General features: G+C 68.5%; 45 protein-coding genes and 1 riboswitch (1 of these 46 cut by a window edge). Of the genes, 23 read left to right on the top strand and 22 right to left on the bottom strand.

Translation table 11 applies throughout. The annotated features are described in order from the left end of the window. Nucleotides 1-453: the 3' end of a hypothetical protein gene (locus M2421_RS13715; protein ID WP_259207608.1), read on the top strand. Its footprint begins 765 nt before the window's first position; 453 of the gene's 1218 nt are visible here — the last part of the coding sequence; its start codon lies beyond the left edge, outside the window; its stop codon occupies nt 451-453. Between the two features lie 105 nt (nt 454-558). Here the strand turns inward: M2421_RS13715 and M2421_RS13710 are convergent, their stop codons facing one another. Further along, a complete protein-coding gene (locus M2421_RS13710; protein WP_259207812.1) occupies nt 559-1218 on the bottom strand; it encodes a basic secretory family protein in 660 nt (219 codons plus the stop codon). 77 nt (nt 1219-1295) lie between these two features. Continuing rightward, nucleotides 1296-4646, bottom strand: a complete 3351-nt coding sequence (locus M2421_RS13705; protein WP_259207606.1) for a GH92 family glycosyl hydrolase — start codon at nt 4644-4646, stop codon at nt 1296-1298. A 386-nt stretch (nt 4647-5032) separates the two neighbouring features. Between M2421_RS13705 and M2421_RS13700 the strand changes: the two genes are divergently transcribed. From M2421_RS13700 to M2421_RS13690, 3 genes are read left to right on the top strand one after another with little or no spacing between them, the layout of a single operon-like run. Beyond that, nucleotides 5033-5230 (top strand): zinc-finger domain-containing protein, encoded by a 198-nt coding sequence (locus M2421_RS13700; protein WP_128097818.1) that lies wholly within the window; start codon nt 5033-5035, stop codon nt 5228-5230. A 15-nt stretch (nt 5231-5245) separates the two neighbouring features. Next, entirely contained in the window at nt 5246-6358 is a 1113-nt protein-coding gene (locus tag M2421_RS13695) for a glycosyltransferase (RefSeq protein ID WP_259207600.1), read from the top strand. Between the two features lie 7 nt (nt 6359-6365). After that, the gene (locus tag M2421_RS13690) at nt 6366-7661 is read left to right on the top strand and encodes an O-antigen ligase family protein (RefSeq protein ID WP_259207811.1); all 1296 of its coding nucleotides are present in this window, start codon (nt 6366-6368) and stop codon (nt 7659-7661) included. A 339-nt stretch (nt 7662-8000) separates the two neighbouring features. On the opposite strand, the gene M2421_RS13685 is transcribed toward M2421_RS13690, so the two are convergent. Continuing rightward, entirely contained in the window at nt 8001-8921 is a 921-nt protein-coding gene (locus tag M2421_RS13685; RefSeq protein WP_259207597.1) for an LpxL/LpxP family Kdo(2)-lipid IV(A) lauroyl/palmitoleoyl acyltransferase, read from the bottom strand. 86 nt (nt 8922-9007) lie between these two features. Here M2421_RS13685 and waaA point away from each other — a divergent pair, with 86 nt between their 5' ends. Next, the gene (gene waaA, locus M2421_RS13680) at nt 9008-10306 is read left to right on the top strand and encodes a lipid IV(A) 3-deoxy-D-manno-octulosonic acid transferase (protein WP_259207596.1); all 1299 of its coding nucleotides are present in this window, start codon (nt 9008-9010) and stop codon (nt 10304-10306) included. Between the two features lie 18 nt (nt 10307-10324). Here waaA and mgtE read toward each other — a convergent pair whose 3' ends face one another. The 5 genes from mgtE to M2421_RS13655 all read right to left on the bottom strand — a co-directional run bounded on the left by mgtE (nt 10325) and on the right by M2421_RS13655 (nt 15993). Further along, entirely contained in the window at nt 10325-11704 is a 1380-nt protein-coding gene (mgtE, locus tag M2421_RS13675; RefSeq protein WP_259207595.1) for a magnesium transporter, read from the bottom strand. A 132-nt stretch (nt 11705-11836) separates the two neighbouring features. Beyond that, nucleotides 11837-12502 (bottom strand): hypothetical protein, encoded by a 666-nt coding sequence (locus M2421_RS13670; protein ID WP_259207594.1) that lies wholly within the window; start codon nt 12500-12502, stop codon nt 11837-11839. Between the two features lie 655 nt (nt 12503-13157). Continuing rightward, entirely contained in the window at nt 13158-14519 is a 1362-nt protein-coding gene (locus M2421_RS13665; protein WP_259207593.1) for a TolC family outer membrane protein, read from the bottom strand. Nucleotides 14520-14535: 16 nt separating this feature from the next. Beyond that, the gene (locus M2421_RS13660) at nt 14536-15183 is read right to left on the bottom strand and encodes a protein-L-isoaspartate O-methyltransferase (RefSeq protein WP_259207592.1); all 648 of its coding nucleotides are present in this window, start codon (nt 15181-15183) and stop codon (nt 14536-14538) included. Between the two features lie 138 nt (nt 15184-15321). Next, complete coding sequence (locus M2421_RS13655; RefSeq protein WP_259207591.1) at nt 15322-15993, bottom strand: TetR/AcrR family transcriptional regulator; 672 nt, start codon at nt 15991-15993, stop codon at nt 15322-15324. 124 nt (nt 15994-16117) lie between these two features. On the opposite strand from M2421_RS13655, the gene M2421_RS13650 reads away from it, so the two are divergent. Further along, on the top strand, nt 16118-17248 hold the full coding sequence (locus M2421_RS13650; protein WP_259207589.1) for an efflux RND transporter periplasmic adaptor subunit: 1131 nt from the start codon (nt 16118-16120) through the stop codon (nt 17246-17248). A 4-nt stretch (nt 17249-17252) separates the two neighbouring features. Beyond that, nucleotides 17253-20423 carry an efflux RND transporter permease subunit gene (locus M2421_RS13645; protein WP_259207588.1) on the top strand — a complete coding sequence of 1057 codons (3171 nt, stop codon included), beginning with the start codon at nt 17253-17255 and terminating at the stop codon, nt 20421-20423. A 546-nt stretch (nt 20424-20969) separates the two neighbouring features. Here the strand turns inward: M2421_RS13645 and leuB are convergent. The 9 genes from leuB to ilvC form a co-directional block, all read right to left on the bottom strand. After that, a complete protein-coding gene (gene leuB / locus M2421_RS13640) occupies nt 20970-22034 on the bottom strand; it encodes a 3-isopropylmalate dehydrogenase (RefSeq protein ID WP_259207586.1) in 1065 nt (354 codons plus the stop codon). Beyond that, nucleotides 22024-22602: a 3-isopropylmalate dehydratase small subunit gene (leuD, locus tag M2421_RS13635; protein ID WP_259207584.1), complete on the bottom strand. Its 579-nt coding sequence runs from the start codon at nt 22600-22602 to the stop codon at nt 22024-22026. The genes leuB and leuD overlap by 11 nt, the downstream gene beginning before the upstream one ends. Beyond that, nucleotides 22602-24023, bottom strand: a complete 1422-nt coding sequence (gene leuC / locus M2421_RS13630) for a 3-isopropylmalate dehydratase large subunit (protein ID WP_259207582.1) — start codon at nt 24021-24023, stop codon at nt 22602-22604. Before leuC ends, leuD begins: the two co-directional genes overlap by 1 nt. 34 nt (nt 24024-24057) lie before the next feature. Further along, nucleotides 24058-24840 carry a class I SAM-dependent methyltransferase gene (locus M2421_RS13625; protein ID WP_259207579.1) on the bottom strand — a complete coding sequence of 261 codons (783 nt, stop codon included), beginning with the start codon at nt 24838-24840 and terminating at the stop codon, nt 24058-24060. A 9-nt stretch (nt 24841-24849) separates the two neighbouring features. After that, nucleotides 24850-26406, bottom strand: coding sequence for a 2-isopropylmalate synthase (locus M2421_RS13620; protein ID WP_259207809.1), 1557 nt, complete (start codon nt 26404-26406; stop codon nt 24850-24852). Beyond that, nucleotides 26400-27497: a threonine dehydratase gene (locus M2421_RS13615; protein ID WP_259207807.1), complete on the bottom strand. Its 1098-nt coding sequence runs from the start codon at nt 27495-27497 to the stop codon at nt 26400-26402. Before M2421_RS13615 ends, M2421_RS13620 begins: the two co-directional genes overlap by 7 nt. A gap of 156 nt (nt 27498-27653) precedes the next feature. Then, nucleotides 27654-27914: an ACT domain-containing protein gene (locus M2421_RS13610; protein ID WP_128095641.1), complete on the bottom strand. Its 261-nt coding sequence runs from the start codon at nt 27912-27914 to the stop codon at nt 27654-27656. Then, the gene (gene ilvG / locus M2421_RS13605) at nt 27898-29631 is read right to left on the bottom strand and encodes an acetolactate synthase 2 catalytic subunit (RefSeq protein WP_259207576.1); all 1734 of its coding nucleotides are present in this window, start codon (nt 29629-29631) and stop codon (nt 27898-27900) included. The genes M2421_RS13610 and ilvG overlap by 17 nt, the downstream gene beginning before the upstream one ends. Nucleotides 29632-29670: 39 nt before the next feature. Beyond that, the gene (ilvC, locus tag M2421_RS13600; RefSeq protein ID WP_259207572.1) at nt 29671-30645 is read right to left on the bottom strand and encodes a ketol-acid reductoisomerase; all 975 of its coding nucleotides are present in this window, start codon (nt 30643-30645) and stop codon (nt 29671-29673) included. Nucleotides 30646-31298: 653 nt separating this feature from the next. Between ilvC and ggt the strand changes: the two genes are divergently transcribed. Further along, nucleotides 31299-33017 carry a gamma-glutamyltransferase gene (gene ggt, locus M2421_RS13595; RefSeq protein ID WP_259207570.1) on the top strand — a complete coding sequence of 573 codons (1719 nt, stop codon included), beginning with the start codon at nt 31299-31301 and terminating at the stop codon, nt 33015-33017. 519 nt (nt 33018-33536) lie between these two features. Here the strand turns inward: ggt and M2421_RS13590 are convergent. Beyond that, nucleotides 33537-35105, bottom strand: coding sequence for a BCCT family transporter (locus tag M2421_RS13590; RefSeq protein ID WP_259207568.1), 1569 nt, complete (start codon nt 35103-35105; stop codon nt 33537-33539). Between the two features lie 245 nt (nt 35106-35350). Next, a riboswitch (TPP riboswitch) is annotated at nt 35351-35452 on the top strand. A gap of 113 nt (nt 35453-35565) precedes the next feature. Here M2421_RS13590 and thiC point away from each other — a divergent pair. The 6 genes from thiC (at nt 35566) to M2421_RS13560 (ending at nt 45117) form a co-directional block, all read left to right on the top strand. Continuing rightward, complete coding sequence (gene thiC, locus M2421_RS13585; RefSeq protein ID WP_259207567.1) at nt 35566-37443, top strand: phosphomethylpyrimidine synthase ThiC; 1878 nt, start codon at nt 35566-35568, stop codon at nt 37441-37443. Between the two features lie 104 nt (nt 37444-37547). Then, nucleotides 37548-38225, top strand: coding sequence for an ion channel (locus tag M2421_RS13580; protein WP_259207565.1), 678 nt, complete (start codon nt 37548-37550; stop codon nt 38223-38225). A 251-nt stretch (nt 38226-38476) separates the two neighbouring features. Next, nucleotides 38477-40786 carry a winged helix-turn-helix domain-containing protein gene (locus M2421_RS13575; RefSeq protein ID WP_259207564.1) on the top strand — a complete coding sequence of 770 codons (2310 nt, stop codon included), beginning with the start codon at nt 38477-38479 and terminating at the stop codon, nt 40784-40786. Between the two features lie 121 nt (nt 40787-40907). After that, nucleotides 40908-41789, top strand: coding sequence for a helix-turn-helix transcriptional regulator (locus M2421_RS13570; protein ID WP_259207562.1), 882 nt, complete (start codon nt 40908-40910; stop codon nt 41787-41789). A gap of 68 nt (nt 41790-41857) precedes the next feature. Continuing rightward, the gene (locus M2421_RS13565; protein ID WP_259207560.1) at nt 41858-44734 is read left to right on the top strand and encodes a TonB-dependent receptor; all 2877 of its coding nucleotides are present in this window, start codon (nt 41858-41860) and stop codon (nt 44732-44734) included. A 173-nt stretch (nt 44735-44907) separates the two neighbouring features. Continuing rightward, nucleotides 44908-45117 carry a hypothetical protein gene (locus M2421_RS13560; RefSeq protein ID WP_259207557.1) on the top strand — a complete coding sequence of 70 codons (210 nt, stop codon included), beginning with the start codon at nt 44908-44910 and terminating at the stop codon, nt 45115-45117. Nucleotides 45118-45177: 60 nt separating this feature from the next. Here M2421_RS13560 and M2421_RS13555 read toward each other — a convergent pair whose 3' ends face one another. Both M2421_RS13555 and ppa read right to left on the bottom strand, forming a co-directional pair. Further along, on the bottom strand, nt 45178-46296 hold the full coding sequence (locus tag M2421_RS13555) for a response regulator (protein ID WP_259207556.1): 1119 nt from the start codon (nt 46294-46296) through the stop codon (nt 45178-45180). A gap of 152 nt (nt 46297-46448) precedes the next feature. Further along, entirely contained in the window at nt 46449-46985 is a 537-nt protein-coding gene (gene ppa / locus M2421_RS13550; RefSeq protein ID WP_259207554.1) for an inorganic diphosphatase, read from the bottom strand. A gap of 219 nt (nt 46986-47204) precedes the next feature. On the opposite strand from ppa, the gene M2421_RS13545 reads away from it, so the two are divergent. The 5 genes from M2421_RS13545 to M2421_RS13525 all read left to right on the top strand — a co-directional run bounded on the left by M2421_RS13545 (nt 47205) and on the right by M2421_RS13525 (nt 53133). Next, nucleotides 47205-47681 carry a hypothetical protein gene (locus tag M2421_RS13545; protein WP_259207551.1) on the top strand — a complete coding sequence of 159 codons (477 nt, stop codon included), beginning with the start codon at nt 47205-47207 and terminating at the stop codon, nt 47679-47681. A gap of 44 nt (nt 47682-47725) precedes the next feature. Beyond that, nucleotides 47726-48226, top strand: a complete 501-nt coding sequence (locus M2421_RS13540) for a hypothetical protein (RefSeq protein ID WP_259207549.1) — start codon at nt 47726-47728, stop codon at nt 48224-48226. 222 nt (nt 48227-48448) lie between these two features. Next, complete coding sequence (locus tag M2421_RS13535; protein WP_259207547.1) at nt 48449-48949, top strand: RNA polymerase sigma factor; 501 nt, start codon at nt 48449-48451, stop codon at nt 48947-48949. Nucleotides 48950-49069: 120 nt separating this feature from the next. Beyond that, nucleotides 49070-50038 (top strand): FecR domain-containing protein, encoded by a 969-nt coding sequence (locus M2421_RS13530; RefSeq protein WP_259207545.1) that lies wholly within the window; start codon nt 49070-49072, stop codon nt 50036-50038. Nucleotides 50039-50208: 170 nt separating this feature from the next. Next, a complete protein-coding gene (locus tag M2421_RS13525) occupies nt 50209-53133 on the top strand; it encodes a TonB-dependent receptor (RefSeq protein WP_259207543.1) in 2925 nt (974 codons plus the stop codon). A gap of 92 nt (nt 53134-53225) precedes the next feature. On the opposite strand, the gene M2421_RS13520 is transcribed toward M2421_RS13525, so the two are convergent. Beyond that, nucleotides 53226-53483, bottom strand: coding sequence for a DUF2789 domain-containing protein (locus M2421_RS13520; protein ID WP_259207541.1), 258 nt, complete (start codon nt 53481-53483; stop codon nt 53226-53228). A 165-nt stretch (nt 53484-53648) separates the two neighbouring features. Between M2421_RS13520 and M2421_RS13515 the strand changes: the two genes are divergently transcribed. The 4 genes from M2421_RS13515 (at nt 53649) to M2421_RS13500 (ending at nt 55320) form a co-directional block, all read left to right on the top strand. Further along, nucleotides 53649-54242, top strand: coding sequence for a biliverdin-producing heme oxygenase (locus M2421_RS13515; protein WP_259207539.1), 594 nt, complete (start codon nt 53649-53651; stop codon nt 54240-54242). Then, complete coding sequence (locus tag M2421_RS13510; protein WP_259207536.1) at nt 54242-54619, top strand: YbaN family protein; 378 nt, start codon at nt 54242-54244, stop codon at nt 54617-54619. The genes M2421_RS13515 and M2421_RS13510 overlap by 1 nt, the downstream gene beginning before the upstream one ends. A gap of 141 nt (nt 54620-54760) precedes the next feature. Continuing rightward, entirely contained in the window at nt 54761-55009 is a 249-nt protein-coding gene (locus tag M2421_RS13505) for a hypothetical protein (RefSeq protein ID WP_259207534.1), read from the top strand. Next, complete coding sequence (locus tag M2421_RS13500) at nt 55006-55320, top strand: hypothetical protein (protein ID WP_259207532.1); 315 nt, start codon at nt 55006-55008, stop codon at nt 55318-55320. The genes M2421_RS13505 and M2421_RS13500 overlap by 4 nt, the downstream gene beginning before the upstream one ends. Before the next feature lie 74 nt (nt 55321-55394). Here the strand turns inward: M2421_RS13500 and M2421_RS13495 are convergent, their stop codons facing one another. Next, a complete protein-coding gene (locus M2421_RS13495) occupies nt 55395-57422 on the bottom strand; it encodes a sodium-translocating pyrophosphatase (RefSeq protein WP_259207531.1) in 2028 nt (675 codons plus the stop codon). Nucleotides 57423-57671 lie beyond the last annotated feature (249 nt).

Genomic DNA, 57671 nt, shown 5'->3' with positions numbered 1-57671 from the left:
TACGTCGCCGATCGATGTTTCGATGGTTATGTCGCCGCCAAACCACGCCCTGGGTTTCGCGATACGCCGATCGAAATGCCGATGCGCGTGTCGCGGATCGATACCCGGATTGTCACGTCGCGGATCAAAATGCCGATGGTCGGATCGCCGCTCAATGCGCCGATGGTGATGTCACCGATCGACATGCCAACGGTCACATCACCGATCAACATGCCGTCGGCGGCCTGGCCGATCAATACGCCGGTAGCCCACCGGTCACCAGCCTGCAATCTCGGCAAGGCCCAATACCCCCACGCGGCCCGGCCGCGGCGGAGGGCCACCGGCTCCCGCCGCCCTGGGCCCGACCAGACCCCCCAATGGCCAGCCCGGAGCGATCCCATGCGCAGTCGATCGACCAAACGCTATTTCCAACAGTTGTTCGCGCTGTACGCCGGCCTGGTCGGCGCGCGCTGACCGAGCGTCCGCGATCCCGGTCGTGCCGGCCATACCGGCCGTGGTCGGCTCCGCCATACTCTTGATCGCCGCGCGCCCGCCCATTCCTGGTGGGCACCCGCCGCGTCAACGTGACTGCACGTACGCCGCCCACAGCGCCGGCAACGCCAGCCCGGTGCGCTGGTCCCACAGTGCCGGCGTATACCGACCCTCGCGCAACGCCGCGTCCAGCGCCTTCACCAGCCCCGGGTTGCGCGCCTCGCTCCACTTCAGGAACGCCCCGGTCACCCGGTAGCCGGTATCGAAATGCTGCCCCGGCTTCACTACCGTCGGCAGTGCCCAGCCCGCCGCGGCATTTTCCCGCCCATAGCGGTCGCGCGCGTAGTCGGCGATGCCTTCCACCAGCCAGCCGGGCACGCGCTCGTTGGCGTATTCGGGGTAGCCCTGCACGATGTGCATCGCTTCGTGGGTGACCAGGTCCACGTCGTCGGGATGTTTGGCCAACCACCCCGGGTTGATGGTGATCGTGGTTGCCCCGTCGCCTTCGCCGACAAAGGCGACGCCGTCGTACGCCGGGTCGATCACGATGTGCGCCTGCGCCGGTGCGCCCGGATGGAAATCGGCACGTTCGCGCAGATACGCCGTGAAGAACGTCCCGATGATCCGCGCACGCATCGTCGCATCCAGCGCATCAGCCGGGTCGCGGTAGGTCAACGTCACCCCCTCGCGTTGCTGGTTGCCCTCGAACGCCGTTGCATCGAACGCCAGCAACGCCAGCATCATCATCCCGGTAGTACCGGCCGCTGGCCGGCTCCCCATGACCGCATCCGCTACCCGCCTGCAGAACGCCATCGCGACCATGCTCAACGCTCCCCGACCGGTGCCAGCAATTCCACCTCGGCCAGCTGCAGCCGCCCAGGCCCGGCGATGCGCAACCGGTACTCGGCGTACCGGCCCGGGGCGGTGATGCCGAACGGGCGGGTCTGCTGTGCCCAGGCGAAGTCCTCGCCACGGCGCTGGTCCAGCGTGATCCAGCGTCCACCGCTGCGGCGTGCTTCCAGCGTCCACTCGCCGCCCCGGATCGGGGCGTTGCCGCTGGTCAGCGTGTACATCGATGGCACGCCCTCGCTGACGCCGGTGAACGACACCGCGCTGGCACCCAGCGGCACCACGGTGCCGGCATCGTCATCCACCAGCGCCTGCAGCGACCGCCCATCGGCACCCTGCGCACGCGCACCGCTGCCCAGCAGATCATGCAGCAGGGCAGGGCGCTGGCCGCGCGCGGTGAGCGAGCGTGGGGCATCATCCGGGCCGCTACCCCAGGTGGAGGGCTTGGGCCCCATCACGAAGTCCAGGGTGGCGCCCTTGGCGATCACCTCGTGCGGCACCCAGGTTTTGGTCCACGGTTTGCCGTTGATCTTCAGCGACTGCACGTAGACGTTCTCGCGCGAGTTGTTGGCCGCGTTGACCGTCAGCACCGCGCCGCCCTGCAGTGCCACCCGGGCGTGGCGGAAGGCCGGCGAGCCGATCGCGTATTCCGGCGAGCCCATACGCAACGGGTACAGGCCCAGCGAGGCCAGTACGTACCAGGCCGAGGTTTCGCCGTTGTCCTCATCGCCGGGGTAACCCTGGCCGATCTCGCTGCCCACGTACAGCCGCGCCAGGATCTCGCGCACGTGCTGCTGGGTCTTCCACGGCTGCCCGGCGTACAGGTACATCCAGGGGATGTGGTGCGCCGGCTGGTTGCTATGCGCATACATGCCCATGCGCACGTCGCGCGCTTCGGTCATCTCGTGGATGGTGCCGCCGTAGGAGCCGGCAAACGCCGGGTCGGCGGTTTCCGGGGTGGCGAAGAATTCGTCCAGCTTGGCGGCCAACTGCGCGCGACCGCCGTACAGCCCGGCCAGGCCTTCGCCGTCGTGCGCGGCAGTGAAGGCGAAGGTCCAGCCGTTGGACTCGGTGTAGTCATGGCCCCACACGCGCGGGTCGTAGTCCTTGGCCGCCAGGCGCCACTGGCCGTCGGCGGTGCGGCCCTGGAAGAAACCGGCCGCCGGATCGAACAGCGTGGCGTAGGTGCCGGCGCGGTGGCTGAAGTAGTTGGCCTCGGTGGTGTAGCGCTCGCGCGCGGCGGCGCTGGTCGCGCGCTTGGCCAGCGCCTGCGCCATGTTGGCGATGCCGAAGTCGTTGAGCGCCCCTTCCATCGTCCACGACATGCCCTCGTGCACGTCCGCGCTGGCGTAGCCGCGGAAGGTGGAGCGATCCATCCCCTTGCGCCCGACATGCCGGTCCGGCGGCACCACGGTCGCGTTTTTCAGCGCGGCCGCATACGCCTCTTCCGGGTCGAAGCCGCCGATGCCCTTCAGCCACGCATCGGCGAAGGCTACATCCGAGCTGGTGCCCACCATCAGGTCGGCATAGCCCGGCGAGGACCAGCGCGCGACCCAGCCACCGGCGCGGTACTGCTCCAGGAAACCCTGCACCAGCGCGCCGGCGTCGTGCTTGGTGAACAGCGCATAGGCCGGCCAGGTGGTGCGGAAGGTGTCCCAGAAGCCGTTGTTGACGTAGACCTTGCCATCGCGGATCGGCGCGAAGCTGCGGGTGGCGCTGCCATCGGTGTTGTCGTCCGCCGCGCTGGCCTGGCTGGCATAGCGCCAGTCCGGCGCGGCGGCGGTGCCGGCGTTTTCATGCCCGGCGTTGGGGTACAGGTACAGCCGGTACAGGCTGGAATACAGCGTGGTTTTCTGGTCGTCGCTGGCATCGCCGATGTCGAACGGCGCCAGGCGCGCATCCCAGGCATCCTGGGCACGCGCGGCCACGCGCGCCAGGGTGTCATCGCTGGCCAGTTCCAGCGCCAGGTTGTGGCGCGCCTGATCGAGGGAGATCAGCGAGGTGGCGATGCGCATGCTGACCTGGCGATCGCTGCCGGCATCGAACTTGATGTAGCCGGTCGGGCGGCCGGTGTCGATGGTGCCGCTGCTGCGCCAGGGCCTGTCGAAGCTGGCCACCACGTACATGCGCGTGGCGCCATTGGACAGGCCGCTGCGCGTATCGGTATAGCCGGACAGGGTCTGCGTGGCCGCATCCAAGGTGAGCCCGCCACGCGCATCGACGTTGTCGAACAGCAGGTTGGCGTCGCCCTTGTCCGGGAAGGTGAAGTGGAACAGCGCGGCGTGGTCGGTCGGCGCGATCGCCGCGGCGATGCCGTTGTCGAAGCGCACGTCATAGCGGTAGGGGCGGGCCACTTCGTTGTCGTGCGAGAAGGACAGTGCGCGCTTGGCGCGGTCGGCCTCGGGCACGCCGCGACTGCTGGAGGGCATCACCTGGAACGTCTGGCGATCGCCCATCCACGGGCTGGGCTGGTGGCTGAGCGCCAGCGCCTGCAGCTGCGGCCGGTTGCGCGCATCGTTCTGTTCGTTCCAGCGATACAGCCAGTTGAGCGCGCCGGCGTCGGTGACCGGCGTCCAGAAGTTGAACCCGTGCGGGACCGCCGTGGCCGGGAAATTGTTGCCGCGCGAGAAGGTGCCGTTGGCCTGGCTGCCGCGCGTGGTCAATACCCAGTCCGAGGGGCGCTGCGGCGCACTGCGCGGCTGTGCATCGAGGCGGACATCGTCGATCCAGCCCGCGACCGGCGCACCGGCGGCGCTGGCCACCTGCAGGTCGACGCCCACCACGCGGCGCCCGCGCAGCGCCGCGACCTCGCCCAGGCGTACCGCCTTGCGCGCCCACTGCTGCGGGTACAGCGTCTTCGATTCGCCCTGCGCGGGCGCGCCCAGCGCGACCCCATGCTGGTCGCGCGCGGCGCTGGCCGAGACCCGGCTGCCGTCGTCCAGTACCAGGTCCAGCGAGACATACGTGGAGGCAACCGTATCGTTGCCGACGATCTCCGGCAGGACCAGCCAGCTCAGCGTGGTGTCGGCCTCGATCGCCACGTCCGTGTCGAACAGGCGGCGCTGCAGGGTGCCGCCCGGACTGGCGTAGTGCAGCGCGCGCAGGCCGCTGTAGCCGACCCCGGCCTTGGCCGCATACGGCGCGCGTGGGCCGTTGCCGATCGCCACCTGCAGCGACTGCTCGCCGACGGCGGGGGCCGGCTCGCCTGGCTCGAAGGAGGTCTGCAGGCCCTGGCCGAACGCGGGCAGGGCGAGCGAGGCGCAGGCCATGGCGAGGGCGAGCGGCAGCAGGGCGGGGCGGGCGGGGCGCGGAGCGGTCAGGGACATGCAGGAAACTCCCGGGAAGGGCAGGCGGCAGGCAGAGCCCGCATCGGCGACCACGGCAGACAGCATCACCCCGGCCGCCAGGCGGCGGACAGGAGGGCGATGCAGGTCCGGCGGGGGACGGGCCATGCGATCGGGACAGGAATCGAACCGCACCGATGCTGCAACAGGCATGGTGACGCTGGCAAGTGCCATTTAGTTCGATCCAAACCCGGAAAATCCGTCGGATCCCGGCCCGGTTGACAGCATCTTTGGATCGATTTAAAAAGAACGGTGCTGTGGTGCGGGACCCGCGCCAGCGTTGGCAGGCCGCCTCTATTGCCAGCGGTGATGCACCGGCGCCGGATGCTAGAATCATTCCCTTCGCAATTCCTTTGTGTGTCCACGCCATGAGCCATACCGCCACTGCGCCCGCCAACGCCGAGAAGCGCTACACCGTGCATCGCGCCGACCTGCCGCTGAGCTGCCCGACTCCGGAAATGGCGCTGTGGAACTCGCACCCGCGCGTGTACCTGCCGATCGAAGACGAGCCCAACGGCGAGGCCAAGTGCCCGTACTGCGGCGCTGTGTTCGTGCTGGCCGACTGAGCCACGGTCGTCTCCGTGCGCCGACTGACCGTGGTGCAGCTGCTGCCGGCGCTGCACTCCGGCGGGGTCGAACGCTCCACCCTTGAAATCGCCTCCGCCCTGGTTGCCGCCGGCCACCGGGCCATTGTCGTGTCCGCCGGTGGGCGCCTGGTCCAGCCGTTGCTGGCCAGCGGCGGCGAGCACCTTACGCTGGACATCGGCCGCAAGTCGCTGCTGACCCTTCGCCATGTGCGCAGCCTGCGCAACCTGTTTGCCGAGGTCGGCGCGGACATCGTGCACGCGCGTTCGCGGCTGCCGGCCTGGCTGGGCCTGTACGCGGTGCGCAACCTGCCGCCGGCGCAGCGCCCGCATTGGGTCACCACCGTGCACGGGCTGAACTCGCCGGGCCGCTACAGCGCGGTGATGACCAGCGGCGAGCGCGTCATCTGCGTATCCAACAGCGTGCGCGACTTCGTCCAGCGCCACTATCCGGGCGTGCCGGCCGAGCGCCTGCAGGTGATCCCGCGTGGCGTGGACGTGGCGCAGTTCCCGCGGGTGGCGCGCAACGACCGGCGTGCGCGCCTGGCCGTGGCCGCGCAGCACCCGCTGCTGGGCACCGATGCGCCGCTGTTGCTGCTGCCCGGGCGCGGCACCCGGTTGAAGGGCCATCGGCATGCGCTGCAACTGCTCGCCGGCCTGCACGCGGCGGGCGTGCCGGCCAAGCTGTGGATGCCCGGCACCCGCGAGCCCGGGCGCGAGACCTATGTGGCCGAGCTGGAGGCGCAGGCGCGGGCGCTCGGCGTGGCCGATGCCGTGCTGATGACCGCGCCCACCTCGCGCATCGCCCAGGCCTATGCGGCCAGCGAGCTGGTGCTGCAGCTGTCGGACAAGGCCGAAGCCTTTGGCCGCACCGTGCTTGAAGCGCTGTCAGTGGGCCGCCCGGTACTGGCCTGGGACCACGGCGGCGTGGGTGAGCTGCTGGCCCAACTGCAGCCGTCCGGTGCGGTAGCCTTGCACGACGATGCGGCATTGCTGGCGCGTGCGCAGCACCTGCTGCAGCACCCGCCCAGCCTGCCGCCGCGGATCCCCTTCACCTTGCAGGCGATGCAGCGTGACACGCTCCAGCTCTACACCTCTCTCGCCGGTTGAACCGGCCCTGGCGCCCGGCTCTCCGGCCTCGCGTGCCGGCCGCTGGGCGCCGTGGTGGGTGCTCGCCTTCGTGGCGTTGTGGCCGTTGCCGGGCATCGCCGAGAGCGTCCTGGTGCTCGGTGCGCTGTATGCGGCCGTGCGCATGGTGCAGTTGCGCATGCAGGGCAAGCAGCGCCTGCTCAGCGCACCGGCGTGGGCGCTGACCAGCATCCTGTTCCTGGGCTATTGGCTGCCGCAGGCGTTTTCCGCATTCGATGCCATCGACCCTGGCACGGCGTGGCGCAAGACCGCCGCCGGCCTGCGCTACCTGCCCTTCATGTGGCTGGTAGCCATCGCGGTCGCCACCCCGCAGCGACGCCGGCTGACCCTGGGGGGCATCGCGTTGATCGCGGCGGTGTGGACGCTGGATGCGTTGGCGCAGGCAGTGTTCGGCAGCAGCCCGTTGTTCTGGTCGATGGACCAGCTCAAGTGGGTGGTCAGCGGGCATGGCCTGTGCAGTGCGCAGGAAGTGGCCGCCGCCGACCGGCTCAGCGGCGTGCTTGGTCCGTGCAATCTCAAGTTCGGACAGGTGCTGGCGAGTCTCTCACCGTTCCTGCTGTTCGCTGCGGCGCGGCGTGGCGGTGTGTGGGGCTGGGCGCTGGCGGCTGCCGCCGTGGGCGTGGTGCTGGTGCTGGCCGGCTCGCGGGCGGCGTGGCTGACCTATGCGTTGGTGGTGGTGTTCTCCGGCTGGCGCCTGTTGGGCGCGCGCGGCCTCGTGGCCTGCGTGGTGATCGGCCTGGTGGCTGCGGTCGCGGTCGGGCTGGGCTCGGCGCAGGTCCGCGAGCGCGTGGCGCGCACCGCGATGGCCTGGGAAGGCGAGGGCGACGGCGTCAACCAGGCCTTGTCCGGGCGCGCGCAGATATGGGAGGCGGCCGGCTGCATGATTGCCGGCCATCCGATCAACGGCGTGGGCGCGCGGGGTTTCCGCGATGCCTATCCCGGTTGCAACCCGGCCCCGCGGACGCAGGAGGTGTGGGGCGAAGGCCCGGCCCTGCATGCGCACCAGATCGTGCTGGAAATCCTTGCCGAGACCGGCGTGCTCGGTCTGTTGTTGTGGCTGGCCGCCGTGGCCCAGGCCTGGCGGGCGTGGCGCTTCGCCCCGCTGCCGGCGCGCGAGCGTGCGCGCCCGGCGATGCTGGCGTTGGCGGTCACCGTGTTCCCGCTCAACACCCACCTGGCGTTCTATTCCACCTTCTGGGGCGGCCTGACCCTGCTGCTGGCCGCGTTGTATGCCGGCAGTCTGCTGGCCAGGGACGACGCGTAGCGCCACGCGGTGCGTGGGCGCGGGGTAGCCGGCATCGCGGGGCAGCCACCCATGGGGTGGCGCTACGCGGCGCTGGCATGCGCACGTTGCGCCACGCGGTGGGTTGTTGCTGGGTGTGTCGGGTGTTACGGGGCAGCCACCCATGGGGTGGCTCTACGGGGCGCTGGCATGCGCACGTTGCGCCACGCGGTGGGTTGTTGCTGGGTGTGTCGGGTGTTACGGGGCAGCCACCCGTGGGGTGGCTCTACGGGGTGCCGGCATTTCCACCTTGCACCCATGCTGTGGATGGTTGCGGGGTTGCCGGCACCGCGTGCAGCCACCCATGGGATGGCGCTACGGCTAGCGGTAATAATCGCTGCGGCCGCCCGGCTGGCGCTTGAAGCGGCGGTGGATCCACAGGTACTGGTCCGGGGCCTCGCGCACCATGGCTTCGATGGCCTGGTTGACGCGGGCGGTATCGGCTTCCACGTTCTCGCTGGGGAAGTTCTCCAGCGGCGCACCGATCTTCAGGAAGTACTTCCCGCCTTCGCGACGGTGGAAATACGGCACTACCGCGCAGCCGGTCATCCGCGCCAGCTGGTGGGTGGCGGTGATGGTGGCGGCGGTGTGGCCGAAGAACGGCACGAACACGGTGTCCTTGCCGCGCATGTCCTGGTCCGGCGCATACCACAGGAAACCGCCCTTCTTGAGGTGGCGCACGGTGGCGCGGATGTCCTCGTTGGCGTACATCGCCTTGGCATAGCGCAGCCGGCCGAACTTCACCGCCCACTCGTACACCGGGTTGCGGTGCTTGCGGTACATGCCGGACAGGTCCACGTGGTCGCACAGCAGGCGCCCGCACATCTCCAGGGTCATGAAGTGGCCCGATACCAGCAGCACGCCGCGGCCCTCGGCCTGCATGCGCTGCAGGTGTTCCAGGCCTTCGACCTGCACGTGGGGGCGGATGCTGTCGATGCTGCCCCACCAGGCGCGGGCGAACTCGAAGATGCCCACGCCCAGCGCGTCGAAGCTGTCGCGCAGCAGGCGCTGGCGCCAGGCCTCGTCCTTTTCCGGGAAACACAGTCGCAGGTTGACCTCGGCCGCGCGCCGGCGGCTGCCGGCCAGTCGGTAGGCCACGGTGCCCACGCCGCGGCCCAGTGCGCGCTGCAGCAGCCAGGGCAGGCGGGCGATGCCGAAGGCGGCGAACATGACGGCGAACATCGGCCAGTTGCGCGGGTTGCGCAGGGACGGGCGGGTGGCGGTGGAAGCGTTATCTGACATGGATCGGATTCTAATGGATGCATCCCGGCAGGCCCATCACGGCAGTGCGGGATGCCTTCCCCGCGCCGCTCCCGTATCCTCTGCGCATGCGCAAAAGCCCTGTCGAATGGATCCTGCGCGGCCTGTACTCGGCCGTGCTGTACCTGTTGCTGCCGATCACCGTGTACCACCTGGTCTGGCGCGGGTTCCGGGTGCGCGAGTACTTCCGGCGCTGGGACGAGCGCTACGCCTCCTATCCGCATTCCAGTGGCCAGCCGCGGGTGTGGCTGCACGCGGTGTCGGTGGGCGAGGTCAACGCGGCGGCGCCGTTGGTGAATGCGCTGCGCACGCTGCGCCCGGACATCCGCTGGGTCATCACCACGATCACCCCGACCGGTTCGGAGCGCGTGCGCGCGCTGTGGGGCGATGCGCTGGACCACGTCTACCTGCCGTATGACGTGCCCGGCAGCGTGGGCCGCTTCCTCGGCCACTTCAAGCCGAGCCTGGCGCTGATCCTGGAGACCGAGCTGTGGCCCAACCTGCTGTTTGGCTGCCGTGACCGCAACATCCCCGTCTACATCCTCAACGCCCGCCTTTCGGCGCGCTCGCTGCGCGGCTACCGGCTGCTGAGCGCCCTGATCGGGCGCGCGCTGCGCACGGTCACCTGCGTGGCCGCGCAGTCGCAGGATGATGCCGAGCGCTTCATCCACCTCGGCGCGCTGCCCGAGCAGGTACAGGCGCTGGGCAACCTCAAGTTCGACATCGCCGCGCCCAACGTGCAGTCCTTCGTGGCCCAGTTCCATGCCCTGGTGCCCTCGGATCGCCCGGTCTGGATCGCCGCCAGCACCCACGAAGGCGAAGAGCAGGCCACCCTCGACCTGCACCGTCGGTTGCGCGAGGCGCTGCCCGGCCTGTTGCTGCTGTGGGCGCCGCGCCACCCCGAGCGTTTCCCGCGGGTGGAAGCGCTGGCCCGCGAACAGGGCTGGAAGGTCGCCACGCGTCGCCAGCAGCAGTGGCCGCAGGCCGACACCGACGTGTTCGTGATCGATACGCTGGGCGAGCTGATGTCCTTCTACGGTTGCGCGCAGGTCGCGTTCGTCGGTGGCAGCCTGCAGCCGATCGGCGGGCACAATCTGCTGGAGCCGGCCGCGATGGGGACGGCCGCCGTGACCGGCCCGCACCTGCACAACTTCGCCGAGATCTCCCGGCGCATGCGCGAAGCGGGCGCGGTGGTGATCGCCGAGGACGCGCAGGGCGTGGGCGATGCCCTGCTGACCCTGTTGCGCGACCCGCAGGCGCGCGAAGACATGGCCCGCGCCGGATGCATGCTGGTCAGCAACGGACGCGGCGCGCTGGAGCGCACCGTCGCGCTGATCGCCCCGCACCTGCCGCCCCCGGTGGAGTGAACGGCCGGCGGCGGCCCCTTACGCCGCCAGCAGCAGGTCGCCAAGGAACAGGTAGGCGAAGCCGAAGTAGATGAACACCCCGAGCAGGTCCATCACCGAGGTGATCATCGGCGAGGACAGCGTGGCCGGGTCGGCGCCGATGCGGCGCGCGGCGAACGGCAGCAGCGCGCCGATGACGCCGCCGAGGGCGGTGCACACCAGCATGCTCGAGCCGACCACCAGCAGCACGTCCATGCCCACGCCCTTGCTGAACCAGGCCAGGATCGCTTCGAGCACGGCGATGCTGATGCCCAGCGCCGCGGCGACCGGCAGTTCGCGCCGGATCACGAACCACACGTCGCGCCAGCCCGGCTTCACCTCGCCCAGCGCCATGCTGCGGATCACCAGCGTGGCCGACTGGCTGCCGGTGTTGCCGCCCATGTCCACGATCGGCGCGATGAAGGCGGCCAGCACGATCACCTGCGACAGCAGTTCTTCCTGCGCGGCGACGAAGGTGCTGGTGAGGATGCCGAAACCGGTGAGGATCGCCAGCCAGAACACGCGCACGCGGAACATCTGCTTCAACGGGGTGGTGCGCACGTCCAGGTCGTTGCCGTGGGCACTCACCGTGCCACCGAAACGGGCCAGCTGCGTGGCGTCCTGTGCTTTCTCGATGTCCATCGCGTCATCGACGGTGACGATGCCGAGCATGCGCCCGGATGCGTGGGTCACCGGCAGCGCGAGCAGGTCGTAGCGGCGGATCAGCTCGGCCGCCTGCAGATCCGGCAGTCCTGCGTCGGCGCGGACCGGATCGGCATGCATGATCGCCCGGACCGGGGTGGCTGCATCGGCCAGCACCAGGTCGCGCAGTGACACCGTGCCGCGCAGTGCATTGTCAGGGTCCAGCACGAAGACGATGTTGACCGTTTCCTTGTCCAGCGCGGTGGCGCGCAGGTGCGCCATCGCGTCGGCTACCTGCATCTCCGGCCGCACCCATGCGTAATCGGAGGTGGCCACCGCGCCCGCGGTGCCTTCCGGATACGCCGCCATCGCCAGGATGTCATCGCGCTCCATCTTGGCCAGCGCCGGCAGCAGCGACCGCCGGGCACGTTCGCCGAGACGGTTGTACAGGTCGGCACGGTCGTCGGACGGCATGTGCTCGAACACCTGTACTTTCGCCGCGGGCAGCATCGCCGCCAACAGATGGTCCTGCCGGGCGGGCGGGAAGTGCGCGAACAGGTCCGCGCGTACGGGTGGGGGCAGCAGCATCAACACGCCCAGGCAGGTATCGGTATCGAGTGCGTCGAGGGCGTCGACCAGGTCCGAGGCATGGGTGCCGGCGGCGATGCGGGCGAATGCGGCGGCATCGTGGGAAAGGGACAGGGTGCGGATGGAGGACAGGAGGTCGTTGCGGTTCATGGGGGCTCCAGGTGCAACAAGGGCGTTGGATGGCCCGCGCGGCGCGTGCGCGTTCACCGTGCGCGAGCGGCGACGCGATGCAGGCGGAAAACGCGGTGGCGAAGCTGCGGACGATGACGTCGGTGCGACCGCTCAGGGCGGCGCGGCAAGGTTGAAACCGAGCGTGATCCAGCGGCTGTCGCGTTGCCGGTGCAGGTGGCCGGCGAGCAGGTCCACGCTGGCACCGGGCCACAGCACGCGGCGCAGGCCGAGCTGGCTGCCGCGCTCGCGGGCGGCATCCTGTGCGGTCTCGGCCAGCAGCGACCAGCGGCGCGTCATGCCGATCTCCACGCCGATCCCATCGGTGCGACCGTGCACGGCGCCTTGCTTCGCCCAGCCCAGGTTGAGGTGCAGTTGCACGCGCTCCTGCGCGCCGGGTGCGATCGTCAGCGGCAGGTTGAGGGCCCAGTCATCGGCACGCGGGCGGTACGTATTGCCACCGATGCCGGCGCTGACGGCCAGTCCCCACTGCCGTGGTGCACGCGCGACCAGGACGTGCTTGGCACCCAGTGCCCAGTGGCGAGCGGCCTCGCCGGGCGCGCGCGTCAGGCCCAGTGACCATTCGGTGTCGGCCAGGGTGCAGGCCGGTACGGCGGTCCATTCCTGGCCGGCATCGGTGTGGCGCACCCAGCTTTCCAGTTGGCACTGTTGGGCGTCGGTGATGCCGGCATCGTCGACCAGCAGGCTGGCGGCGGCGTGGGTGGTGAAGGGAAGCATTGGTGCGCTCAGCAGCAGCGGCAGTGCTCGGTAGACGTGCATGGGCCATCTCCAGGCGATCGGAAACGCCAGCGGCACCCTCGTCGGGGTCTGTCGGGAAAGCGGTACGGGTGATGCGAGGCCGGCGCGTGGGCTGCGCCGGAAGGCCCCGTCCTGTGCGCGGACGGAACCGACCTTGGGGTCAGCGGGTCCGTCGGCTCAGGTGCCGCGACACGATCGACTGTGACTGTCCAAGGAGGGGTCTCTGGGGGCGGGAAGGGGAGTGCGGGGCGGAAGTTAGAGCGTGTGGCCGGGGCGGTCAAGCGCTTTTCGGCGGTCTATACCAAGGTATTCAAGGCCTATGCCGATGCTCGCCCGAAGACGGTGCGGATCGGTGTTTCGGGAGCGGCATGCCCTGTTGTCGGCGAATGCGAGGAAATGTCGTGAGTGGCCGGCACGGCGCTTGTGGCGGCGGGTCATGGGGAGCTGCTTGGCGATGCCGGGGCTGCGTGCAGCCACCCATGGGGTGGCTCTACGAGGGGGGGCGATGACACCTGCGGTCGGATTGGGCGACGACGTTGCGTCGTGCCGTGCGTGGCTGCGGGGTGATGCCGGGGCTGCGTGCAGCCACCCATGGGGTGGCTCTACGAGGGGTGTGCCAGAAAAGAAAAAGCCACCCGCCTGCGGGTGGCTTTTTCGTGTGCGGCAGGGGCCGGACTCAGTTCACCTGGGTGCTCGGCGTTGCCGCGGCCTGGGTCAGCAGGCGGTTGATGTCCTGCAGTTCGGCGATGTCCAGCGTGCCGACGGCCTGGCCCAGCTGCAGGCGGTTCTGCAGGAAGGTGTAGCGCGCGTTGGCGTAGTCCAGCTGCGCCGAGAACAGGATGCGCTGGTTCTGGATCACGTCCAGCACGGTGCGCGTACCCACTTCCAGGCCGACCTGCGAGGCGTCGTAGGCGCTCTGCGCAGAGACGACGGCCAGGCGGCGCGCTTCCACTTCGCTGATGCCGGCGACCAGGGTCTGGTAGGCATTGCGGGTGTTGCGGTCCAGGGCACGCTTCTGCTGCTCGTAGCCGTCCTGGGCGATGTCACGCTGGGCCAGTGCCTGGCGCACGCCGGACTGGGTGGCGCCGCCAGAGAAGATCGGCACGCTCAGGGTGAGGCCGACGCTGTTGCTGCGACGGTCCGGGCTGAAGCTGTCGCCGCTGCCGACCACGTCGCCCCAGCTGGCCGACTTGCCGGCCGTGGCGCCCAGCGACAGGGTCGGGTAGTGACCGCCACGGGCGGCGGCGACGCCGGACTCGGCTGCGGTGACCTTCAGCTGCTGCGCTTTCAGCGCCGGGTTCTGCGCCACTGCTTCGCCCACCAGCTGGTCGATCTGCGCGTACTTGGCCGGCAGCTCCGGGCGGAAGTCGGCCGGCAGGGCACGCAGGTCGGCGACCGGCTGGCCGGTCAACTCGGTCAGGGCCTGGTAGCTGTCGGCGAGGGTGTTCTGCGCGACGATGGTGTTGGCGCGGGCCTGGTCGTACTGGGCGCGCGCTTCATGCACGTCGGTGATCGGCGCCAGGCCCACTTCCAGGCGCTTGTCGGCGAAGTCGAACTGCTTCTTGGCTGCCGCTTCGTTGGTCTGCGCGGCGGTCAGCGATTCGATCGCCACCAGCACGTTGAAGTACGCCGCCGAGGTGCGCACGATCAGGTCGTCGTTGGCCGAATCCAGGGTGAAGTCGGCCGCCTTGCTCAGGTCGCGCTGCGAACGCAGGTTGGCGAACTGGGTGAAGTTGAACAGCGTCTGGCTGCCGTTGACCGTGTAGTTGCGGCTCTTGGTGGTGAACGAGCTGGACGTCAGGTCGTGGTTCGGGTTGGTGCGGGTGCGGTTGAGCGAGGCCTCGCCGTTGAGCTGCGGCAGCAGCGCGGCACGCGCCTGCACGGCGCCTTCCTTGTCGTACAGGCGGGTCGATTCGGCGGCGGACAGCTGCGGATCGCCATTGCGCGCCATTTCGTAGACCTGCAGCAGGTCGGCGGCGGAGGCGGTCATCGGCAGCAGGGCGGCGGCCAGCGCAATAGCGAGGGATCGGCGGATCATTGCGGCTTCCTTGGACTCAGAGTTGGAACTGGGGCGCCGGAGCGGCACCGCGCAGGTAATCGATATCGGTTTCGAACAGCGACTCGGTGCTGCCATCGGCCTTGACCAGCACCGCTTCCATGACCGGCGAGCGGCCGCGGATCACGAACAGGCGGCCACCCGGACGCAGCCACTGGGTGAAACGTGACGGGATGGTGTCCACCGCGGCGGTCACGCAGATCGCGTCGAAGCGACGGTCGGTGTCCCAGCTCAAGGCGTCGGCGGTTTCGATCCGCACGTTGTTGCCCAGGCCGGCGGCATCCAGACGCGCGCGCGCGCTGGCAGCCAGTTCCGGCTGGATTTCCAGGCTCAGCACTTCGCGGGCCAGCTCGCCCATGCAGGCGCTCAGGAAGCCGCTGCCGGTACCGATCTCCAGCACTTCATCCCCCGGCTGCAGGTCGAGCGCCTGCAGGGTCCGGCCTTCGATGACCGGCTTCATCATCTTCTGCGCGAAGCCCAGCGGCAGTTCGATGTCGGCGTAAGCGAGGGCCTTGTGCGATTCAGCGACGAACGCTTCGCGCGGCAGGCGTGCCAGTACGTCGAGCACGCGGATCTCCAGCACGTCCCAGGGACGGATCTGTTGTTCGACCATCAGTTCGCGGGCGTGGGAGTAATCGATCGTCATGAGGTTTCTAGTTCCAGCGCAGTGGGCCGGCCATTTTACCGGTGCCGGGAGCCGGCGGCGCGCTGAGAGCATCGCTGCCGTCGCGCCGGGGTCGCAGTGCCGGAAGTCACCGCGACCTCCGGTCCATTCATGTTGATGTCACGCCGGTGGGCGTGGCGCGTACGCCCTCAGGAAGAAGTCGACGCTGGCGCCCACCTGGGCGTTGGCATCGCACTCGGCCGGGGTCGGTCGCAGCCCGCACATCATATGCGTATGCAGCTCGCCTTTGAGCAGCGTCATCAGTTGCAGCGCCGCCGTCTGGCAGTCCTCGATCTCAAGCTCGCCACGGGCCACGCGGGCCTGCAGGAAGTCGGCCAGGGCGTCCGTGGTGCGTTGCGGGCCGGCCACCCAGAACATCTCGCGCAGCCGGTCGTCGGTTTCCGGGGCCATCATCACCCGCTGCACGGCCACCGCTTCGGCCGAGGTGATCATGCTGAAGAAGGCATGGCCGATGCCCATCAACTGGTCGCGCAACGGGCCTTCGGCGTCGGGCACGAACAGCGCGTCGGGCAGCATGGCGACGCAGGTGGATTTGACAGCTTCGGTGAAAAGGGTCTCTTTGTCGCCGAAATGACTGTAAACCGTCAGCTTGGAGACGCCCGCCTGTGCGGCGATGCTGTCCATGCTGACGCCGTTGTAGCCCTGCTCGACGAACAGTGACTTGGCCGCGTCCAGGATCGCGGCGCGCTTGCCCAGGTCCTTGGGTCGGCCGGGCCCGGACGCCTTGGCAGGCGGCTTGGCGGGGGCGACGGGAGAGGTCGGATCAGTCATCCAAACAATACTAGACCAATCGGTTCGATATTTATACTATACCGGCTGGTTCACTATTGGCCGTGCTGCAACAGTATGTGTTGCCAGCGCGTTCTTCCGGATTTCCTTTCAGGTCCTGTACCTCATGAAAAACATGCGATGGGTGGGCGGCGCTGCGCTGCTGGTGATGTTGGCGGCGTGTGGCAGGCAGGATGCCGAACCGGCGGCGGCGATCCCGGTGCTGGTGGTGCATCCGGGCACCGTGGCCGGCCAGGAAGCGGCCGCCTATCCCGGTGAGATCCACGCCCGCCAGGAAAGCCCGCTGTCGTTCCGGGTCGGTGGCAACCTGGTCAAGCGCCATGTCGATGCCGGCCAGCGCGTGACCCGCGGCCAGCTGCTGGCCGAACTGGACGCGGCCGACTACGCCTCGCAGGCCGCTGCCTCGCAGGCCCAGCTGGCCGCGGCCGAAGCGGACCTGGTGCGCGCCCGCGACGACCAGAAGCGCTACGCCACGCTGGCCGAGGACCAGCTGGTGAGCCGCTCCGCGCTGGACCAGCAGACCGCCGCGTTCAAGGCCGCGCAGGGCCAGGCCAACGCCGCCCGCGCCAACCTGGCCGTGGCCCGCAACCAGGCCGAGTATGCGCAGCTGCGCGCGCCGGCCGATGGCGTGATCGCCAGCCGCCAGGCCGAAGCCGGGCAGGTGGTCAGTGCCGGGCAGACCGTGTTCACCCTGGCTGCCGATGGCGGCCGCGAGGTGCTGATCGCGCTGCCGGAAAGCAGCATCCGCGACTACCAGGTGGGCCAGCCGGTCCAGGTGGAGCTGTGGAACCGTCCGGGCCAGCTGCTGCCCGGCACGATCCGCGAGATCGCCCCGGCCGCCGACGCGCAGGCGCGCACCTATGCCACCCGCGTGAGCCTGGCGCCGGAGGCGCAGGGCGAAGTGGAGCTGGGCCAGAGTGCGCGCGTGTTCGCCACGGCCGGCCGTAGCGGCACCCAACAGCTGCCGCTGGCGGCCGTGCTGCGCGGCGCCGATGGCAAGGCCAGCGTGTGGGTGGTGAACCCGGCCAACGGGGCGATCAAGGCGACCCCGGTGACCGTGGGGGCCTATGGTGCCGAGACGGTGCCGGTGCTGTCCGGCGTGAGCGCCGGCGACTGGGTGGTCGCCGCGGGCGGGCACCTGCTGCGCGAGGGCCAGGTGGTGACCCCGGTCGACCGCCAGAACCGCCCGGTGCTGGCACCGGCAGCCGCCCCCGCTGCCGCCGGCAAGGGGCACTGAGCCCGTGCGCCGCTTCAATCTCTCCGAATGGGCGTTGGGCAATCGCCCGCTGGTGCTGTTCGCGATGCTGGCCTTCGCGATCATCGGCGCGTGGTCCTACAAGCACCTGGGCCAGTCCGAGGATCCGCCGTTCACCTTCAAGGCGATGGTGGTCCGCACGATGTGGCCCGGTGCCACCGCCGAGCAGGTCTCTCGCCAGGTCACCGAGCCGATCGAAAAAGCGCTGATGAACACCGGCGAGTACGAGTTCATCCGCTCCTACTCGCGCCCGGGCGAATCGCAGGTGATCTTCATGGCGCGCGACAGCCTGCGCTCCAAGCAGATCCCGGACCTCTGGTACCAGGTACGCAAGCGCGTGGGCGACATCCGCGCCACGCTGCCGCGTGAGATCGTCGGGCCGTTCTACAACGATGAGTTCGGCGACACCTTCGGCAACATCTACGCGTTGACCGGCAAGGGCTTCGATTACGCGGTGATGCGCGACTACGCCGACCGCATCCAGCTGGAGCTGCAGCGCGTGCCGGACGTGGGCAAGATCGATCTGGTCGGCCTGCAGGACGAGAAGGTCTGGATCGAACTGTCCAACACCAAGCTGGCCACCCTGGGCGTGTCGCTGCAGCAGGTGCAGCAGGCGCTGGCCGACCAGAACGCGGTCGCTGGCACCAGCTTCTTCGAAACCCCCACCGACCGCGTGCAGCTGCGCGTGACCGGCCAGTTCGATTCGATCGAGGACATCCGCGCGTTCCCGATCCAGGCCGGCGAACGCACCCTGCACCTGGGTGACATCGCCGAGGTCAAGCGCGGCTTCGCCGACCCGGCCTCGCCGAAGATGCGCTTCATGGGCGAAGACGCCATCGGCCTGGCCGTGGCGATGAAGGACGGCGGCGACATCCTCAAGCTCGGTGCCACCCTGGATGCCGAGTTCGAGCGCCTGCAGAAGACCCTGCCGGCGGGCATGCAGCTGCGCAAGGTGTCCGACCAGCCGCACGCGGTGGAAGAGTCGGTGGGCGAGTTCGTGCAGGTGCTGACCGAAGCGGTGGTGATCGTGCTGCTGGTCAGCTTCTTCTCGCTGGGCCTGCGCACCGGCCTGGTGGTGGGCGTGACCATTCCGCTGGTGCTGGCGATGACCTTCTTCGTCATGCATTACTTCGGCATCGGCCTGCACAAGATTTCGCTCGGCGCGCTGGTGCTGGCGCTCGGCCTGCTGGTGGACGATGCGATCATCGCGGTGGAGATGATGGCCACCAAGATGGAGCAGGGCTACGACCGCCTGCGCGCGGCCAGTTTCGCCTGGGAATCCACCGCCTTCCCGATGCTGACCGGCACGCTGATCACCGCGGCCGGCTTCCTGCCGATCGCCACCGCCGCGTCCAGCACCGGCGAGTACACCCGCTCGCTGTTCCAGGTGGTGACCATCGCGCTGGTGGTGTCGTGGATTGCCGCGGTGCTGTTCATCCCGTACCTGGGCGACAAGATGCTGCCGGACCTGTTCAATCCGCAGCTGCCCAAGCCGACCAGCCTGGCCGGGCGCTGGCGTGCCAGGCGCCTGCAGTGGGCCGACCGCCATCCCGCGTTCGCGCGCTGGATCGCGCCGAAGGAACATGCGCACGACCACGACCCCTACCAGCGACCGTTCTACACGCGTTTCCGCGGCTTCCTGGATACCTGCCTGCGCCATCGCTGGTGGGTGATCGGCGCCACGATTGCGTTGTTCATCTTCTCGCTGGCGATCTTCCGCTTCGTGCCGCAGCAGTTCTTCCCCGATTCGACCCGGCCCGAACTGATGGTGGACATCGAACTGGCCGAAGGCGCGTCGCTGGCCGCCACCCAGGCCCAGGCCAGCAAGCTGGAGAAGCTGCTGCAGGGTCGCGAGGGCATCAGCAACTACGTGGCCTACGTGGGCACCGGTTCGCCGCGTTTCTACCTGCCGCTGGACCAGCAGCTGCCGGCCACCAACTTCTCGCAGTTCGTGGTGCTCACCGCCGATGCCAAGGCCCGCGAGGCGACCCGCGACTGGCTGATCAAGGACGTGATCAAGCAGTTCCCGGACGTGCAGATGCGCGTGACCCGTCTCGAGAATGGGCCGCCGGTGGGCTATCCGGTGCAGATGCGTGTGTCCGGCGAGCACATCGCGCAGGTGCAGGCGATCGCACGCCAGGTCGAGGCCAAGGTGCGCGAGAACCCGCACGTGATCAACGTCAACCTGGACTGGAGCGAGCCGAGCAAGGTGGTACGGCTGGTGATCGACCAGGACCGCGCGCGTGCGCTGGGCGTGAGCAGTGCGCAGGTCAGCCAGTTCCTGACCAGCTCGCTGGCGGGCATGAGCGTGAGTACCTACCGCGAAGGCAATCGCCAGATCGAGATGCTGCTGCGCGGCCCGGACAACGAGCGCGCCCAGCTGGGCATGCTCGGCAGCCTGGCCATCCCCACCGCCAGCGGTACGTCGGTGACGCTGTCGCAGGTGGCGCGGCTGGAATACGCCTTCGAAGACGGCATCATCTGGCACCGCAACCGCCTGCCCACGGTGACCGTGCGCGCCGATATCGGCGATGGCATGCAGCCGCTGGACGTGGTGCAGCAGATCCTGCCCACCCTGGAGGGCATCCGCGCGCAGCTGCCCTCGGGCTATCTGCTGGAAACCGGCGGCACCGTGGAGGATTCGGCACGTGGACAGAACTCGATCAAGGCCGGCATGCCGCTGTTCCTGATCGTGGTGGCCACGTTGCTGATGCTGCAGCTGCGCAGCTTCTCGCGTGCGGCGATGGTGCTGGTCACCGCGCCGCTGGGCATCATCGGCGCCACGCTGTTCCTGCTGCTGTTCCGCGCGCCGTTCGGCTTCGTGGCGCTGCTGGGCACCATCGCGCTGGCCGGCATGATCATGCGCAACTCTGTGATCCTGATCGACCAGATCCAGCAGGATATCGACGCCGGGCACGACCGATGGCACGCCATCATCGACGCCACCGTGCGCCGCTTCCGCCCGATCGTGCTGACCGCGCTGGCCGCGGTGCTGGCGATGATCCCGCTGTCGCGCAGTGCCTTCTACGGCTCCATGGCGATCTCGATCATGGGCGGGTTGATCGTTGGTACCGTGCTGACCCTGGTGTTCCTGCCGGCGCTGTACGCGGCGTGGTTCCGGGTGAAGCCGGATGAAGGGAAGACCGGCGAGGGGTAATCAATGGCGGGAGAGCCCACCGTCGGTCGGCTCTCCCCACGCATCCCGTAGAGCCGACCGTTGGTCGGCTGCCCTCAATCCCGGCGCGGAGAGCAGCCGACCAACGGTCGGCTCTACGGGCGTGGCCGCTTTTCAGCCGTGCAGGCGTGCCAGCACCGCGTCGGTGGCCTGCGTGGTGCTCACCGCCAGGTCTGAAGTAGAGCCGACCGTTGGTCGACTGCGCCCGATGCATCCCGTAGAGCCGACCGTTGGTCGGCTGCTCTCAACCACGGCGCGGAGAGCAGCCGACCAACGGTCGGCTCTACGGGCGTGGCCGCTTTTCAGCCGCGCAGGCGCGCCAGCACCGCGTCGGTGGCCTGCGTGGTGCTTGCCGCCAAGTCTGAAGTAGAGCCGACCGTTGGTCGGCTGCGCCCGATGCATCTCGTAGAGCCGACCGTTGGTCGGCTGCACCGATGCATCCCGTAGAGCCGACCGTTGGTCGGCTGCCTTCAATCCCGGCGCGGAGAGCAGCCGACCAACGGTCGGCTTTACAGGCGAGGCCGCTTTTCAGCCGCACAGGCGCGCCAGCACCGCGTCGGTGGCCTGCGTGGTGCTCACCGCCTGGCCCTTGGCAGCCAGGTCTGCAGTGAACACGCCGGCATCCAGCGCCGCATGCACGGCCGCTTCCACCGCGGCGGCTTCGTCCTCCAACCCCAACGAATGGCGCAGCAGCATCGCGGCGCTGAAGATGGTGGCGTAGGGGTTGGCAATGCCCTTGCCGGCGATGTCCGGGGCCGAGCCGTGGATCGGCTCGTAGATGCCCACCGCGCCCGGCTCGCCCAGCGAGGCCGACGGCAGCAGACCCAGCGAACCGGCCAGCATCGAGGCTTCGTCGGTGAGGATGTCGCCGAACATGTTCTCGGTGACGATCACGTCGTACTCGCGCGGCTTGGCCAGCAGGTGCATGGCCATCGAATCGACCAGCTGGTGCTCCAGCGCAACGTCCGGGAACTCGTCGCGGCCGATGCGCGCGGCCACGTCGCGCCACAGGCGCGAGGTTTCCAGCACGTTGGCCTTGTCCACCGACGTGACCTTGCCGCGGCGGGTCTGCGCCAGGCGGAAGGCGGTGCGCAGCACGCGCTCGATCTCGCCCACGCTGTAGCTGCACAGGTCGCTGGCGGTGTCGGCGGTGCGGGTCTTCTCGCCGAAATAGATGCCGCCGGTCAGTTCACGCACCACCACGAAGTCCACGCCCTTCAGCAGCTCGGCCTTGATCGGCGACGCGTCCAGTGCGGCTTCATGGGTGCGCACCGGGCGCAGGTTGGCGTACAGGCCCAGCGCCTTGCGGATCGCCAGCAGGCCCTGCTCCGGGCGGACCGTGGCATTCGGGTCGGACCACTTCGGGCCGCCCACCGCGCCGAGCAGAATCGCCTGGGCGTTGCGGCAGGCGTCCAGCGTGGCGGCCGGCAGCGGCTCGCCATGGCGGTCGATGGCGATGCCCCCGATGTCGTGTTCGCTGAAGTTGAAGGTGTGGCCAAAGCGGCCGGCAACGGCGCCCAGCACCGCGACGGCGGCGGCGGCGACTTCCGGACCAATGCCGTCACCCGGCAGTACGACGATCTCAGCGTGCATGTTCACTCTCGTAAAGTTCGATGTCAGACGTGCGGCCCAACAGGTAGCCCAACTGGTCCACGCCCTCCAGCAGGCAGGTCTGCGAGAAGCCGTCCAGCGGGAAGGTGTAGACGCGGCCATCGGGCGTGCGCAGCTCGCGCGCGGCGATGTCGATGGTCAATGTGTCGTCCGGGCGCTGCATCAGCGTCTGCACGTCGGCCTCGTCCAGCACGATCGGCAGCAGCCCGTTCTTCAGGGAATTGCCGCGGAAGATGTCGGCGATTTCGCTGCTGACGATCGCGCGCAGGCCCAGGTCGGTCAGCGCCCACGGCGCGTGTTCGCGCGAGGAGCCGCAGCCGAAGTTGCGCCCGGCCAGCAGGATGCTGCGTCCGGCGTTGTGCGGCTGGTTGAAGGCAAAGCCCGGGTTGGGCATGCCGTCGGCCTGCCAGCGCCAGTCGTTGAAGGCGTGCTTGCCCAGGCCGGCGCGCTCGGTGGTGGACAGGAACCGCGCCGGGATGATCTGGTCGGTGTCGATATTGGTCTCGCGCAGCACCACGCTGGTCGAGGTCAGGGTGCGGAAGCCGCTCATCAGGCCACCTCCTGGGCGGCATACAGGTCACGCGGATCGGACACCCGCCCGTTCACCGCTGCCCAGGCCGCGGTCATCGGCGAGGCCAGCAGTGTGCGCGAGCCCGGGCCCTGGCGGCCTTCGAAGTTGCGGTTGCTGGTGCTCACCGCCAGCTGGCCGGGTGCCACCAGATCGCCGTTCATGGCGATGCACATCGAGCAGCCCGGCTCGCGCCACTCGGCCCCGGCGGCGCGCACGATGGCGTGGATGCCTTCGGCCTCGGCCTGCCGCTTGACGATCTCCGAGCCCGGCACCACCAGCATGCGCACGCCCTCGGCGACGCGGCGGCCCTGCAGCACCTGCGCCACTTCGCGCATGTCGCTCAGGCGGCCGTTGGTGCACGAGCCGACGAACACCACGTCCACCGGCGTGCCGGCCAGGGTCTGCCCGGCGTGGAAGTGCATGTAGTCCAGGCCCTTCTGGTCGGCGGCATCGTTGGCCGCCGGGATCGGCTGGTCCACCGCGATCGCGGTGCCGGGGTGGGTGCCCCAGGTCAGCGTGGGGCGGATGTCGGCGGCCTCGATGTGGACCTGCGCATCGAAGCGTGCGCCGGCGTCGCTGCGCAGTTGCGACCAGGCCGCCACGGCGGCGTCGAAGTCGGCGCCCTTGGGCCCGCGCGGGGTGTTGGCCACCCAGTCGAAGGTGGTCTGGTCCGGGGCCACCATGCCGGCGCGTGCACCGGCCTCGATCGACATGTTGCACAACGTCATGCGCTGCTCCATGTCCATCGCCTCGATGGCGCTGCCGCGGAATTCCAGCACGTGGCCGGTGCCGCCATTGACGCCGATCACGCCGATGATGTGCAGCACCACGTCCTTGGCGCCCACGCCCACCGGCAGCACGCCGTCGACCGTAATGGCCATGGTCTTCGCCTTGCGCTGCAGCAGGCACTGGGTAGCCAGTACGTGGCCCACTTCGCTGGTGCCGATGCCGAAGGCCAGGGCGCCGAACGCACCGTGGGTGGAGGTGTGGCTGTCGCCGCAGACGATGGTCATGCCCGGCTGGGTGAAACCCTGCTCGGGCGCGATCACGTGCACGATGCCGCGGTTGGCCGACTGCAGGTCGAACAGCTCGATGCCGTGCTCGGCACAGTTGCGCGCCAGCATGGCCACCTGGGCTTCGGAGGCGGCGCTGGCGTAGGGCAGCTTGCCGTCGGGGCCGGCCGGCAGGGTCGGGGTGGAGTGGTCCATGGTGGCCTTGGTCCGATCCGGCCGGCGCGGTGCCAGGCCGCGCTCGCGCAGTTCGGTGAAGGCCTGTGGCGAGGTCACTTCGTGGATCAGGTGCAGGTCGATGTACAGCACGGCGGGCGCGCTGTCCGATTCGGGCACGACGATGTGGGCGTCCCACAGTTTGTCGTACAGGGTGCGGGGAGCTGGGGTCATGGAATGGCCTTGCTGTGTTCGTGTCAAAGATAGGTCAAACGGTGCGCAGGCGCGCATCGAAGCGCAGCCGCACGTAATCGGCGGTCCACTGGCCGCGCGCGTCGCACTGGGTGGGCTCGAGCAGCGCGACCGCGTCGTCGATGACGCGCTGGCGCTGTGTAGCGTCCAGGCCGGTCAGGAACGGCGATGCAAAGGTGCGCAGCCAGCCGCGCATGCCGGTGGGCAATGCGGTGGGACGGGCCTGCATCTCGATGTAACGCACCTGGAAGCCGTGCGCGCGCAGGCGCTCGGCGTAGTCGTCGGCGGTGGGGAAGTGCCACGGGAACGCCGGCACCGCGTGGCCGTTGCCGCACAGGGCGGCCTGCAGCGCGCTGGTGATGGCCACCACGTTGCCGTGCCCGCCCATCTCGGCCACGAAGCGGCCGCCCGGCTTCAGCGCACGGGTAACGCCGGCGATCACCTGGTCGGCACCGCGCATCCAGTGCAGGGCGGCGTTGCTGAACACCGCATCGAACTGGCGGGTGAAGGTCAGGGCATGGGCATCCATGACATGTGCCTCGATGCCACGTGCGCGCGCGCCGCCGACCAGCTCCGGCGAGGCGTCCACGCCGGTGATGTGCGCGCCGCTGAGCGCCAGGTCGACGCTCAACACGCCGTCGCCGCAACCCAGGTCGAGGATGCGTTCACCGCGCTGCGGATCGAGCAGCCGCGCGACCGCACCGCCGAGCACGGGCACGAAGCCGGCGTCGATGGCGTAGTCGTGCGCGTTCCACTGCTGGCCGGCGTCGGGGGTGGTGTGGCTGTCGAAGGCGCTCATGCAGACTCCTCAGGCGGCGGCGCTGGCCGCGGGTTGTTCGGCGGTGGCGTTGCGCTGGCGCAGCAGGCGGTTGGCCACGTCCAGCCAGGCCAGGGCGGAGGCTTCGATGATGTCGCGGCTGGTGCCGGTGCCTTCGTACTCCACGCCGTCGTGGCGCACGCTCAGGTTGGCTTCGCCGCGTGCATCGGCGCCGATGCCCACGCTGTGCACGTGGTAGCTGTCCAGCATCAGCTGCACGCCGGTGGCGGCCGACAGCGCGCCGAACAGCGCATCCACCGGGCCATCGCCCTGAGAGGTCTCGGCCACGCGGTTGCCGTCCGGGTCGGACAGCTCGACCAGCGCATTGGCGCGGCTGCCCACGTCACTGATGGTCATCGAGGCCAGGCGGTAACCGTTCTGGGTGGCGCTGCCCTGCATCAGCACCTGCAGGTCGGCGTCGGTGACCACGCGCTGCTGCTCGCACAGCGCCTTGAACTGCTCGAACACGTGCTTCAGTTCTTCCTCGTCCAGCCAGAAGCCCAGCGCACGCAGGCGCTGCTCGACCGCCGCGCGGCCGCTGTGGCGGCCCAGCACCATCTGCGAGGACTCCCAGCCCACGTCTTCCGGGCGCATGATTTCGTAGGTGCCGCGGTGGCGCAGCATGCCGTGCTGGTGGATGCCCGACTCGTGCGCGAACGCGTTGGCACCGACGATCGCCTTGTTGCGCTGTACCGGCATGCCGACCAGGCGCTGCAGCAGCTGCGAGGTGGAGACGATGCGCGGGGTATTGATGCGGGTGTCTTCCTCGTAGAAGGCATTGCGGACCTTCAGCACCATGGCGATCTCTTCCAGCGAGCAGTTGCCGGCCCGCTCGCCGATGCCGTTGATGGTGCATTCCACCTGGCGTGCGCCGCCTTCGATGGCCGCCAGCGAGTTGGCCACGGCCAGGCCCAGGTCGTTGTGGCAATGGGCACTGAAGATGATGCGGTCGCTGTCGGGCACCCCGGCGATGACGCGCTGGAACATGCCGCGGATCTCTTCGGGGGTGGTGAAGCCGACCGTGTCGGGCAGGTTGATGGTGGTGGCGCCGGCGGCCACGGCCACGCGCGCCACCTCGATCAGGAAGTCTTCCTCGGTGCGGGTGGCGTCCTCGGCGGAAAACTCCACGTCATCGATGTAGCTGCGCGCCAGGCTGACGTGCTTGTGTACCGATTCCAGTACCTGCTCGCGGCTCATCCGCAGCTTGTGCTCGCGGTGCAGCGGGCTGGTGGACAGGAACACGTGCAGGCGCGCGTTGGCCGCGGCTTCCAGGGCCTTGGCCGAGGTTTCGATATCGGCGGCCAGGCAGCGCGACAGCACCGCCAGCGTCGGCCGGCGCACTTCGCGGCCGATCATCGCCATCGCTTCGCGGTCGGACTGCGAGCTGGCCGGGAAGCCGGTTTCGATGATGTCCACGCCCAGCTCGTCCAGCGCACGGGCCATCACCAGTTTCTGCTGCGGGCTCATGCTGCAGCCGGGCGATTGCTCGCCGTCACGCAGGGTGGTGTCGAAAATTCTAATGCGGGGGGAGTTGGGCGTGGTCACCAGGAGGTCTCCTCGACAGCGATGTCGGATGGGGTCACAAAGGAAGGGGAAGCAGCGGGAATCTTGGGTGGGGCGAGCGCGGTCGGCAGGGATAGTCGCGTTCGCTCGCTGGCGCGGCGGCGGGGTTTGCGCGGCGGGCGGGGGCGGATGTCGGCCAGCAACTGGGCCAGCACCATCGCGTCGATGTTGCCGCCGCTGACCACCGCGCACTTGCGCTTGCCGGCCACGCGGCGCCCGGCTGCCAGGGCCAGGGCACCGGCGCCCTCGGCGATGACATGTTCTTCCAGCGCCAGCCGCACCAGGGTTTCGCGCAGCTCGGCTTCGCGCACGATCACCACATCGTCCAGCAGCGCGCTGCACAGCTTGCGGGTCAGGAAGCCGGGGATCTTGACCTTGACCCCGTCGGCCAGCGTGGCCACCGGGGCTATTTCGCGGACATCACCGCGGATCGCGCGGGCCATCGAATCGACGCCCTCGACCTGTGCGCCGACGATGCGCACGCCCTGCGATTTCAGCGCCAGCGCCACACCGGAGGCCAGGCCACCGCCGCCGATCGGCACGATCACCACGTCCGGCGCATGCGGCGCCAGCTCGATGCCCAGCGTGCCTTGCCCGGCGATCACGTCGGGGTCGTCGAATGCGGACAGGAACCGGTAGCCGTGCTGGTCGGCCAGCGCACGCGCGAAGGCGTACGCCTCGTCGTAGCTGGTGCCGTGCTGGCGCACGGTGGCGCCCCAGTGGGCCACGCCCGCGATCTTGGTGGCCGGTGCGCCGTGCGGCATCACCGTGATCGCCGGGATGTCCAGGCGATACGCTGCCCAGGCCACGCCCTGGGCGTGGTTGCCGGCCGAGGCGCAGATCACCGGGCGGTCGTCACCGCGCTCGCGCCCGGCCAGCAGCGCGTTCAGCGCGCCGCGCACCTTGTAGGAACCGGTGCGCTGCAGGTTCTCCAGCTTCAGCCACACGCCGAAGCGCTCGGCGTAATGCAGCGGGGTGGGTGGCAGATAGCGACGCAGCCGCGCCTGCGCGGCCAGCACGTCGGCGACGCTTACCTCGCCTACGTCCGGTTCCTGCGGGGCACCGCTAGTGGGCATTTTGCCCCCGGCCACGGTGATCGCCGGCATGCGCTGCGCGGTGCCACGACGCCCCAGCGCGGTGCGACGCCATGCATCCTGCACGCGCACCACTTGCACATCCCCGTGCTTCGAGAAGAGACCTCCGTACCGGCACCGTGGAAACGGTGCGGGCGTTCATACCGATACTCCGGTACCGGGTTCCAGCGCGCTGATGCGCACCGAGACACAGTCGTAGATCTTCTCGATCTGGCGGCACAGGGTCTCCGGCGGACGGCTGCTGTCCACCACCATCTGCAGGTGCCAGCGGCCGTTGTCGGCCGCGTTGGGCGCACCGGCGATCGCGCGCGGCGCGAAGCCGCGGCGTTCGGCCATGCCGATCACGCGCAGCAGCGCGCCCTCGGCGGGAACCAGCACCAGGTCAAGCCGGTATTGCATTGGGGAACTCCTGGGACTGATGGGCTGGATTGCTTTCCAGCATGGTGCTGTTGGCGTTGTTGGGCGGGACCAGCGGCCACACGTTGGCGCGGGCATCGATGGCCACGTGCAGCAGCGCCGGGCCCGGCTGGGCCAGCAGCGCGGCCAGGCCGCCCTCGACGTCGTCGCGGGCCTCGATGCGGGTGGCGGGAATGCCGAACACCTGGGCCAGCGCGGCGAAGTCCGGGTTGTCGGACAGGTCGATCTCGCTGTAACGCTCGGCGAAGAACAGTTCCTGCCACTGGCGCACCATGCCCAGCGAACTGTTGTCCAGCAGCACGATCTTCACCGGCAGGCGGCAGCGGGCGATGGTGGCCAGCTCCTGCACGTTCATCATGAAGCTGCCATCGCCGGACACCAGCACCACGGTGCGGTCGGGGCAGGCGAACTGCGCACCCATCGCCGCCGGCAGGCCGAAGCCCATGGTGCCCAGCGCGCCGCTGGTCAGGTGGTTGCGCGGATGGTTGAAGCGGCAGTGCTGGGCCACCCACATCTGGTGCTGGCCCACGTCGCAGGCAATGATCGCATCGCTCGGGGCCAGCTCGCTCAGGCGCTTCAGCAGCGCCGGGGCGTAGATGTGCTTGCCCGGGGCGTCGTAGCGCGCGGCGAACCGCTCGCGATGGGTGCCGCACCGCTTGCGCCACGCCTCCTGCGAGGCCGGCGCGGTGGCAGCGGCGGTCAGCGCACGCAGCGCGCCGCCCACGTTGCCCGGCACGGCGATGTCGGCACTGCGCAGCTTGGAGATCTCATACGCATCGGCGTCGATGTGGATGACCCGCGCGAACGGGGCGAACTCGTTCAACTTGCCGGTGGCGCGGTCGTCGAAGCGCGCGCCCACCACCACCAGCAGATCGCTCTCCTGCACGGCCATGTTGGCCGCGCGGGCGCCGTGCATGCCCAGCATGCCCAGGTAGTGCGGGTGCTGTGGCGGCAGCGCGCCCAGCCCACGCAGGGTCAGCACGGTGGGAATGGCGCTGGCCTCCACGAACGCGCGGAAGTCCTCCACCGCATCGCCCAGCGCCACGCCACCGCCGGCGTAGACCACCGGCTTCTCGGCGGCGGCGATCGCGGCAATGGCCTGCGCCACTGCGTCGTCCTGCGGTGCCGGCGGCGGGCTCACCGTGGCCGGGGTGTGCGCCGGCAGGTGCGAGGCATCGGCGATCTGCACGTCCTTGGGCAGGTCGATCAGGACCGGACCGGGGCGGCCTTCGCGCGCAATGCGGAACGCTTCACGGACCACGCGCGGCAGGTCGTCCACCGAGCGCACCAGCCAGCTGTGCTTGACGATCGGCATGGTCAGCCCGAATACGTCCAGCTCCTGGAACGCGTCGGTGCCCAGCAGCGGGGTGGCGACCTGGCCGGTGATGCAGACCATCGGCACCGAATCCAGCATCGCATCGGCGATGCCGGTAACCAGGTTGGAGGCGCCCGGGCCGGAGGTGGCGACACAGACGCCGACCTGGCCGCTGGCACGGGCATAACCGTTGGCGGCCAGTGCCGCGCCTTGTTCGTGGCGGACCAGGATGTGCTTCAGCCCCGAATCCACCAGGGCGTCGTAGAACGGCATGATGGTGCCGCCGGGGTAGCCGAACAGCGTGTGCACGCCCTCGGCTTCCAGGGCCTGCGTCAACCAGCGTGCGCCGTTGCGGGGCGCGGTGCTGTGTGCGGAGGTGTTCATGCGGTGACCTTTACGAAAGCGGGTGGGGGAGCCGCGCGGTTACGCGGCTTGACTTTGCAACCAGACCATCTTGGCGCGCAGTTCCTTGCCTACCTTTTCGATCGGATGCTCCAGGTCGGCCTGCTTGAACCTGGTGTAGTTGGGCAGGCCCGCTTCGTACTCGGCCACCCAGTTCTTGGTGAAGGTGCCGTTCTGGATGTCGGTCAGCACGTCCTTCATGCGCGCCTTGGTACCGGCGTCGATGACGCGCGGGCCGCTGACGTAGTCGCCGTACTGCGCGGTTTCGGAGATGAACTCCAGCATGCGGGTGATGCCGCCTTCGTAGAACAGGTCCACGATCAGCTTCAGTTCGTGCAGCACTTCGTAGTAGGCGATTTCCGGCTGGTAACCGGCTTCCACCAGCGTTTCGAAACCAGCCTGGACCAGCGCCGAGGCACCGCCGCACAGCACCGCCTGCTCGCCGAACAGATCGGTCTCGGTCTCTTCCTTGAAGGTGGTCTGGATCAGGTTGGCGCGTGCGCCGCCCAGGCCGGTGGCGTAGGCCAGCGCGTAGTCGGCGGCCTTGCCGCTCCTGTCCTGGTAGACCGCCCAGATGCACGGCACGCCGCGGCCGATCTCGTACTCACGGCGCACCAGCGCACCCGGGCCCTTCGGCGCGACCAGCACCACGTCCAGGTCGTCGCGCGGCTTGATCATGTCGAAATGCACGTTCAGGCCATGCGCGAACAACAGCACCGCGCCCTGTTTCATGTTGGGGGCGAGCACGTCCTCGTAGAGCTTCTTCTGCACCATGTCCGGGGTCAGCACGGCCACCAGGTCGGCCTCCTTGACCGCCTCGGCCGGGGCCTTGACGGTGAAGCCGTCGGCCTGTGCCTTGACCTCGGTGGGACCGCCCGGGCGCAGCCCGATGACGACGTCGAAGCCGGATTCGCGCAGGTTCAGCGCGTGCGCGCGGCCCTGGCTGCCGTAGCCGACAACAGCGATCTTGATCTGGGGCAGGTCGTTGGTGCTCATGGGGGAGATCCTTTGGCGGAAAGAAAAAAAATGGCCGACGGTCAGGGACACGTCGGCCAGTCAGGGGAAGGAGTGGCGCGCGCCATGCCACCAACGCACGCCGCCGGGCAGGCGGTGGGCGTGGAAGCGGTGCTGGCGGGCTGGCGGGTCATGGCGGCAAGGGCAGTCGAAAAGGGGGAGGGGAGGAATCGAGGGGCTCTGAAACGAAAAAACCCGCACCTGGGTGGGTGCGGGTTTTGATGGATACCTGGCAGTCTTGCTTACACGCCGGTCCGTCCCGCACCTGTTGGTTGGGTAATAAGTACGAGGACGAGAAGCGAACGGATCGAGGCCCCGCCGGTGTCGGCGTGCTGGATGGATTCGCGGGTGGCTGTGCGCTGCAACATGAGATCGAGAAAACCACAGCGGTTTTGGCGCTGTCAACCTTTGCCGGCACATTTCCAACGGTTTCGCCTGCATCCAGCGCAAAGGCCCGCCGCACAAGGATGGTTGCGGCTGAAAGCGTTGTGGTGAACCGGAATTCACTATTTTCAGGGCCGCTTCTGCGCGGATTCCGGTCCGTTTCACGAGCAGCAGCATGACCATTGTCGGATGCCATGGACGGGCCACTGCCGCCACTATCGGTGGGGCTACCACCCCTCCAGGAACCTCCCGTGCCCCGACGTCTTGCCCGCGGCCTGCTTGCCGCCGCCGTGCTGTGTGCCCTCCCCATTGCCGGCATCGCCGCCGACCGCATCACCGGCCACACCTTCGCCACCCGCTCGGAAGTGATCGCCCCGCACGCGATGGCGGCCACCTCCCAACCGCTGGCCACCCAGATCGCGCTGGACGTGATGAAGGGCGGCGGCTCGGCCGTGGACGCGGCGATCGCGGCCAACGCCGCGCTGGGGTTGATGGAGCCCACCGGCAATGGCGTCGGCGGCGACCTGTTCGCCATCGTGTGGGACCCGAAGACACAGAAGCTCTACGGCTACAACGGCTCGGGCCGGTCGCCGAAGTCGCTGACCCTGGCCGAGTTCCAGCGCCGCGGACTGAAGGAGATCCCGGCTACCGGTCCGTTGCCGGTATCGGTGCCCGGCGCCGTGGATGGCTGGTTCGCGCTGCATGAGCGCTTCGGCCGCAAGGCGATGGCCGACAACCTGGCCCCCGCCATCCGCTACGCGCGCGAGGGCCACCCGGTCGCCGAAGTGATCGCCTACTACTGGGACCGCTCGGTGCCCAAGCTGTCGCAGTACCCCGGCTTCAAGGAACAGTTCACCGTCAACGGGCATGCGCCGCGCAAGGGCGAGCTGTGGAAGAACCCGAACCTGGCCAACACCCTGGAACAGATCGCCCAAGGCGGCCGCGACGCGTTCTACAAGGGCGATATCGCCCGCACCATCGGCAGCTACTTCAAGGCCAATGGCGGCTACCTCAGCTACGAGGACATGGCCAGCCACCACGGCGAGTGGGTCGAGCCGGTGAGCAGCAATTACCGCGGCTATGACGTGTGGGAACTGCCGCCCAACAGCCAGGGCATTGCGGCGCTGCAGATCCTCAATGTGCTGGAGGGTTACGACTTCTCGAAGATCGCCTTTGGCTCACCCGAGCATGTGCACCTGTTCGTGGAGGCCAAGAAGCTGGCCTTCGCCGACCGCGCCCGGTTCTACACCGACCCGGCGTTCCAGCCGGCGCCGGTGGCCAAGCTGGTGTCCAAGGGCTACGCCGCCGAGCGTCGCGCGCTGATCTCGATGGACAAGGCCCTGCGCGAAGTGCAGCCCGGCACGCCCAGGCAGCTCGAGGAGGGCGACACGATCTACATGACCGTGGCCGACGCGGACGGCATGATGGTGTCGCTGATCCAGTCCAACTACCGCGGCATGGGCAGCGGCATGGCCCCGCCGGGGCTGGGCTTCATCCTGCAGGATCGCGGCGAGATGTTCGTGCTGCGCAAGGACCATCCCAACGGCTATGCGCCGGGCAAGCGCCCGTTCCAGACCATCATCCCGGGCTTCGTGACCAAGGGCGGCAAGCCCTGGATGAGCTTCGGCGTGATGGGCGGGGCGATGCAGCCGCAGGGGCATGCGCAGATCGTGATGAACATGGTCGACTTCGGGATGAACCTGCAGGAGGCTGGCGACGCACCGCGCATCCAGCACGAGGGCTCGACCGAACCGACCGGGCAGGCCACCGCGATGAGCGACGGCGGCGAGGTCAACCTGGAAACCGGCTTCCCGTACGAGACGGTGCGCGCACTGATGCGCAAGGGCCACCGGGTGGTATTCGCCGACGGCCCGTACGGCGGCTACCAGGCGATCCTGCGCGACCCGGACACCGGCGTGTATTACGGCGCATCGGAGAGCCGCAAGGATGGGCAGGCGGCGGGGTACTGACCACGCGAGGCAGAGCCACGCCATGCGTGGCTGCGCCTTCCGCGCTCATTGTCTGGGGGCCGTTGGCTGAGGAATGTTGCTGCCGAGCATGGCTCGGCACTACCAGTGCAACGTCAACCCCAGCCCACCGGCCGTGACCCATCAAGATCCCGAAACGCCCACGCACCATCACCCCCCAACCCCGACAATCGCAACCCATCCCAGGTAGAGCCGAGCCACGCTCGGCTGCTCTCCCCAACCGCCCAGCCATGTCCCCAAGGCCGAGGTGCACGGGATCGCGAAACGCCCACGCACCATCACCCCAACCCCGACAATCGCGACCCATCCCAGGTAGAGCCGAGCCACGCTCGGCTGCTCTCCCCAACCGCCCAGCCATGTGTCCAAGGGCAGGGTGCACGGGATCGCGAAACGCCCACGCACCATCACCCCCCCGACAATCGCGACCCATCCCAGGTAGAGCCGAGCCACGCTCGGCTGCTCTCCCGCCCCGCCCCACCCACGGGCCTCACGGCCACACCACTAAGGTGCCCGCGCCGCCTCGTCGCGCGTTTCTTCCTGCGCGGCGATCTCGCGCTCGATCCACTCGTCCATCATCCGTCGCGCCCGCTGGGCGCGGCGGCGCTGCAGGGCGTACTCGGTATCGAGTACCCGGTACAGCGACCACATCACCAGCAGCATCAGCAGCGCAAACGGCAGCGCCGCGATCGTGATCATGCCCTGCAGCGCGGTCAGGCCGCCGGCCAGCAGCAACACCCCGGCGATCAGCGCGATCGCCACGCCCCACACCATGCGTCGTGCCAGCGGCGGATCGCCGGCTTCCTCGGTGGACATCGTCGCCAGCACCAGCACCGCCGAATCGGCCGAGGTCACGAAGAAGATCATCAGCAGCACCAGCGCGATCACCGACAGCACCGTCGGCATCGGCAGGCTGTCGAACATGGTGAACAGCACCGTCTCGTAGCCGTTGCCCAGCGCCTGGGCCAGGTCCACGTGCCCGAAGATCTGCGACCACAGCGCGGTCCCGCCAAACACCGAGAACCACAGGAAGCCCAGCACGCTCGGCGCGATCACCACGCCCAGCACGAACTCGCGGATGCTGCGCCCGCGCGAGACCCGCGCAATGAACGAGCCCACGAACGGCGCCCATGCGATCCACCACGCCCAGTAGAAGATCGTCCAGTCGGCCACCCACGTACTGCCGGAGAACGGCGACATGCGCAGGCTCATCGTCACCAGCGAATTGAGGTACGAGCCGATGGTGGTGGTGAACGTATCGAAGATGAAGCCGGTGGGCCCCAGCACCAGCACCAGGGCCAGCAGCAGCGCAGCCAGGCCGAGGTTGAAATTGGACAGCCACTTGATGCCGCGGTTGACCCCGCTGGTGGTGGAGGCCATGTACAGCACGAAGGCCACCGCGATGATGGTCAGCTGCACCGGGATCGAATCGCGGATGCCGAACACCCGCTGCAGCCCCGCGGCGATCTGGATCGTGCCGAAGCCCAGCGTGGTGGCCACGCCGATGGCCGTTGCCACCACGGCCGCCACGTTGACCACCGTGCCGATCCAGCCACGGTGGTGGGCGCCGATCAGCGGCTGCAGCAGGTCGCTGATCAAGCCGCGGCCGTTGCGGTTGAACTGGAACCAGGCCATCGCCAGCCCGATCAGCGCATAGATCGCCCACGGATGCAGGCCCCAGTGGAAGAACGCATAGCGCATCGAGGCACGGGCGGCCTCCATGCTCTGCGGCGCCAATCCTTCCGGCGGCTTGATGAAGTGCGAGATCGGTTCGGCGGCCCCCCAGAACACCAGGCCGATGCCCATGCCCGCGGCAAACAGCATCGACATCCAGCTCGCGTTGGAGAAGTCCGGCTCGGCATCTTCGCCGCCGATGCGCAGCGAACCCAGCCGGCCGAACGCCAGGTACATCAGGAACGACAGGGTGATGAACACCACCAGCAGGTACAGCCAGCCGGTGCTGCGGATGATGTGGCCCAGGCCACTCTGCACCACGTCGTTGAAGGGGCCGGGCGCGAGGCCGGCGATCAGCACCAGGATGACGATCAGTGCGATGGAAATGCGAAACACCATGCGGGGAGTTTCTCCGTACGAATGAGGCGAGCCAATGCCTGCCGTCTCCAGCGCGACAACACCCGCTGGGGCGATTCAAGCCGGTCGATGCCGGGCGATGCGGAACTCCGCTGCGGACGGGAGAGGCCCTGCCGCGCCGCAGCATTCTAGGCCATGCACTGTCAGCGCATTGTTCACGTTCAAGCCGGCGCCGCCGACGCGCTCGTCGGGGATGCGCCAATCGCGTCGGTGTTGTGGTCTAATTCGCCCCGAAGCGGGGGTACCGCGGCCCAACGGCCACGGTTGAGATAGTCCCTTCGAACCTGATCCGGTTGACACCGGCGTAGGGATGCTTCGCAACAGGTGACGCATTGCGCCATCGGGCCCTCGTCCGACGGCGGCCCGTGATGCGTCCGCCGTGCGCCGCCGCTTCGTCCCTTCCGCCACGTCCCGTGCGGAAACCGATCCAGGACGAAGCCAGATGAACGCACCGCACCCCACCTTGCAGCAGCAAGCCCAGCAACTCTCCACGTCGGTCACCCGGCCGATCCCGGGGTCGCGCAAGATCCACGTGCCCGGATCGCGCAGCGACGTGCAGGTCCCCATGCGCGAGATCGTGCTGACCCGCACCCCGACGCTGTTCGGCGGCGAAGAGAACGCACCGGTCACCGTGTACGACACCTCCGGCCCCTACACCGACCCGCAGGCCGCCATCGACCTTGCCGCCGGGCTGCCGGCGTTGCGCGCAGGCTGGGTGGCCGAGCGCGGCGATACCGAGCCGCTGGCCCGCTTGAGCTCCGCGTTCGGGCGTTCGCGCGCGCTCGACGCGCGCCTGGATGCGGTGCGCTTCCCGTCGCGCACCCAGCCGCGTCGCGCGCTGGCCGGCGCCAACGTCACCCAGATGCACTACGCGCGCCGCGGCATCATCACCCCGGAGATGGAGTTCGTCGCCATCCGCGAGAACCAGCGGCTGGAGGCGGTCCGCGAGGCGGCGCTGCTGCGGCAGCATCCCGGCGAGGCGTTCGGTGCCTCGATCCCGGCGCTGATCACCCCGGCGTTCGTCCGCGACGAGATCGCCCGTGGTCGTGCCGTGCTGCCCAACAACATCAACCACCCCGAAAGCGAGCCGATGATCATCGGCCGCAACTTCCTCACCAAGATCAACGCCAACATCGGCAACAGCGCGGTGTCCTCGGGCATCGCCGAGGAGGTGGAAAAGCTGGTGTGGGCGATCCGCTGGGGCGGTGACACCGTGATGGACCTGTCCACCGGCAAGCACATCCATGAAACGCGCGAGTGGATCATCCGCAACTCGCCGGTCGCCATCGGCACGGTGCCGATCTACCAGGCGCTGGAGAAGGTGGATGGGCGTGCCGAAGACCTGAGCTGGCCGATCTTCCGCGACACCCTGATCGAGCAGGCCGAGCAGGGCGTGGACTACTTCACCATCCACGCCGGGGTGCTGCTGCGCTACGTCCCGCTCACCGCCCGACGGGTGACGGGCATCGTCTCGCGCGGGGGCTCGATCATGGCCAAGTGGTGCCTGGCCCACCACAAGGAGAATTTCCTCTACACGCACTTCGAGGATATCTGCGAGATCATGAAGGCCTACGACGTGACCTTCTCGCTGGGCGATGGCCTGCGCCCGGGCTGCATCGCCGACGCCAACGACGCAGCGCAGTTCGGCGAGCTGGAAACCCTCGGTGAATTGACCAAGGTGGCGTGGAAGCATGACGTGCAGACCATGATCGAGGGCCCCGGCCACGTGCCGATGCAGCTGATCAAGGAAAACATGGACAAGCAGCTGCGCGAGTGCGGTGAAGCGCCGTTCTACACGCTCGGCCCGCTCACCACCGACATCGCGCCTGGCTACGACCACATCACCAGCGCGATCGGCGCGGCGATGATCGGCTGGTACGGCACGGCGATGCTCTGCTATGTCACCCCGAAGGAACACCTGGGACTGCCCAACCGCCAGGACGTGCGCGACGGCATCATGGCCTACCGCATCGCCGCGCATGCCGCGGACCTGGCCAAGGGCCATCCGGGCGCGCAGGTGCGCGACAACGCGCTGAGCAAGGCGCGCTTCGAGTTCCGCTGGGAGGACCAGTTCCACCTCGGCCTGGATCCGGAGAAGGCCAAGGAGTTCCACGACGAGACCCTGCCCAAGGACGCGCACAAGCTGGCGCACTTCTGTTCGATGTGCGGCCCGCACTTCTGTTCGATGAAGATCACCCAGGACGTGCGCGACTATGCCGCCGAGCATGGCCTGGGCGAACAGGACGCGCTGCAGGACGGGATGGCCGGCAAATCGGCGGAGTTCCGCGCGTTGGGCGCGGACGTGTACCGACAGGCGTGATGGGCCGTGCCGGGGCGGCGCGCTCGCCGTCCCGGCACGCTCATGCGACCACCGCGGGCAACGCGCTAAGCTCGGCGGCAACCGGGGCAGGGAAGGGATCTGGCATGGCCATCGCACGCACCACCAAATGGCTGGCCATCGCCCGCCGGCATCCGTCGGCCTGGCTGCTCGGTGTTCAGTTGCTGGGCGTGCTGCTGTACCCGGCGATGGACGAGGCCGGGGCCAGCCGCGCGGTGTTCGGCGCGTTCGGCATTGCCGTGCTCGGCCTGGCGTTGTGGGTGGTGCGGCGCAGCCCGCTGGGCATGTGGCTGGCGTTGCTGCTGGCGATTCCCTCGGTGGTGTTCTCCATCAGCGGCGCCCTGTTGGGCCGGCCCGCACTCACCACCACCGCGCAACTGCTGGAGTGCCTGCTGTACTTCTATACCGCCGGCAGCCTCACCGCCTACATGCTGCAGGACCACAAGGTCACCCGCGACGAGCTGTTTGCGGCCGGGGCGACATTCACCCTGCTCGCCTGGGCATTCGCGTTCGCCTTCTCGGTCTGCCAGCAGTGGTACCCGGGCAGTTTCCTGGCCACCAGCGAAACCGAATTGCGCACCTGGATGGAGCTGCTTTATCTCAGCTTCAGCTTGCTGTCCGGGGTCGGTTTGAGCGATGTCGTGCCGGTGCATCCACAGGCCCGGGCACTGGTCATGCTGGAGCAGTTTGCAGGCGTGATGTACGTGGCTTTGGTGGTGTCCAGGCTGGTCGGATTGACCATGCTTCGGCGTGGACGAAACTGAATCGCAGATAAAAAATTCGCGCCCGAAGGCGCGAATACTGAAGCGATTTATGTGAATTCGTCGGCGAGAGAGAGCCTGATGTTGTCCACGCGCACAGGCGCAGTTAACCGGCATAGGCTAGTATTCGCGCGCTTCAGTTTTTTTGCGGTTTGCGCTGATGGCATGTGCGGAATCTGGCGGTTCGTTCGATCGGTGTTCGGTTGCGATGGATGCTGCGTTCCTGTTGTTCTGCATTCACTCGTAGCACCGGAATGATCAGCCCCACTAGCGAGTCTCCCCCAGTCGATGTGATCAGGATCGGCGATTGCACCGTGACGTTGTCCTCCCGTGAGGTCAGCGTGCCGGGCGCGCGCCGTCCACGTCGGCTGACGCCCAAGGCATTGGGCGTGCTGAAGGCGTTGATGCGCTCGCCGGGGGCGGTGGTCACCCGCGATGAACTGTTCGCCGAGGTGTGGCCCGATACGCTGCCGACCAACGATGTGCTCACCCAGGCCGTCACCCAGTTGCGCAAGGCGTTCAGCAGTGACGATGTCACCGGCACGCCGTACATCGAGACCATCGCCAAGACCGGTTACCGCCTGCTCGTGCCGGTCACCGTGCAGGATGCTGTCGCGGCGCCCGCGCCGGACGCACTCGAAAGTTCCGCCGACGCGGTGCTTTCGAGTGCGCCGGGCACGGACGATGGCGTCGCCTCGTCGCCGCGCAGTCGCTGGCGACGGATGCGGCGTTACGTGCTGCTCGCGCTGGGCATCGCCATGCTGATCGCGCTATTGGTGATGACCGCGCTGCTGCTGCAACGGCCTGCGCCGGCCTCCGCCGGCAGCGGCGTGCTCGAGGATGGCAGCCGCGTGGTCGGCAGCCCGCAGCGGCCGTATCGACTGATCACCGCCACCGCCGGCTTCGAGACCTATCCCACGCTTTCCCCGGATGGCTCGCAGGTGGCCTACGAGGCCGACAGCAGCGCACGCCAGGGCAGCACGATCAAGGTGCAGACCTCCGGCAACGCCCCCGCGCGGCTGCTTGCCGATACGCCGGACGGCTACTCGGACCGCTTTCCGAACTGGTCGCCGAACGGGCGCGAGATCGCCTTTGCGCGCTTCGGTCCCGATGCCGGCTGCGAGGTGCTGATCGCCAGTGCCACCGGCGGCGCGGTGCGCCACGTCACCCGCTGCGACGGCACCGAACTGCTCAGCTTCGACTGGACCCCGGATGGCCGTGGGCTGGTGTTCGGCTCGCTGGCCGGCCGCTTCGCTCACCGTGGCATCCGCGTGCTGGATATCGCCAGCGGGCGCTGGACGCCGCTGGACTACCAGGTCGCCGAGGACAGCTTCGACTACGCCCCGCGCTACTCGCCCGATGGACGCTGGATCGTGTTCGTGCGCAACCCGCAGATCGGCGACCTCTGGCGCCTGCCTGCCGCCGGCGGGGTGCCCGAGCAGCTCACCGACGATTCGGCCGAGATCCGTGGCTGGGCGTGGCGCAGCGAGAGCCGCCACATCGTGTTCGGCCGGCGCGTGGACAGCGAATCGCGGTTGTACGAGCTGGACGTGGAGACCCGCACGCTGCGCGATGTCGGCATCGACGATGCGCAGTCGCCGGCAGTGGCGCGCAACAGCGAAATGCTCGCCTTCGTCCACCGCAAGGCCCAGTTCGGCCTGTTCCGCGTGCCGCTCACCGACGGCCGGCCGGGCCAGCCCGAGCGCCTGTTCGCCTCCAACGGCCGCGATGGCCAGCCCATGCTCGCGCCCGACGGCCGGCAACTGGTGTTCACCTCCGACCGCTCCGGCAACTACGGCCTGTGGTGGGCCGACCTGGGCCGCCCGGAATCGCTGCGCCCGGTCGAGGGATTGCGCCCGGAGACCCGGCAGGCCGCCGACTGGTCGCCGGACAGCACCCATCTGCTGGTGTCCGGCCGCGATGCGCAGGCCAATCCGATCATCTATGAAGTGTCCCCGCGCGACGAACAGGTGGTGGCGCTGCCGGTGCCGGTCGCGCAACCGCTGCAGGCCTTGTATGCCGCCGATGCCCAGCACCTGCTGGTGGTCGATCGCGACGAGCACGAGCGCATGCGGCTGTCCCTGTTCGACCGCCGCAGTACGCCGTGGAAACTGCTGGGCAGCATCGACGGGGTCTCGCAGGCGCGCTTCGATCCCTCCACCCGGCGCGTGCTGTTCACCCGGCTGTCGGCGGGCGGGCTGTGGTCGGCCGATGCGCAGCTCACTGCCGACAGCATCCAGCAGGTCAGCGATGACCGGCCATCGCGCTGGCGCTACCGCACCTGGACCGTGGCCCCACATGGCAGCGTCGATTACCTGTCCAACCGCGCCGATTGCGCCACGCTGTTCTCGCGCATCACGGCCGGCGCGCCGGGTGTCGAGTACTGCCTGGACGGCGAGCGCCTGAGCGCCGGCAACGGCTTCAGTGCGCAGCGCGATGGCAGCGCCCTGTACGTGGCCCTGGCGGTCGCCGATGGCGCCGATATCGGCGTGATGACGCTGCCCGATGCGCCTGCCCCGGTGTTTTCCGCCATCTCCAACGCCTTGTTGCCAAAGGGAAAATAGTCTTCGTGATTCCTTCGTATCGGCCTCGTGTCGAATTCGGATGAATCTCGTTGAACCTTCCTGACCGCGTCGGCCTGATTTGGCAAAACGTTTGCCCAGTAACGGCAAACACGGTGCAGTCATGCGTCAGCTCTCCCTGGCCGATCGCGGCCAATCGCTTTCCCTGGACAAGATCGTCGACGACGGCGCGCTGCCCACCTGTCTGGGCGTGGCCCGGCTCGGCAGCCTGCAGACCGCCGGCACCACCTTCACCGTGTGGATGCAGCTGCGTGGCAGCGCCTGGGTGGAATCCAAGGAAGGCCGCTTCCGCCTGCGCCAGCGCGAGTGGATCGCCTTCGAGAAGGAATCCCGGCCGATGATCCAGGCCGGTCGCGACGGGCTGTGCATCGGGCTGAGCCTGACCCCGGATGCGCTGCGCGCGCTGGGCCAGCTGGACGACTGCAGCCTGTACGCCGGCCGCGGCAGCATGAGCCGCAGCGAAGTCCGCGTGGCCCTGCGCCTGTGGCGCGACGCGCTGGCCAGCGGCCAGCCGGCCCAGTCCCTGCGCCCGGTGCTGCTGCACCTGGCCTCGCTGCAGCGCGTGCTGGCCACCGGCGTGCAGCGTTGCCCGGGCCGCTCGCGCGTGCGCAAGCGCCAGGTGTTCGGCCGCATGCAGCGTGCGCGCCTGTTCCTGGAGGGCAACAGTCACCGCGTGGTGCGCATCGGCGAACTGGCCGAGCTGACCAACTTCTCCAGTTGGTACCTGTCCAAGACCTTCCAGAGCCTGTACGAGGAAAGCCCGCAGTCGCTGTCGGCGCGCCTGCGCCTGGAGCGTGCGGCCGACCTGCTGCGTGATACCGACATGATGATCGGCGAAGTGGCGGCCGCGAGTGGATTTGACAACTGCTGCAGCTTCGCACGGGCGTTTCGCGCGCGTTACGGGCAGTCTGCGTCAGGCTTCCGCGAGAGCGTGGGAATGCTGTCGCCAAAGTCGGCAAAGTCTCCGGTGGCATCCCGCAAATAATTAACCGTAACGCAGTCGTAACTTTCCGAGGCGTTTTAACACGCTACTAACGTACCTCGGAGAGATAAATGAATTTTCGTACTCCCGCAGTGCGGCTGGGCCTTCTGCCCGCCGGCATTGCGCTGGCGCTGGCGCCGAGCTTTGCCTCGGCGCAGGAAGCTGCCTCCGGCACCACTGACCTCGACCGCATCTCGGTCACCGGCTCGCGCATCCGCGGCGCCAACATGGAGACGCAGCAGCCGATCCTGACGATGACCCGTGAGACCCTGGAAAAGCAGGGCTTCTCGAGCGTCGCGGACGTGCTGAACAACCTGACCTCGGCCGGTTCGCCGGCCATCTCGCGTTCGGAGTCGCTGGCATCGGGCGAGAACGTCGGCGGTTACTACGTCGACATCCGCAACCTGGGCGCCGAGCGCACCCTGGTGCTGATGAACGGCAAGCGCCTGGGCGCTTCCACCGCAGGCCTGCAGGACCTGAGCCAGATCCCGATGTCGGCCGTTGAGCGCATCGAGATCCTGAAGGACGGCGCCTCGGCCATCTACGGGTCCGACGCCATCGCCGGCGTGGTCAACGTGATCACCCGCAAGAACGTGGAAGGCGGCGAAGCCAGCGTCTACGTGGGCCAGTACGGCAACGGCGACGGTGACAGCCAGCAGTACTCGATGACCCTGGGTGCCAAGGGCGAGCGCGGCAGCCTGACCCTGTCGGCCGAATACTCCAAGCAGGACCCGGTGTGGGCCAAGGACCGCTGGTACAGCCGTGACGGCGCACTGGGCCCGAACTCCACCAGTGAAGACTGGAGCCCGATCAGCCAGAACAGCACCTGGTGCAACCCGCTGCTGTTCGATTGCTCGCGCACGTCCAAGACGGCGGTGTGGCAGACCCTCAACCAGGGCGGCAACCCGACCAATCCGAACGACTACCACGAGCTGACCCCGGACGAGTACTCCAACGCCAATGAGCAGATGACCCTGCTGACCGGCGTCAAGCGCAAGTCGGTCTACATCAACGGTACGTACGACTTCACCGATTCGATCAGCCTGAACACCGACCTGCTCTACAACGAGCGTCAGACGTTCCAGCAGATCGCCGGCTACCCGTACCAGTCCAACTCGACCACCATCAACACCCCGCTGTCCGGTTCGAGCGTGTTCAACCCGACCGCCGTCAATGGCGTGGGTGGCCAGGACGTCAGCTTCCGCCGTCGCCTGTGGGAAGTGCCGCGCACCACCGACAGCCAGCTGAAGACCCTGCGCTTCGCACCGACCGTCAGCGGCTTCTTCGAGCTGGGCGGCAAGTCGTTCGATTGGGACGTCGGCGCCCTGTGGAATCGCAATGAGTCGATCAAGACCCAGCGCGGCGACATGAGCCTGATCGCGGCGCGCCAGGCGCTGGGCCCGTCGTTCATCGACGGCACCGGCGTTGCCCGTTGCGGCACGGCCGCCAACCCGATCCTGGGCGATTGCCGCCCGTGGAACCCGCTGCTGCCGTATGGCGTCTCGGGCCAGGGTTCGCTGGCTGACCAGGAGCTGCAGGACTTCCTGTTCCCGACCTTCACCACCCGCGGCATCACCAAGACCACCAGCTTCACCGCGAACCTGGCCGGGTCGATCGTGACCCTGCCGGCCGGTGACCTGGGCTTCGCCATGGGCGTCGAGCACCGCAAGGAAGAAGGCAGCTACACCCCGGATGCCTTCGCGCAGTCGGGCCAGTCCACCGGCCTGGGCCAGAAGCCGACCCGCGGCGCGTACGATCTGAACGAGGTCTACCTCGAGCTGAACGTGCCGATCCTGGCGGACATGGCGTTCGCCAAGGAGCTGACCCTGAACATGGCCAGCCGCTACTCGGACTACAGCAACTTCGGTGGCACCACCAACAGCAAGTTCGGCCTGACCTGGCGTCCGATGGACGAGCTGCTGGTCCGCGGCACCTACGCCGAGGGCTTCCGCGCGCCGACCATCTCCGATCTGTACGGTGGCCTGAGCTCGAGCTTCGAGTCCTACATCGATCCGTGCGGCACCAGCGCACCGGGCAGCGTCGCCGGCAACGGTCCGTGCTCGGCGGCGGGCGTTCCGGCCGACTACGTGCAGCTGGGCCAGGGCAACAAGGTCTGCTCGACCCTGCCGTGCCAGTCCGGTGACCAGTTCGTCTCCGGTGCCAACCCGAACCTGAAGCCGGAAACCTCCAAGAGCACGACCGCCGGTCTGGTCTGGAGCCCGCGTTGGGTGCAGGGCCTGGACATCTCGCTGGATTGGTACAAGTACGAAATCAGCGACATGATCATCGCTGACAGCGTCGACCGCATCCTGCGCGACTGCTACGTGCTCGGCAATTCGGCCCGTTGCGAAGGCGTCGTCCGTGCCAGCGATGGCCACGTCAGCGCGCTGACCTACGGCACCGCCAACCTCGGCAAGATGGAAACCGAAGGTTACGACCTGGGCATCAAGTACCGCCTGCCGGAACTGGCCATCGGTCAGTTCTCGATCGACTGGCAGACCAGCTACCTGTCCAAGTATGACGAGCAGGGCCAGAACGCCGCCGGTCAGAACATCATGATCGGTCGCGTCGGCGAAGCCGGCCTGTTCCGCGTGCGTTCGAACGTGGGCATCAACTGGGCGATGGGCGACTTCGGTGTCAACTACACCGCGCGCTACTACTCCGGCATGAAGGAAGACTGCATCGACACCGGCGAGTTCTGGTGCAATGCCCCGAACCACATGGCCAACGGCGAAGCCGAACCGCTGCGCAAGACCGGCTCCAACACCTTCCACGACCTGCAGGTCAGCTGGAAGGCGCCGTGGGATGCCACCATTGCCGTCGGTGCGAACAACCTGTTCGACCACAAGGGTCCGCTGATGTACTCGGCACCGAACTCGAGCTTCGCCTACTACGGCGGTTTCGATATCGGTCGCTTCCTGTACATGAAGTACACCCAGCGCTTCTGATCCATCGACGCTGTGTAGCACTACACGGAGGGCGGACCGCAAGGTCCGCCCTCTCTGCGTTCAGGGGGTCAGGAAATTCTGAGTTTGCTCTTACGGTGATCGCAATCACGTTCTGCGCGGATCGTCAGTTGATACGGTCAATCGGTCCAATGACGGACGATTGAGAGATCGATATGAAAATGACGTTCGCTCAGAAACTCGCCGCCGTGTTCCTCGGCACCATCGCCATCGCCGGCAGCGCCTCGGCCGGCCTCATCGTGTGCCAGGGTGGCCGCTACTGCGAACAGCTCCGCCAGGAGTGCATCGCCTCGGGCCAGCATCTGCCGGCGTATTGCGAGGCGCTGTGGCGCGACTGCGTGCTGGACGCCTGTCCGCAGCGCTGAAACGACGATGGCGCGCCATCACGGCGCGCCATCCTGTGCCATCCCTGCCTGTCGCCAGGCTCAGGCCTCGGCAGCCACCAGCCCCATCAGCCCGTTGGCATGGTCGCGCCACTGCGGCAGCTTCTGCAGCACGCCGGCCCGCTGCAGGTAATCCTCGTCCACCGGATCGCCGTTGATCAGCGCCAGCGCCACGTGCACCGCGCCCGTCACCCAGAAGCTGCGGGTGTTGGACTTCTGCGGCTGCAGGTGGAAGGCGACCGCCTCGATGATCGGCATCGGCAGGCCCCACAGGCCCAGCAGGTAGGCACCCGCCTCGGCATGCCCGGGGCGATCATCGCCGGGCTCGGCCGGCAGGCGCTCGTTGCGCACGCCCGGCAGCAGCAGACCGATGTCGGCCAGCAGCGCCGCGGTGGCGCCCAGCTCGGCGCTGGAGTCCGGCAGCAGCTTGGCCGCCAGTCGCGAGGCCAGCAGCGCGCGCTGCTGCAGCGAGTTGCGCTCGGCACCGGACAGCGGTGGCGCGGAGAACACTTCGCTGGCCAGCACCAGGTCGCGCAGCGTGGACAGGCCCAGCCGGGTGACCGCGGTGCGCAGGTCGGAAATGGTCCGGCCACTGTTGAAGAACGCCGAATTGGACAGCTGCAGCACCTTGGCCGCGATGGCCGGGTCGGCCGCCACCAGCTTGGACACGTCGGCGGTGTTGGTGTCGTCGTCGTGTTCCAGTGCCTGGGTCAGGCTCAGGTACAGGTGCGGCGGCGAGGGCAGCTTTTCGATACGGCCGATCGCGCTGCGCAGGCGCGCGCTGTCCAGCAGCTCGCGCAGCTCTTCCAGGCTGGTGAGCGCTTCGAGCAGCACTTCCGGTGCCAGCGGCATCGGCAGGAAGCGGTGGGCCACGCCAATCAGGCGCGCCGGCGGCGGCCGGTTGCCCTGGGCCGCTTCCACCAGCGCGATGCGGATCGTCTCCGGACGCAGCGTCCGGATCTGGCCCAGCAGCGTGGTGGCGTTGAGATCGGGCAGGGTAGGGCAGGCAATCACCGCGTCGATCGGACCGGCGGCGACGATGTTCATGGCCGCCTGGCCATCGGATGCGGTCAACGGTTGCCACTCTTCCCCAAGATCGGCAATGAAATCCATCAGCTCAGCCGAGAGGCTGGCTTGGTCCCCAACAAGCAGAATACGCACGACACAGTCCCCTGGCTGACCACGGTGAAACGCACCGTGGACGGTGTGAAGACGCAATGTACCCAATCCGGCACAAATAGTGATGTGCCGCATTCAAAAAACGTGATGTTCATCGCTCCAGCGCACCTGCGCCGGAGCGATGCCGTTCAGTCTCAGGCGATGTTGCCCAGGTAGCGCTGGTGCGCGTCAACCAGGATCTGCTTGGCCTCGGCCGCGCCGCCCCACCCGTCCAGCTTGACCCACTTGCCCTTTTCCAGGTCCTTGTAGTGCTCGAAGAAGTGGCCGATGCGCTCCAGCCAGTGGCTGGACACCTGCTCGATGTCTTCCACGTGGGCGTAGCCACTGAACACCTTGGAGATCGGCACGGCCAGGATCTTCTCGTCGCTGCCGGCCTCATCGCTCATCTTGAGCACGCCGACCGGACGGCAACGCACCACCGAGCCCGGCACCAGCGGCAGCGGCAGCACCACCAGCACGTCGGCCGGATCGCCGTCGCCGCACAGGGTGCTCGGCACGTAGCCGTAGTTGCAGGGGTAGCGCATCGGGGTGGACAGGATGCGGTCGACGAAGATCGCGCCGGTTTCCTTGTCCACTTCGTACTTCACCGGCTCGGAATCCTTCGGGATTTCGATGATGACGTTGATTTCTTCCGGCGGGTTCTTGCCGGGCGAGACGAGTTCCAGACCCATGGGTTTACTCCGAGAGGGGGTAGGGGCGCAAAGTCCGACATTTTAGGCCCTTTGCCGGTCCTCGTGCAGCGATCCGGTGGCGTCGTCGTCGACCCGGCCCCGCAGGGGTTCGCCCGGACCCGCCATGGCAGCGGTTACTGACCCCGCGGCAGGGTCTGTACCGATGGGCCGCGTCGACACCGGCATAGACGATGGATGCTCTGCCCCTGGAGCCACCCGATGCGCACCCGCCTGTTTCTCCTGCCTGCCCTGGTGCTGGCCACGTGCGCGCCGCCGGGCGCGGCCCGTGCCGGCGATTACGTCGATCTGGTCGACTTCCCCGCGCAGGAAGCCAACTGGGACCGCTTCTATGCGTTGGAGGGGCGCCTCATGCAGGCCTTCGACGCGGTCTGTGCCGACACGTTCTGCGAGGGTGCCTACAGCGACTACCGCGTGCTGCAGTTCCGCTGCTCGGTGCACGCCGGGCGCGGCCACGTGCAGGCCTGCGTCTGGGTGCTGGCCGCCAGCAACCTGGCGGTGGACCCCGTCAGCGGTCGGGTCGACGTGGACAACGGCCGCTGGACCTGCCGGGTGCCGCTGGCGCCGGGCACCTCGGTGGAGGCGTTCCATGCGGCCCTGCAGGGGCCGGAGGTGCTGCGCCGTCGCCTGCCGGGCACGGACCGCAGCCTGTACGACGGCCTGATGGACTGCCTGTGAGCCGCCCCCTTGCCCGCCGTGCGGGCGCCCCTGGAGTGATCCGCATGACCCAGCCCTTCCGATGTGCCCGCCCCGCTGCCCTCCAGCGGATCGCCCTGATCACGGCAGTGCTGCTGCCCGTCGCGCCGGCACTGGCGGCAGACCGCTATGTGGACGCCCGCGAGTTTCCGGACCAGGTCGCCGGCTGGGAGCGCTTCCGCCGGGTGGAGGCGGCGCTGGTACGCGGTTTCGACGGCGTCTGTGGCGACACCTTCTGCGAGGGCGAGTACGCCAACCTTCAGCCGCAGCGCTTCCGCTGTTCGGTGCAGGCCAGCAGCGGCACCGTGCACGAATGCATCTGGACCTTCGCCGGCAGTACCGCGCGGGTGGACGCCCAGACCGGCGAGGTGGTGGTGGATGCCCGGTCCTGGGCGTGCCGGGTGCCGCTCGCCGACCACACCCCGCTGGCTCTGCTGCTGGCGACGCTGGAAGGCCCGCAGCCCATCGATGCCGTGCTGCCGGGCACCCGCCTTACCGTGTATGACGGCCTGACCGCGTGCCTGTGAGCGTCCGGGGCGAGCCGTGCGATCGTGGCGGCGCGCGGCGCGTCAGGTGGCGATGGATGACCGCATCGCCGCCCTGGTACCTGCCGGTGGCGTTGCCAGGCCGTCCGGGCCGCGACCGCGAACGATAATCCCTGCGGGCTAAACGTGACGCATTCGCATTTGAGGCGTAGGATGGCGCGCCTTCCTCCCCCGGCTCCCTGCGCTCGCCCTGCGCCTGCCTGCATGTCCAGCAACGCTTCCACCCTGACGGACCTGTTGATCCGCGAACGCCCGGCGCTGCTGCGCCTGGTGCAGCGGATCCTGGGCAACGATGGCGGTGCCGAGGACGTGATCCAGGCGATCTGGTTCAAGGCCCGCGGCGTGGACGGCGGCCAGGCGATCGACAACCCGCGCGCCTACCTGTACCGGTTGGCGACCAACCTGGCTACCGACCATGGGCGCGAACGCACCCGCCGCGCGCGCCTGTTGGCCGACCATTACCTGTGGGGCGCGGACGAAGTGCTGTCCACCGAGGAGCAGGCCATGGCCCAGGATGAACTGCAGCGTGTCCTGGCGGCGGCCGCGCACCTGCCCGAGCCCACCCGCACGATCTTCCGGCTCAACCGCCTGCAGGGCCTGACCCAGGCCGAGGTGGCCAGGCGCCTGAAGGTGTCGGTGACCACGGTGGAGAACCACGTGCGCAACGCGCTGCAGCGCCTGGCCTGGGCGCGCAACGGACGCTGAGGAGGCTGCGTGGCGGCGATCACGTTGGGGAACTGCCCGCGTCGTTCGTCTTGATCATACCGGTGCGTTTACTGCGTACCTTCTTCCTTCCCTGCGTTGCACCGCGACCTTCCGCCAGCCATGAGCCCGCCTCCCATCGACCCGGCCACGCCGCCGTCCGTTTCGTCCGAGCCCGTTGCCGTCCAGGCCCGGGCCTGGCTTGCGTGGCTGGCATCCGGCGCGGTGGAGGAGGCCGGCATGCAGGCGTTCGAACACTGGCTGGCGCGGCCAGGGCATCGACGCGCATTCGAATACGAGCGCCAACTCTGGCGCAGCGTGGGCCCGCGTCCCGCGCGGGCGGTAGTCGGCGCGCCGCGGCGCCCGCGGCAACGCGTGGCGCGCTGGTCGTTGGCCGCCGCGGCCGTGCTGGCCCTGGCCTGGGTAGCGCCGGAGACATGGCTGCGCCTGCAGTCCGACCACCGCACCCTCAACACCATCGCGCAGGTCTCCCTGCCCGATGGCAGCCGTGCGGTGCTGGATGCGGACTCGGCCATCGCCGTGCACTTCGACGGCACCCGGCGGCGGATCGATCTGCTGCGCGGCCGCGCCTGGTTCGAGGTGGCACCGGGCCAACCGCAGCGCTTCGAGGTGGCGGCGGCGGGGGGCGTGGTCGAAGACATTTCCACCGCCTTCGTGGTGTCCCGCGAGGCGGGCGGGGTGCAGGCCGAGGTCGAGCAGGGCAGGGTGCGCGTGGCCGCCCGCGAAGGTGGGCGTTGGACCTGGCTGCAGGCCGGCCAGCGCGCCGCGTTCGTGCCGGGCGGACCGGTGCAGCGCCTGGACGACATCGCCGCCGATCGGATCGCCGCGTGGCGCCAAGGCGAACTGCTGCTGGATGCGGCAGGCGTGGCCGATGCGGTGCAACGCATCGGCCGCTATCGGCGCGGGCCCACCTTCGTGCGCGGCGACCTCTCGCAGTTGCCGAGGGTCAACGCCGCCTTCCGCACCGATCGCCCGGAACAGGCGCTGGACGCGCTGGCCGGCAGCGCCGGGCTGCGCGTCACCCGGTTGCCGATGGGCGTGGCGATCGTGCAGGTTGCGGCCACGCCGTAGCCGCGCCACGCGCCAACCCGCTACTGCCGCGTGAATTGATCTTGGGGCTGTGGCCACCCCGTTCGTCTCACCTCCCGAACGTACCCGCCGCCGCCACGTACGTCGCAGCGCCCGCACGCCTCGTGCGGGGACGCCGCTCCGGCGGTCTCGCCTTTTCGACAGGTTCCATCATGCGCCTCAACTCCCACCCGGGCCGTACCCTGCGCCCGTCCCGTCTGTGCATCGCCTTGTTGGCCGCGGGCCTGGCCGTTGTGCCTGCACTGCCGGTGCTGGCCCAGTCCGCTGTTGCCGGGACTGCCACCCCGCATCGCTTCGACATCCCCGCGCAACCGCTGGCCGAGGCGTTGCGGGTGTACATGCGCCAGTCCGGCGTGCAGGTGGCGTGGCCGGCCGCGCTTACCGACGGCCTGCGCTCCAGTGCGGTCAGTGGCGAGCTCGATGCGCAGGTGGCGCTGCAGCAGATGCTGCGTGGCAGTGGCTTGGCGATGCGCGCGGTGGGCACCGATGCGGTGACCTTGGAGCGCACCCCGACGGCCAGCCGCGAGGACGGGGTGATCGTCACCGCGGCGCTGCGCGTGGCCGGCGAGCAGGCGGCGGATGGCGACAGCAATGAAGCGCGGGCACTGGATGCGTACCGTACCTCCGGCTCCAGCGTGTTCGTGCCGCGCGCCACCATCGAACGCTTCCGCGGCACCTCCACCGCCGACATCGTCAAGGGCGTGGTCGGCGTGACCGCCGGCGATCCGCGCACCGCCAATGCGCTCGACCTCAACATCCGCGGCATCCAGGGCCAGAGCCGCATTCCGGTGATCATCGATGGTGGCCAGTCCACCATGGATACCTACCGCGGCTATGCCGGCCAATCGCAGCGCACCTACCTGGACCCGGATCTGGTGTCGACGCTGACCGTCACCAAGGGCCCCAGCCTGGGCGTCAACGCCTCCGGCGGCATTGGGGGCGTGGTCGAGATGGAAACGCTGAAGATTGGCGACGTGCTGCGCGAGGGCCAGGATCTGGGCCTGCGGGTGCGCACCGGCGTCTCCAACGGCAGCGCGCGCGACGTGCCGGCCTACGATGCGGCACCCCGCACCGACCGCACCAGCCTGGGCGGGCAATTCGCCAACATCGCCGGTGGCAAGCACTGGGACCGGTTCGACCTGGTGGCCGCCTACGCCTGGCGCGACACCGGCAACTACTACGCGGGTAAGCACGGCTATGACGACTTCCCGCAGACCCGCCGCACCCTGGCACCGTTGAACCCGCCCAACACCGAAGTGTTCAACACCTCCTCCAAATCCAACTCGGTGCTGGTCAAGGGCACCTGGCGGATCGATGACAGCCAGACCCTGGAAGCCGGCTACCGCCACTACAGTGGCCACCAGGGCGAGATCATGGCCTCGCAGATCATCCGCGTGGACCGCGACCGCGTGCCGCAGTGGTCGCCGGGCAGCGTGGACCTGGATGCCTACAACCTGCGCTACCGGTTCGACCCGGGCAACGACCTCGTCGACCTCAAGGCCAACCTCTGGTACACCCAGGCCGACAGCCTGATGTACAACGGCCTGACCGGCATCACCCCGTGGTACTTCGATCGGCGCACCGAGTGGTATGACGGCCCGACGTTCAACACCGACCCGGGCTACAAGGACGCCTACCGCAACGACATGACCCAGGAGCGGCTGGGGCTGGACGTGTCCAACACCACCCATCTGCTCACCGATGGCGGCGGCCTGTTCACCTTCGACTACGGCCTGTCCTTCAGCAACGAGGACGTCGGCCCGGGCAAGGGCGCGCCGATCAAGCATGACGACCTGATCAACAACCGCTTCCTGCGCAACGCCGAGCGCAAGGAATACAGCGCCGTGGCGTCCATGAAGTGGCAGCCCGACGAACACTGGGAAGTACTGCTGGGCGGGCGCTTCAACCGGGTCGGCATCCACGACCGCAACCGCCTGGCCACGGTGGAGGAGGAGTCGGTGATCGGCCAGTACCGCTACACCCAGCTGCTCAACGGCGACCCGAAGCGGCCGGCGTACCTGGCCAAGCGCATCGCCATGCTCAACTGGTATCCCGATGCCAACGGCCAGTTCACCGAGGCCTCGCTGTTGGCGTCGCCGTACAAGAAGGGCACGGTGGCCGACATCACCGGCTGGAATTTCCATGACCTGACCAAGGCGCAGGACCTGATCGTGCCGACCCGCTGGACCTGGTCGCAGCCGATCCGCCGCACCGACCACGCCTTCATGCCCACCGCCAGCGTCACCTACCGCTTCGACGAAGACAGCATGGTGTACATCAAGTACGCCGAGGGCGTGAAGCTGCCCAGCCTGTTCGAAAGCACGCTCGGCCTGTTCACCGCGGCCAAGCCGGTCGGCGGCGAGCTCAAGCCCGAGCGTGCCGGCACCTGGGAAGCGGGCGCGAGCACGGTCAGGCAGGGCATGTTCACCGAAGGCGATACCACCGCCTTCAAGCTGGCCTACTTCAACACCCGCATCGATGACCTGATCACCCGCGACTACCGCACGCTGTCGGCCGGCTACATCCGCAATATCGAGCGCTTCAAGGTATCGGGCCTGGAGTTCCAGTCCAGCTACGACGCCGGCAAGGTATTCGCCGACCTGTCGGCGCATTACTACATCGAGGCCAAGACCTGCGCCCCGGACATCGCCGCCGAGCGACGCGCCTATGGCGTACAGCGCAGGATCGCCGAGCTCGCCGCTACCCCGGACTGCGTGGATGGCGGCTTCGAAGGGTCGTACAGCAATACGCAGAACCCGCCCCGCTACACGGTCAACCTGACCCTGGGCTCGCGCCTGTTCGACCAGCGCCTGAGCGTCGGCACGCGGGTCATCCACAACGGCGGCCCGATCAGCAAGCTGGACAAGGAGTGGAACGTGGGCCTGTCGGCGATCCAGCAGCTGTACCGCCCGGCGACGGTGGTGGACCTGTTCGCCAGCTGGCAGGCCAGCGAGCAGTTCGCGGTCGACCTCAACGTGGACAACCTGACCGACCGCTACTACCTGGACCCGCTGGCGCTGGGCGTGATGCCGGCACCGGGCCGGATCGTGCGGCTGGCGCTGACCTACCGCTACTGATGCCCGGACACGACAGGGGCCGGCATTGCCGGCCCCTGCGTGCATCCGGCCGGCACCTGCGGCGTCGGCCGGCATCAGATGCCCGTGATCGCTCAGCCGGCGTTGGCCTGCGCGGTTGCATCCGCGTGCAGGGCTTCGCTGAGCTCATCGACCACGATCGCCCACTCCGCATCCGAGCGCAGTTGCTCGGTCAGGAACTGGCGCTGCCCGTCATTCCAGTACGGCGCTTCGATCAGGCGGATCTCGTTGGACAGCTGGTGGTCGCGGATGAAGGCGGCGATCGCCTCGTCGCTGGCGTCCAGCCCGAGCTGCAGGAACAGATTGGTCATGCGGGGTTCGGTGGTGATCATCGTGTCATTCCAGTGGCAGGGCGTGGCCCGTATTATCGGGGCAAGGCCGTGACGGTGGCATGTGAGGGACGCAGCGCTCCCCACGCGACAATGGGCTTGGGGTTGCAGCCGTGACAGACGTCTTCAACAGAGAACCGCGCCCCACTTCCCCCTCCAAGCATCGCCATGATCGTCATCGATACTCCCCAAGCCACCCGCAGCCAACGCCTCAAGGCCGCCACCCGTGAGAGCCACGGCGCGCTGGACAAGCGCATCATGGCTGGCGACATCTTCGCCAGCCGCGGCCAGTTCGCCCGTTTCCTGCGCGTGCAGTACCGCTTCCACCGCGACATCGACGCGCTGTATGCCAACGCCGCGCTGGATGCGCTGCTGCCGGACCTGGAGGCGCGCCGCCGCCTGCCGTTGATCGCGCGCGACCTGGCCGACCTCGAACAGATCCTGCCCGCACCCGTGCCGTTGCGGCTGGACCCCGACCTCGCCCTGCCGGCGGCACTGGGCTGGCTGTACGTGGCCGAAGGCTCCAACCTCGGCGGCACCATCCTCTACAAAATGGCCGCCAGGCTGGGCCTGGACGCCGGTTTTGGCGCCCGCCACCTGGCCGCGCACCCGGACGGTGCCGCGCGCCACTGGCGCGAGTTCACCGCGGCGCTGGATGGCGTGGTCCTGGATGACGCACAGGAGCAGCAGGTCATCGAGGCTGCCGATACCGCGTTCCGCAGCGTGCACGGCCATGTCGAACTCGAGTTCGACCAGCGCTGATGCGCGCGCTCTGGTTCTGCCTGGGCTGGGTGATGGTGGCGCTGGGGGTGATCGGTGCGCTGCTGCCGGTGATGCCGACCACCATCTTCCTGATCCTGGCCGTGGGCTGTTTCGCGCGCAGTTCGCCGCGCTTCGAACGCACGCTCCTGGCGCACCCGCGCTATGGCCCGGCCCTGCGCCTGTGGCGCGAGCAGGGCGCCGTCAGCCGCAAGGGCAAGGCATTCGCGGCCGGCGGCATGGCCGTCGGCTTTGCGATGTTCTGCTGGGGCGCGCATCCCTCGTGGATCCTGCTGCTGGGGGTGGGCCTGTTCTTCCTCGCCAGCGCGGCTTACGTGGTGTCGCGCCCGTCGCCGCGGCTGGGCGCCGGCAACCGCTGAGCATCCGTGCCTTCCGGTGACACGCCGCGGCGGCGGTGCCCCCCGCGGCTGAGGCCCGGCACGGGGCGGCCGATGCAATATGCATCGCACTGCGCATGCAGTAGCTTCGCGACACCGTCTTCAACGGAATGAGAGGGGAGCATGATCCAGCAGGAGCAAGCGGTTGCAGATGCGTTCAACCGCAATTTCCACAGCTTTTTGCTGGGAGGGCAGCACCGTGATGCGGCCGACGACTGCCTCTCTTCTGGTCCGCAAACCCGGGACCTGTTTCATGGTCCGGTTGGAATCGGTCGCGGCGGCGTACGACTGGATGCAGGGAATGTCCCCTTCGTCCAGCCTGCGCATGCAGGGTGCGCAATGCAGTGCCACGATCGGGAGAACAGCGGATGACCCACGTCAATGTCGTCCGCATGGCATGGAGCGCCGTGGTGAGCGCGTTGGTGGTGGCGTTGCTGTCGCTTGCGCCGTTCGTCGGGGCGATCACGCTCACCGGTGCGCTGGTACCGCTCTTCGCTTATACGGCATGGCGCGGTGCCTGGCTGCCCAGCGGCATGGGGCTGCTCCTCTGCGCGGCGGCCTTCATCGGCAGTCCGTTGCCGCGCGACGACGTTCCGGACCTGCTGCTGGCCATGGCCGCGATGTGGGGAGTGGCGGGCAGCATCCTGCTGTTATGGCGGATGCTGCGCCCCCGACGCTCGTAGGCCACGCGCCTGCCGCGATCAAAACCAATGAACACGCCCCGGCGTAGCACCGGGGCGTGTTTGCAGCACTTGCCCTACAACAGCGGCACCAGCAGCAGCGCCACGATGTTGATGATCTTGATCAGGGGGTTGATCGCCGGGCCGGCGGTGTCCTTGTAGGGATCGCCGACGGTATCGCCGGTCACCGCGGCCTTGTGCGCGTCGCTGCCCTTGCCACCGAAGTGGCCATCCTCGATGTACTTCTTGGCATTGTCCCAGGCACCGCCGCCGGTGGTCATCGAGATCGCCACGAACAGGCCGGTCACGATGGTGCCGATCAACAGGCCGCCCAGTGCACGTGGTCCGAGCAGCAGGCCGACCACCACCGGCACGGCCACCGGCAGCAGCGAGGGCACGATCATCTCGCGGATCGCCGAGCGGGTCAGCATGTCCACCGCGCGGTCGTACTGCGGCTTGCCGGTGCCTTCCATGATCCCGGGGATCTCGCGGAACTGGCGGCGCACTTCCTCCACCACCGCACCGGCCGCACGGCCCACCGCCTCCATCGCCATCGCGCCGAACAGGTAGGGGATCAGGCCGCCGATCAGCAGGCCGATGATCACCGTGTGGTCGGACAGGTCGAAGGCGAACACCTCCCCGGGGTTGGCGGCCTGCAGGTTGTGGGTGTAATCGGCGAACAACACCAGCGCGGCCAGCGCCGCCGAGCCGATCGCATAGCCCTTGGTGACCGCCTTGGTGGTGTTGCCGACCGCATCCAGCGGGTCGGTGATGTCGCGGATCTCCGAGGGCAGCTCGGCCATTTCGGCGATGCCGCCGGCGTTGTCGGTGATCGGGCCGTAAGCGTCGAGCGCCACGATCATGCCGGCCATCGACAGCATCGCGGTGGCGGCGATGGCGATGCCGTACAGGCCACCGAAATGGTGCGCCAGCCAGATCGCCGCGCACACCGCGATCACCGGCAGGGCGGTCGACTTCATCGACACGCCGAGGCCGGCGATGATGTTGGTCCCATGCCCGGTGGTGGAGGCCTGCGCCACGTGCTGCACCGGCTTGTACTGGGTACCGGTGTAGTACTCGGTGATCCACACGATCAGCCCGGTCAGCACCAGCCCGATCAACGCGCAGACATAGAGGTTCAGCGCGCCGTGCGCGTTGTCCGGCATCAGCTGCGTGGTGATCGGGTAGAACGCGATCGCCGCCAGCACGCCGGACACGATCACGCCCTTGTACAGCGCGCCCATGATCGAGCCGCCCGGCTTCACCTTGACGAACAGCGCGCCCACGATCGAGGCGATGATCGAGACCCCGCCCAGCACCAGCGGATACAGGATCGCGTTGCGGCCTGCCTCGGCGATCATCAGGCTGCCCAGCAGCATGGTGGCGATGACGGTGACCGCGTAGGTCTCGAACAGGTCGGCGGCCATGCCGGCGCAGTCGCCAACGTTGTCGCCCACGTTGTCGGCGATCACCGCCGGGTTGCGCGGATCGTCCTCGGGAATGCCGGCCTCGACCTTGCCGACCAGGTCCGCGCCGACGTCGGCGCCCTTGGTGAAGATGCCGCCCCCGAGGCGGGCGAAGATCGAGATCAGCGAGGAGCCGAACGCCAGCCCGACCAGTGCATGCAGCGCGGTGGCGGTATCGAGCCCCATCCGCAACAGCAGCGCGTAGTAGCCGGCCACGCCCAGCAGGCCCAGCCCGACCACCAGCATCCCGGTGATGGCGCCTCCGCGGAAGGCCACGTCCATGGCCGCACTCAGGCCATGGCGCGCGGCCTCGGCGGTGCGCACGTTGGCGCGCACCGAGACGTTCATGCCGATGTAGCCGGCCGCGCCGGAAAGCACCGCACCGATCGCGAAACCGGCGGCGGTGTACCAGCTGAGGAACACCCCGACCAGCACGAACAGGATGACCCCGGCGATGCCGATGGTGAGGTATTGACGGTTGAGGTAGGCGCGCGCGCCTTCCTGGATGGCGGCGGCGATTTCCTGCATGCGGGCATTGCCAGCCGGTTGCCGGAGGATCCAGCGTGCCGACACGATGCCGTAGAGAATCGCGAGAATGGCGCAGAACAGCGCCAGAGAAAGCCCATAACGTTCCAGCATGTCCCCTCCCGGGTGATGGAATGGCATCCAGTGAACGGATGAACCTCTCCACGCGGGGGCACAACGGGCTGCAACCTTGGACCAACCCGTTCAGACCGTGCCCGGTCATCAAGCGTGTGGCGGTGTTCAGCAATCCCTGGTGGCCGCGAGTATGCGGGCATTCGCCCGCAGACCGGTAGTGCCCATCCACGCCCGCCAGCGCGCGCCCAGACTTGTGGTGCCGAGCCATGCTCGGCAGCACGCTCGCAG

The organism is Stenotrophomonas sp. BIGb0135, from assembly GCF_024810105.1.
GTDB classification, from domain to species: Bacteria; Pseudomonadota; Gammaproteobacteria; order Xanthomonadales; family Xanthomonadaceae; genus Stenotrophomonas; species Stenotrophomonas maltophilia_AB.
Note: the sequence above shows the minus strand (reverse complement) of the source record. Positions and strands in the feature narration are given on the sequence as shown.

What these genes read in the sequence shown, in the direction of transcription:
- M2421_RS13710 (WP_259207812.1), bottom strand. Translation starts at nt 1,218, where the DNA reads ATGATGATGCTGGCGTTGCTGGCGTTCGATGCAACGGCGTTCGAGGGC.
- M2421_RS13705 (WP_259207606.1), bottom strand. Translation starts at nt 4,646, where the DNA reads ATGTCCCTGACCGCTCCGCGCCCCGCCCGCCCCGCCCTGCTGCCGCTC.
- M2421_RS13700 (WP_128097818.1), top strand. Translation starts at nt 5,033, where the DNA reads ATGAGCCATACCGCCACTGCGCCCGCCAACGCCGAGAAGCGCTACACC.
- M2421_RS13685 (WP_259207597.1), bottom strand. Translation starts at nt 8,921, where the DNA reads ATGTCAGATAACGCTTCCACCGCCACCCGCCCGTCCCTGCGCAACCCG.
- waaA (WP_259207596.1), top strand. Translation starts at nt 9,008, where the DNA reads ATGCGCAAAAGCCCTGTCGAATGGATCCTGCGCGGCCTGTACTCGGCC.
- mgtE (WP_259207595.1), bottom strand. Translation starts at nt 11,704, where the DNA reads ATGAACCGCAACGACCTCCTGTCCTCCATCCGCACCCTGTCCCTTTCC.
- M2421_RS13670 (WP_259207594.1), bottom strand. Translation starts at nt 12,502, where the DNA reads ATGCACGTCTACCGAGCACTGCCGCTGCTGCTGAGCGCACCAATGCTT.
- M2421_RS13665 (WP_259207593.1), bottom strand. Translation starts at nt 14,519, where the DNA reads ATGATCCGCCGATCCCTCGCTATTGCGCTGGCCGCCGCCCTGCTGCCG.
- M2421_RS13660 (WP_259207592.1), bottom strand. Translation starts at nt 15,183, where the DNA reads ATGACGATCGATTACTCCCACGCCCGCGAACTGATGGTCGAACAACAG.
- M2421_RS13655 (WP_259207591.1), bottom strand. Translation starts at nt 15,993, where the DNA reads ATGACTGATCCGACCTCTCCCGTCGCCCCCGCCAAGCCGCCTGCCAAG.
- M2421_RS13650 (WP_259207589.1), top strand. Translation starts at nt 16,118, where the DNA reads ATGAAAAACATGCGATGGGTGGGCGGCGCTGCGCTGCTGGTGATGTTG.
- leuB (WP_259207586.1), bottom strand. Translation starts at nt 22,034, where the DNA reads ATGCACGCTGAGATCGTCGTACTGCCGGGTGACGGCATTGGTCCGGAA.
- leuD (WP_259207584.1), bottom strand. Translation starts at nt 22,602, where the DNA reads ATGAGCGGCTTCCGCACCCTGACCTCGACCAGCGTGGTGCTGCGCGAG.
- leuC (WP_259207582.1), bottom strand. Translation starts at nt 24,023, where the DNA reads ATGACCCCAGCTCCCCGCACCCTGTACGACAAACTGTGGGACGCCCAC.
- M2421_RS13625 (WP_259207579.1), bottom strand. Translation starts at nt 24,840, where the DNA reads ATGAGCGCCTTCGACAGCCACACCACCCCCGACGCCGGCCAGCAGTGG.
- M2421_RS13615 (WP_259207807.1), bottom strand. Translation starts at nt 27,497, where the DNA reads ATGCCCACTAGCGGTGCCCCGCAGGAACCGGACGTAGGCGAGGTAAGC.
- M2421_RS13610 (WP_128095641.1), bottom strand. Translation starts at nt 27,914, where the DNA reads ATGCAATACCGGCTTGACCTGGTGCTGGTTCCCGCCGAGGGCGCGCTG.
- ilvG (WP_259207576.1), bottom strand. Translation starts at nt 29,631, where the DNA reads ATGAACACCTCCGCACACAGCACCGCGCCCCGCAACGGCGCACGCTGG.
- ilvC (WP_259207572.1), bottom strand. Translation starts at nt 30,645, where the DNA reads ATGAGCACCAACGACCTGCCCCAGATCAAGATCGCTGTTGTCGGCTAC.
- M2421_RS13590 (WP_259207568.1), bottom strand. Translation starts at nt 35,105, where the DNA reads ATGGTGTTTCGCATTTCCATCGCACTGATCGTCATCCTGGTGCTGATC.
- thiC (WP_259207567.1), top strand. Translation starts at nt 35,566, where the DNA reads ATGAACGCACCGCACCCCACCTTGCAGCAGCAAGCCCAGCAACTCTCC.
- M2421_RS13580 (WP_259207565.1), top strand. Translation starts at nt 37,548, where the DNA reads ATGGCCATCGCACGCACCACCAAATGGCTGGCCATCGCCCGCCGGCAT.
- M2421_RS13575 (WP_259207564.1), top strand. Translation starts at nt 38,477, where the DNA reads ATGATCAGCCCCACTAGCGAGTCTCCCCCAGTCGATGTGATCAGGATC.
- M2421_RS13570 (WP_259207562.1), top strand. Translation starts at nt 40,908, where the DNA reads ATGCGTCAGCTCTCCCTGGCCGATCGCGGCCAATCGCTTTCCCTGGAC.
- M2421_RS13565 (WP_259207560.1), top strand. Translation starts at nt 41,858, where the DNA reads ATGAATTTTCGTACTCCCGCAGTGCGGCTGGGCCTTCTGCCCGCCGGC.
- M2421_RS13560 (WP_259207557.1), top strand. Translation starts at nt 44,908, where the DNA reads ATGAAAATGACGTTCGCTCAGAAACTCGCCGCCGTGTTCCTCGGCACC.
- ppa (WP_259207554.1), bottom strand. Translation starts at nt 46,985, where the DNA reads ATGGGTCTGGAACTCGTCTCGCCCGGCAAGAACCCGCCGGAAGAAATC.
- M2421_RS13545 (WP_259207551.1), top strand. Translation starts at nt 47,205, where the DNA reads ATGCGCACCCGCCTGTTTCTCCTGCCTGCCCTGGTGCTGGCCACGTGC.
- M2421_RS13540 (WP_259207549.1), top strand. Translation starts at nt 47,726, where the DNA reads ATGACCCAGCCCTTCCGATGTGCCCGCCCCGCTGCCCTCCAGCGGATC.
- M2421_RS13535 (WP_259207547.1), top strand. Translation starts at nt 48,449, where the DNA reads ATGTCCAGCAACGCTTCCACCCTGACGGACCTGTTGATCCGCGAACGC.
- M2421_RS13530 (WP_259207545.1), top strand. Translation starts at nt 49,070, where the DNA reads ATGAGCCCGCCTCCCATCGACCCGGCCACGCCGCCGTCCGTTTCGTCC.
- M2421_RS13525 (WP_259207543.1), top strand. Translation starts at nt 50,209, where the DNA reads ATGCGCCTCAACTCCCACCCGGGCCGTACCCTGCGCCCGTCCCGTCTG.
- M2421_RS13520 (WP_259207541.1), bottom strand. Translation starts at nt 53,483, where the DNA reads ATGATCACCACCGAACCCCGCATGACCAATCTGTTCCTGCAGCTCGGG.
- M2421_RS13515 (WP_259207539.1), top strand. Translation starts at nt 53,649, where the DNA reads ATGATCGTCATCGATACTCCCCAAGCCACCCGCAGCCAACGCCTCAAG.
- M2421_RS13510 (WP_259207536.1), top strand. Translation starts at nt 54,242, where the DNA reads ATGCGCGCGCTCTGGTTCTGCCTGGGCTGGGTGATGGTGGCGCTGGGG.
- M2421_RS13505 (WP_259207534.1), top strand. Translation starts at nt 54,761, where the DNA reads ATGATCCAGCAGGAGCAAGCGGTTGCAGATGCGTTCAACCGCAATTTC.
- M2421_RS13500 (WP_259207532.1), top strand. Translation starts at nt 55,006, where the DNA reads ATGACCCACGTCAATGTCGTCCGCATGGCATGGAGCGCCGTGGTGAGC.
- M2421_RS13495 (WP_259207531.1), bottom strand. Translation starts at nt 57,422, where the DNA reads ATGCTGGAACGTTATGGGCTTTCTCTGGCGCTGTTCTGCGCCATTCTC.